At 73.4% G+C, this 55,950-nt stretch carries 55 protein-coding genes (1 of these 55 cut by a window edge); 36 read left to right on the plus strand and 19 right to left on the minus strand.

What is annotated here, in order from left to right; genetic code table 11:
- The first annotated feature begins 350 nt into the window (after positions 1-350).
- On the plus strand, positions 351-1,148 hold the full coding sequence (locus AB0946_RS16390) for a hypothetical protein (RefSeq protein ID WP_366761275.1): 798 nt from the start codon (positions 351-353) through the stop codon (positions 1,146-1,148).
- A complete protein-coding gene (gene mycP, locus AB0946_RS16395; protein ID WP_366761276.1) occupies positions 1,145-2,305 on the plus strand; it encodes a type VII secretion-associated serine protease mycosin in 1,161 nt (386 codons plus the stop codon). The genes AB0946_RS16390 and mycP overlap by 4 nt, the downstream gene beginning before the upstream one ends.
- A 4-nt stretch (positions 2,306-2,309) precedes the next feature.
- Here mycP and AB0946_RS16400 read toward each other — a convergent pair whose 3' ends face one another.
- Together AB0946_RS16400 and AB0946_RS16405 are read right to left on the minus strand one after the other, a co-directional pair.
- A complete protein-coding gene (locus tag AB0946_RS16400; RefSeq protein ID WP_366761277.1) occupies positions 2,310-3,497 on the minus strand; it encodes a lipase in 1,188 nt (395 codons plus the stop codon).
- 127 nt (positions 3,498-3,624) lie between these two features.
- Entirely contained in the window at positions 3,625-4,575 is a 951-nt protein-coding gene (locus AB0946_RS16405; protein ID WP_366761278.1) for a serine hydrolase, read from the minus strand.
- A 149-nt stretch (positions 4,576-4,724) separates the two neighbouring features.
- Here AB0946_RS16405 and AB0946_RS16410 point away from each other — a divergent pair, with 149 nt between their 5' ends.
- Complete coding sequence (locus tag AB0946_RS16410) at positions 4,725-5,486, plus strand: SseB family protein (RefSeq protein ID WP_366761279.1); 762 nt, start codon at positions 4,725-4,727, stop codon at positions 5,484-5,486.
- On the opposite strand, the gene AB0946_RS16415 is transcribed toward AB0946_RS16410, so the two are convergent.
- A complete protein-coding gene (locus tag AB0946_RS16415) occupies positions 5,477-5,842 on the minus strand; it encodes a DUF1844 domain-containing protein (RefSeq protein ID WP_366761281.1) in 366 nt (121 codons plus the stop codon). The genes AB0946_RS16410 and AB0946_RS16415 overlap by 10 nt on opposite strands.
- Positions 5,843-6,183: 341 nt before the next feature.
- Here AB0946_RS16415 and infC point away from each other — a divergent pair, with 341 nt between their 5' ends.
- The 10 genes from infC to AB0946_RS16465 all read left to right on the plus strand — a co-directional run bounded on the left by infC (position 6,184) and on the right by AB0946_RS16465 (position 17,078).
- Positions 6,184-6,846, plus strand: a complete 663-nt coding sequence (gene infC / locus AB0946_RS16420; RefSeq protein ID WP_030654735.1) for a translation initiation factor IF-3 — start codon at positions 6,184-6,186, stop codon at positions 6,844-6,846.
- 122 nt (positions 6,847-6,968) lie between these two features.
- Positions 6,969-7,163, plus strand: a complete 195-nt coding sequence (gene rpmI / locus AB0946_RS16425; protein WP_004933563.1) for a 50S ribosomal protein L35 — start codon at positions 6,969-6,971, stop codon at positions 7,161-7,163.
- 96 nt (positions 7,164-7,259) lie between these two features.
- Entirely contained in the window at positions 7,260-7,643 is a 384-nt protein-coding gene (gene rplT, locus AB0946_RS16430; RefSeq protein WP_014671645.1) for a 50S ribosomal protein L20, read from the plus strand.
- Positions 7,644-7,837: 194 nt separating this feature from the next.
- Entirely contained in the window at positions 7,838-8,698 is an 861-nt protein-coding gene (locus AB0946_RS16435; protein WP_366761282.1) for an RNA methyltransferase, read from the plus strand.
- A 50-nt stretch (positions 8,699-8,748) separates the two neighbouring features.
- Entirely contained in the window at positions 8,749-9,879 is a 1,131-nt protein-coding gene (locus tag AB0946_RS16440; RefSeq protein ID WP_366761283.1) for an ATP-binding protein, read from the plus strand.
- A gap of 152 nt (positions 9,880-10,031) precedes the next feature.
- The gene (pheS, locus tag AB0946_RS16445) at positions 10,032-11,153 is read left to right on the plus strand and encodes a phenylalanine--tRNA ligase subunit alpha (RefSeq protein ID WP_366761284.1); all 1,122 of its coding nucleotides are present in this window, start codon (positions 10,032-10,034) and stop codon (positions 11,151-11,153) included.
- On the plus strand, positions 11,153-13,675 hold the full coding sequence (pheT, locus tag AB0946_RS16450; protein WP_366761285.1) for a phenylalanine--tRNA ligase subunit beta: 2,523 nt from the start codon (positions 11,153-11,155) through the stop codon (positions 13,673-13,675). The genes pheS and pheT overlap by 1 nt, the downstream gene beginning before the upstream one ends.
- A 166-nt stretch (positions 13,676-13,841) precedes the next feature.
- Complete coding sequence (locus AB0946_RS16455; RefSeq protein ID WP_366761286.1) at positions 13,842-14,936, plus strand: PP2C family protein-serine/threonine phosphatase; 1,095 nt, start codon at positions 13,842-13,844, stop codon at positions 14,934-14,936.
- A gap of 199 nt (positions 14,937-15,135) precedes the next feature.
- Positions 15,136-16,476: a transcriptional regulator gene (locus AB0946_RS16460; RefSeq protein ID WP_366761287.1), complete on the plus strand. Its 1,341-nt coding sequence runs from the start codon at positions 15,136-15,138 to the stop codon at positions 16,474-16,476.
- A 65-nt stretch (positions 16,477-16,541) separates the two neighbouring features.
- Positions 16,542-17,078 carry an NUDIX hydrolase gene (locus tag AB0946_RS16465; RefSeq protein ID WP_366761288.1) on the plus strand — a complete coding sequence of 179 codons (537 nt, stop codon included), beginning with the start codon at positions 16,542-16,544 and terminating at the stop codon, positions 17,076-17,078.
- 11 nt (positions 17,079-17,089) lie between these two features.
- Here the strand turns inward: AB0946_RS16465 and AB0946_RS16470 are convergent, their stop codons facing one another.
- Complete coding sequence (locus AB0946_RS16470) at positions 17,090-17,350, minus strand: hypothetical protein (RefSeq protein WP_171158001.1); 261 nt, start codon at positions 17,348-17,350, stop codon at positions 17,090-17,092.
- Positions 17,351-17,544: 194 nt separating this feature from the next.
- A complete protein-coding gene (locus AB0946_RS16475; RefSeq protein WP_366761289.1) occupies positions 17,545-18,405 on the minus strand; it encodes a 3-hydroxybutyryl-CoA dehydrogenase in 861 nt (286 codons plus the stop codon).
- Between the two features lie 179 nt (positions 18,406-18,584).
- On the opposite strand from AB0946_RS16475, the gene AB0946_RS16480 reads away from it, so the two are divergent.
- The gene (locus AB0946_RS16480; protein ID WP_366761464.1) at positions 18,585-19,850 is read left to right on the plus strand and encodes a family 10 glycosylhydrolase; all 1,266 of its coding nucleotides are present in this window, start codon (positions 18,585-18,587) and stop codon (positions 19,848-19,850) included.
- Positions 19,851-19,907: 57 nt separating this feature from the next.
- Here the strand turns inward: AB0946_RS16480 and AB0946_RS16485 are convergent, their stop codons facing one another.
- Positions 19,908-20,105 carry a DUF1918 domain-containing protein gene (locus AB0946_RS16485; RefSeq protein WP_171158007.1) on the minus strand — a complete coding sequence of 66 codons (198 nt, stop codon included), beginning with the start codon at positions 20,103-20,105 and terminating at the stop codon, positions 19,908-19,910.
- Between the two features lie 19 nt (positions 20,106-20,124).
- Complete coding sequence (locus AB0946_RS16490) at positions 20,125-21,036, minus strand: DMT family transporter (RefSeq protein WP_366761290.1); 912 nt, start codon at positions 21,034-21,036, stop codon at positions 20,125-20,127.
- Between AB0946_RS16490 and AB0946_RS16495 the strand changes: the two genes are divergently transcribed.
- Genes AB0946_RS16495 through AB0946_RS16505 form a run of 3 tightly spaced genes read left to right on the plus strand, consistent with a single transcriptional unit; the run spans position 21,035 to position 23,619 of the window.
- Positions 21,035-22,513 carry a PLP-dependent aminotransferase family protein gene (locus AB0946_RS16495; protein ID WP_366761291.1) on the plus strand — a complete coding sequence of 493 codons (1,479 nt, stop codon included), beginning with the start codon at positions 21,035-21,037 and terminating at the stop codon, positions 22,511-22,513. The two genes, AB0946_RS16490 and AB0946_RS16495, sit on opposite strands and share 2 nt — an antisense overlap.
- Before the next feature lie 10 nt (positions 22,514-22,523).
- The gene (locus tag AB0946_RS16500; protein ID WP_366761292.1) at positions 22,524-22,976 is read left to right on the plus strand and encodes a GNAT family N-acetyltransferase; all 453 of its coding nucleotides are present in this window, start codon (positions 22,524-22,526) and stop codon (positions 22,974-22,976) included.
- A 49-nt stretch (positions 22,977-23,025) separates the two neighbouring features.
- On the plus strand, positions 23,026-23,619 hold the full coding sequence (locus tag AB0946_RS16505) for a histidine phosphatase family protein (protein ID WP_366761293.1): 594 nt from the start codon (positions 23,026-23,028) through the stop codon (positions 23,617-23,619).
- On the opposite strand, the gene AB0946_RS16510 is transcribed toward AB0946_RS16505, so the two are convergent.
- Positions 23,601-24,068 (minus strand): DUF6314 family protein, encoded by a 468-nt coding sequence (locus tag AB0946_RS16510; RefSeq protein WP_366761294.1) that lies wholly within the window; start codon positions 24,066-24,068, stop codon positions 23,601-23,603. The two genes, AB0946_RS16505 and AB0946_RS16510, sit on opposite strands and share 19 nt — an antisense overlap.
- Positions 24,069-24,219: 151 nt before the next feature.
- The gene (locus AB0946_RS16515) at positions 24,220-25,452 is read right to left on the minus strand and encodes a cysteine desulfurase (protein ID WP_366761295.1); all 1,233 of its coding nucleotides are present in this window, start codon (positions 25,450-25,452) and stop codon (positions 24,220-24,222) included.
- 81 nt (positions 25,453-25,533) lie between these two features.
- Between AB0946_RS16515 and AB0946_RS16520 the strand changes: the two genes are divergently transcribed.
- The 11 genes from AB0946_RS16520 (at position 25,534) to AB0946_RS16570 (ending at position 36,765) form a co-directional block, all read left to right on the plus strand.
- Complete coding sequence (locus tag AB0946_RS16520; protein WP_225811116.1) at positions 25,534-26,136, plus strand: ABATE domain-containing protein; 603 nt, start codon at positions 25,534-25,536, stop codon at positions 26,134-26,136.
- A 247-nt stretch (positions 26,137-26,383) separates the two neighbouring features.
- Positions 26,384-28,936: a YfhO family protein gene (locus tag AB0946_RS16525; protein ID WP_366761296.1), complete on the plus strand. Its 2,553-nt coding sequence runs from the start codon at positions 26,384-26,386 to the stop codon at positions 28,934-28,936.
- 22 nt (positions 28,937-28,958) lie between these two features.
- Entirely contained in the window at positions 28,959-29,909 is a 951-nt protein-coding gene (locus tag AB0946_RS16530) for a glycosyltransferase family 2 protein (RefSeq protein WP_366761297.1), read from the plus strand.
- Positions 29,909-30,277, plus strand: coding sequence for a GtrA family protein (locus AB0946_RS16535; RefSeq protein WP_366761298.1), 369 nt, complete (start codon positions 29,909-29,911; stop codon positions 30,275-30,277). The genes AB0946_RS16530 and AB0946_RS16535 overlap by 1 nt, the downstream gene beginning before the upstream one ends.
- 46 nt (positions 30,278-30,323) lie before the next feature.
- On the plus strand, positions 30,324-31,352 hold the full coding sequence (gene argC / locus AB0946_RS16540) for an N-acetyl-gamma-glutamyl-phosphate reductase (RefSeq protein WP_366761299.1): 1,029 nt from the start codon (positions 30,324-30,326) through the stop codon (positions 31,350-31,352).
- Between the two features lie 115 nt (positions 31,353-31,467).
- A complete protein-coding gene (gene argJ / locus AB0946_RS16545) occupies positions 31,468-32,622 on the plus strand; it encodes a bifunctional glutamate N-acetyltransferase/amino-acid acetyltransferase ArgJ (RefSeq protein ID WP_366761300.1) in 1,155 nt (384 codons plus the stop codon).
- Positions 32,619-33,527: an acetylglutamate kinase gene (gene argB / locus AB0946_RS16550; protein WP_366761301.1), complete on the plus strand. Its 909-nt coding sequence runs from the start codon at positions 32,619-32,621 to the stop codon at positions 33,525-33,527. The genes argJ and argB overlap by 4 nt, the downstream gene beginning before the upstream one ends.
- Entirely contained in the window at positions 33,524-34,759 is a 1,236-nt protein-coding gene (locus tag AB0946_RS16555) for an acetylornithine transaminase (protein WP_366761302.1), read from the plus strand. The genes argB and AB0946_RS16555 overlap by 4 nt, the downstream gene beginning before the upstream one ends.
- Before the next feature lie 7 nt (positions 34,760-34,766).
- Positions 34,767-35,312: an arginine repressor gene (locus AB0946_RS16560; protein ID WP_171158036.1), complete on the plus strand. Its 546-nt coding sequence runs from the start codon at positions 34,767-34,769 to the stop codon at positions 35,310-35,312.
- Between the two features lie 108 nt (positions 35,313-35,420).
- Complete coding sequence (locus tag AB0946_RS16565) at positions 35,421-36,008, plus strand: sigma-70 family RNA polymerase sigma factor (RefSeq protein WP_366761303.1); 588 nt, start codon at positions 35,421-35,423, stop codon at positions 36,006-36,008.
- A complete protein-coding gene (locus tag AB0946_RS16570; protein WP_366761304.1) occupies positions 35,998-36,765 on the plus strand; it encodes a hypothetical protein in 768 nt (255 codons plus the stop codon). The genes AB0946_RS16565 and AB0946_RS16570 overlap by 11 nt, the downstream gene beginning before the upstream one ends.
- A gap of 282 nt (positions 36,766-37,047) precedes the next feature.
- Here AB0946_RS16570 and AB0946_RS16575 read toward each other — a convergent pair whose 3' ends face one another.
- From AB0946_RS16575 to AB0946_RS16595, 5 genes are read right to left on the minus strand one after another with little or no spacing between them, the layout of a single operon-like run.
- Positions 37,048-37,839: an FAD:protein FMN transferase gene (locus tag AB0946_RS16575; RefSeq protein ID WP_366761465.1), complete on the minus strand. Its 792-nt coding sequence runs from the start codon at positions 37,837-37,839 to the stop codon at positions 37,048-37,050.
- Positions 37,840-37,843: 4 nt separating this feature from the next.
- Positions 37,844-38,617, minus strand: a complete 774-nt coding sequence (locus tag AB0946_RS16580; protein WP_366761305.1) for an FMN-binding protein — start codon at positions 38,615-38,617, stop codon at positions 37,844-37,846.
- Between the two features lie 16 nt (positions 38,618-38,633).
- Positions 38,634-40,016 carry a ferredoxin reductase family protein gene (locus AB0946_RS16585; protein ID WP_366761306.1) on the minus strand — a complete coding sequence of 461 codons (1,383 nt, stop codon included), beginning with the start codon at positions 40,014-40,016 and terminating at the stop codon, positions 38,634-38,636.
- 59 nt (positions 40,017-40,075) lie between these two features.
- Positions 40,076-40,552: an FMN-binding protein gene (locus AB0946_RS16590; RefSeq protein WP_366761308.1), complete on the minus strand. Its 477-nt coding sequence runs from the start codon at positions 40,550-40,552 to the stop codon at positions 40,076-40,078.
- Between the two features lie 40 nt (positions 40,553-40,592).
- The gene (locus tag AB0946_RS16595; protein ID WP_366761309.1) at positions 40,593-41,954 is read right to left on the minus strand and encodes a ferredoxin reductase family protein; all 1,362 of its coding nucleotides are present in this window, start codon (positions 41,952-41,954) and stop codon (positions 40,593-40,595) included.
- Between the two features lie 156 nt (positions 41,955-42,110).
- Between AB0946_RS16595 and AB0946_RS16600 the strand changes: the two genes are divergently transcribed.
- Positions 42,111-42,851, plus strand: a complete 741-nt coding sequence (locus AB0946_RS16600; protein WP_366761310.1) for a response regulator transcription factor — start codon at positions 42,111-42,113, stop codon at positions 42,849-42,851.
- A complete protein-coding gene (locus AB0946_RS16605) occupies positions 42,848-44,329 on the plus strand; it encodes a HAMP domain-containing sensor histidine kinase (protein WP_366761311.1) in 1,482 nt (493 codons plus the stop codon). Before AB0946_RS16600 ends, AB0946_RS16605 begins: the two co-directional genes overlap by 4 nt.
- A 19-nt stretch (positions 44,330-44,348) precedes the next feature.
- Here the strand turns inward: AB0946_RS16605 and AB0946_RS16610 are convergent, their stop codons facing one another.
- The 3 genes from AB0946_RS16610 to AB0946_RS16620 form a co-directional block, all read right to left on the minus strand.
- Positions 44,349-45,053, minus strand: a complete 705-nt coding sequence (locus tag AB0946_RS16610; RefSeq protein ID WP_366761312.1) for a L,D-transpeptidase family protein — start codon at positions 45,051-45,053, stop codon at positions 44,349-44,351.
- 3 nt (positions 45,054-45,056) lie between these two features.
- Entirely contained in the window at positions 45,057-45,644 is a 588-nt protein-coding gene (locus AB0946_RS16615; RefSeq protein WP_366761313.1) for a pyridoxamine 5'-phosphate oxidase family protein, read from the minus strand.
- Between the two features lie 122 nt (positions 45,645-45,766).
- Positions 45,767-46,618, minus strand: a complete 852-nt coding sequence (locus AB0946_RS16620) for a hypothetical protein (RefSeq protein WP_366761314.1) — start codon at positions 46,616-46,618, stop codon at positions 45,767-45,769.
- A 173-nt stretch (positions 46,619-46,791) separates the two neighbouring features.
- On the opposite strand from AB0946_RS16620, the gene AB0946_RS16625 reads away from it, so the two are divergent.
- The 5 genes from AB0946_RS16625 to AB0946_RS16645 all read left to right on the plus strand — a co-directional run bounded on the left by AB0946_RS16625 (position 46,792) and on the right by AB0946_RS16645 (position 52,752).
- Positions 46,792-47,985 (plus strand): argininosuccinate synthase, encoded by a 1,194-nt coding sequence (locus AB0946_RS16625; RefSeq protein WP_366761315.1) that lies wholly within the window; start codon positions 46,792-46,794, stop codon positions 47,983-47,985.
- A gap of 114 nt (positions 47,986-48,099) precedes the next feature.
- Positions 48,100-49,533 carry an argininosuccinate lyase gene (gene argH, locus AB0946_RS16630; RefSeq protein WP_366761316.1) on the plus strand — a complete coding sequence of 478 codons (1,434 nt, stop codon included), beginning with the start codon at positions 48,100-48,102 and terminating at the stop codon, positions 49,531-49,533.
- A gap of 92 nt (positions 49,534-49,625) precedes the next feature.
- Positions 49,626-50,597, plus strand: a complete 972-nt coding sequence (locus AB0946_RS16635; protein WP_366761317.1) for an aldo/keto reductase — start codon at positions 49,626-49,628, stop codon at positions 50,595-50,597.
- Positions 50,598-50,680: 83 nt separating this feature from the next.
- The gene (locus AB0946_RS16640; protein WP_366761318.1) at positions 50,681-51,232 is read left to right on the plus strand and encodes a helix-turn-helix domain-containing protein; all 552 of its coding nucleotides are present in this window, start codon (positions 50,681-50,683) and stop codon (positions 51,230-51,232) included.
- Positions 51,229-52,752, plus strand: a complete 1,524-nt coding sequence (locus AB0946_RS16645) for an MFS transporter (RefSeq protein WP_366761319.1) — start codon at positions 51,229-51,231, stop codon at positions 52,750-52,752. Before AB0946_RS16640 ends, AB0946_RS16645 begins: the two co-directional genes overlap by 4 nt.
- Positions 52,753-52,834: 82 nt before the next feature.
- On the opposite strand, the gene AB0946_RS16650 is transcribed toward AB0946_RS16645, so the two are convergent.
- A complete protein-coding gene (locus tag AB0946_RS16650) occupies positions 52,835-54,472 on the minus strand; it encodes a multicopper oxidase family protein (protein WP_366761320.1) in 1,638 nt (545 codons plus the stop codon).
- 185 nt (positions 54,473-54,657) lie between these two features.
- The gene (locus tag AB0946_RS16655) at positions 54,658-55,278 is read right to left on the minus strand and encodes a 1-acyl-sn-glycerol-3-phosphate acyltransferase (RefSeq protein ID WP_258056046.1); all 621 of its coding nucleotides are present in this window, start codon (positions 55,276-55,278) and stop codon (positions 54,658-54,660) included.
- A 397-nt stretch (positions 55,279-55,675) separates the two neighbouring features.
- On the opposite strand from AB0946_RS16655, the gene AB0946_RS16660 reads away from it, so the two are divergent.
- A protein-coding gene (locus AB0946_RS16660; protein WP_366761321.1) for a glycerophosphodiester phosphodiesterase crosses the window boundary here: on the plus strand, positions 55,676-55,950 show its start. Its footprint extends 901 nt past the window's final position; the window shows 275 of its 1,176 coding nt (coding positions 1-275); its start codon is at positions 55,676-55,678; its stop codon lies beyond the right edge, outside the window.

Genomic DNA, 55,950 nt, shown 5'->3' on the forward strand with positions numbered 1-55,950 from the left:
CGGGTGATCCCCGCACCGGTGGCATGCCGGCGCCCGGGCCGACGGAGGCCCCCCGGGTGGGTGGCGTGTCCGGTCGGGCAGGTGGTCCGCGTACCGGTGTGTCCGCTCCGGGGCAGGCGGGGGACCCCCGTGCCGGTGACGTGCCGGCGCCAGGGCGGTCCGAAGCCCTCCGCAGGGGTGGCGTGCCCGGGCCGGTGGACGGCGCTCGTGCTGGTGTCGTTCCCGCGCCTGGGCGGGGGGACGACCGGGCGGGGGCCGGGGGCTGGAGTCCCCTGGGGCCCGCTCACCCCGCGCGTCCGGCGCCCGACCCCGCTCACTCCTGGGGGGCCGGAAGCGACGCGCGGCCGTTCGTGTCGTTCGGGGAGCCCGAACGGTTCGGGGAGCGGTGGCGTCCCCGTGTCGGGGCCCGCACCGTCGCCGCCGCTGCCTGCGTCGTACTCGGGCTCGGACTCATCGGCGGTGCCGCGACCGGGAGTTGGCTCACCGGGGACAACGGCGCGGACGGCGCCCAGAACGCTTTCGGCACCGCCCGGGCCCTCTGGCACAGCGTGCCCGTGGACGACCTGTTCCCGCCCACCGTCCAGGGCACGGGCGCGGGCCCCGGCGGCGCCGACCGCACCTGGACCCGGATCGCCGTCGCCCGGGACAGCGGCTGTGCCCACGCCTTCGACCCGCTGCTGCACGAGGCACTCGCCCCCGTCGGCTGCCAGCGGCTGCTGCGCGCCACCTACACCGACGCCACCCAGACCTACGTCACCACCGTCGGACTGCTCTTCACCAAGGCCGACCCCGCCGCGATGTCCGCGCTCGCCGCCCGCTTCCGCGACGAACACCTCGACAGCCGCGCCGATCTGATGCCTCGGCCGTACGCCGCCGCCGGCACGGTCGCCGCCGGATTCGGCGACCGGCAGCGGGCGTCGTGGACCGTCTCCGTGCTCACCGACGCCCCCGTCGTCGCCTACGCCGTCTCCGGCTGGGCCGACGGTCGTACCGTCGACACCCCCCAGCCCGCCGCGGACGCCGTCCGCTCCGGCACGACGACGGCACCGGCCCAGGCCGGCCTCGGCAACGAGGCCCAGGGCCTGGCCGACCGCGTCGAACGGCGGCTGCGCAAGACCGTCGGCACGGCCACGGAGAAGCCCTCATGAAGCACGCCGCCCAGGCGGCGGTGAGCCTGCTGCTCGCCGTCCCCCTCGCCCTGCTGCCGTCCGCCGCCGCCCACGCCGACGGCATCCGCGCCCAGCAGTGGGGCCTCACCGCCCTCCACCTGGACGAGGCCTGGCGGACCACCAAGGGCCGGGGCGTCACCGTCGCCGTCCTGGACACCGGCGTCGAGGCCGGCCATCCGGACCTCGCCGGCAACGTCCTGCCCGACAAGGACATGATCGGCTTCGGCTCCGGACCCGGCGATCGCACCTGGGCCCGGCACGGCACCGCCATGGCCGGGATCATCGCCGGGCACGGCCACGGCCCCGGCCGCACCGACGGCGTCGTCGGCGTCGCCCCCGAGGCGAAGATCCTGCCGGTCCGGGTGATCCTGGAGGACGGCGACCCCGCGCGCGCCAAGGCCCGCACCACCCGAGGCAACGCCCTGGCCGACGGCATCCGCTGGGCCGCCGACCACGGCGCCGATGTCATCAACCTCTCCCTCGGCGACGACTCGAACTCGGCCCACCCCGAACCCGGCGAGGACGAGGCGGTGCAGTACGCCCTGAAGAAGGGCGTGGTCGTCGTCGCCTCCGCCGGCAACGGCGGCGACAAGGGCGACCACGTCTCCTACCCGGCCGCCTACCCCGGCGTCATCGCCGCGACCGCCGTGGACAAGTACGGCACCCGCGCCGCCTTCTCCACCCGCCGCTGGTACGCGGCCGTGAGCGCGCCCGGCGTCGACGTCGTCATCGCCGACCCCGACCACAAGTACTACGCGGGCTGGGGCACGAGCGCCGCCTCGGCCTTCGTCTCCGGCGCGGCGGCCCTGATCAAGGCCGCCCGCCCCGGCCTCTCCCCGGCCCAGATCAAGAAGCTCCTGGAGGACACCGCGCGGGACGCCCCGGTCGGCGGCCGGGACGACTCCCGGGGCTTCGGCATGATCGACCCGGCGGCGGCCCTCAGGGCGGCCGCCCGCGTCCGGCCCCGGGACCTTCAGGCCGCGTCCTACGGCGAGAAGTACTTCGGCGCCGGCCCGGACACCCCCAGGGTCACGAGCGGCCCCTCCGACTGGGCGGCACCGCTCGCGGGCGGCGCGGGCGGTGTCCTGCTGGTGGCCGGGGTGATCCTGTGGCGGGGCCGCAGACACCCGGCCTGAGCCGCTACCCGGCGATGTACCCGATCTCCGGGTAGCGCGGCGAGGCACCGTGCAGCAGGTGCGCGGTGTCGGGGCGGCGGCGCAGGTGCAGGTCGAAGAAGGCCCGAACCGTGGCCCGTACGGCCGCCACCGCCCGGTCGGCGGGGATCGTGCCGGCCTGCAACTGCCGCCGCACCACCTCCGGTACCTGGGGCGCGACGGCCACGAGGTCCGTGTAGGAGTTGTGGTCGGCGTCCGCGAGTCGCAGGCAGCGGCGCCAGCCGCGCAGTCGCTCCCAGAACGGGTGCCAGGTCGGATCCTGGTCCATGCCGTCGTGAACGGCCGTGTCCATCAGCAGGAACGGCCGGTCGAGACCGTGCTCGACCACCGGCCCGTACAGCGCGCCGTCCAGGTCGATGCCGGCCCGCACCCGCTCGTCCAGGTACATGACGGCCGCCGACGCGGCACCGCCGCGGGAGTGCCCGAAGGCGCCGGTCCGCGTGAGGTCCAGGCTCCCGCACAGACCGCGGGGCAGCGGGCGCCGCCGTGCGTCGGGACTGCCGCCCCGGTTCACGACGGCCAGCTGGTCGAGCACGAACCGCAGGTCGTCGGCGCGCACCGCGACCGCCTCCGCCCGCCCGGCCGGGTCCGGCTCGGGGCGGGTCACGACGCGGCCGTCGGGGAACTCCACCTCGCCCGAGTCGTACGGGTGGTCCACCGTCACCACCACGTACCCGTAGGACACGAGGTCCTCGACGACGAGGGTGTTGAACGAGCGGTCCGCGGTGTAGCCCGGCGAGTACAGCAGCACCGGCCGGCGGCCCGGCCGGGCCGGCGCCCGGTCCGCGCTGTGCGTCCACGGCAGCGCGTAGCCGTCCACCGCGCCGCCGAAGCGGGCCTTCACCGCCCGCTCGGCACCGGACGGCAGCCACGGCAGCGGCGCGTGCCCACGTACGCCGGCGGCGGGGTAGTGCACGGTCACCATCAGCTCACGCGGTGCTCCCGTGCTCGACCGGGGTTCGGTCCGCGACCGGTCGACCAGGTGCAGCTCCACGGCGCCCACCGGCTCGGGCCCGGTCGGTCCGGCCAGCCGGACGGGTATGAGGCCGGCCGCCGAGGCGTGTGCGGGCGCCGACAGGGGGACGGTGGCGGCTGCGACGGCTCCGAGGCCGCCGGCCAGGAGGGATCGGCGAGTGGGGCGTACGGGAGGCACCGGGCTCCTTCCGCGGCCGGACTCGGCAAGGACCTCGCCGGCGCCCGGCCTGCTCATCGTCACGTCCCTTGCACGCTAGATCATCTGATCGGCCGTCGCTGGATCTTTTACGGCCGGACGCGATGGCTCATTCGTCGCCGAACACCCCTACCGCCGCCTTCGCCGCCGCCTCCACCAGCGAGATCCCCCGCGACTGGCTCGCCGTGCCGTCCGACAGCACCGCCACCAGGTACTCGGTCCCGTCCACCGTCACCCGGCCGATGCTGTTGACGTCCCACAACCCCGTCGTGCTGCGCGGCAGCCAGCCGTTCTTCAGCGCGCAGGAGTCGCCCTCGGCGGCGGCCGACACCCCCCACCGCTGATCCGGCTCGACGGACTTCATCAGCCCCTGGAGATACCGCCGCGAGGCCGCACTCAGCTTCGAGCGCTCCCCGAACACCTGCTGGAGAAGGACCAGTTGGTCCGCCGCGGTGGTCCGGGTCAGCCCCCACAGCCCACCGCCCCCGCCGGAGGTCTCCGTCAGCCCGAAGCGCTCGTTCGCCGCGTCCAGCCCGGCGGCCCGCCCGATCGTGTGCCACAGCGCCGTCGCGGACGCGTTGTCGCTGTTCTCGATCATCTTCGTGGCGTACGCCCGCTCCGGCGCCGTCAGCCGCCGGCCGGCGTCCTGGGCCTGGAGCAGCAGCGTGGCCAGGATGTCGACCTTGACGATGCTCGCCGTGTCGAAGGAGGCGTCGCCGTACACGGCGCTCTCCCCGGACCCGGGTGCCAGCACCGCCGCCGACACCCGCGCGCCGGGCGGCACCGCGACCTCCGCCATGGCGGCGCTCAGCCGGGCTTTCCGGTCCACCGTCGCGGGCTTCCGCACGGACGCCTCCTCTCCGGCCCCGGCCGAGGCGGTGGCCGTGGGCGCCGCCGCCGACGATACGGCCGCGGCGGCGGGGCGTGCCCGGCCCTTCACGCAGACCGTGCCGCCGGCGGTGACCCCGCCCACGGCGACGACGGCGAGGGCGGTGCGCAGCAAGGCACGGCGCCGGGGCGGGCGAGCGCGGCGGCCACGGGGGGCTCCGGAGGACTCCATGCCGCGATGCTCGGGGCGGCGGCTGTGCGCCCTGTCGGACGGAGCTGGGAGCCGGGTGAGGGAAGACCGGGATTCCTGTGAACGCGCCGGCACCGGCGCCCCCGGCCCCGGACGAGCCCGGCAGCCTGGCACCTATAGGGTCGGGGACCGTGGCGAACAAGAACATTCCCGACCCCGGCTTCTCCGACGACGACGGCTCCGCCGACCCCCGGCTGAGCGCGGCGCTGGCCGCCTGGGCCGAGGACCGCAGCGCTCTCGGGCCCGTCCTGGAGGCGCTCCGGGGCGCCCGCCTGCTGGTCCCCGTCGTCGCCGTGCTCGGCGAGGTGGAGGAGGACGAGAACGGCCTGCGCCGCGAGAAGACCAGCGACATGGCCGTACCCACCCTGAAGGCCGGCGGCCGCACCGCGCTGCCCGCCTTCACCTCCACCGACTCCCTCGCCCGCTGGGACCCCGCGGCCCGCCCGGTCGCCGTCCCCCTGCACCAGGCCCTCCAGGCCGCCGCGCACGAGAAGGCCGACACGGTGGTGCTCGACCTCGCCGGACCCGTGCCGTTCGAGCTGACCGGCCCGGCGCTGCTCGCCCTCGCCGAGGGCCGCACCAGCACCGACCCGCTCGCCGACCCCGCCGTGGTGGAGGCCGTCCGAACGGCGGTGGCGGCGGAGCCCGCCGTGCTGCGCGCCCACCTCGGGCCCGGCCAGGCCGACGGCACCCTCGCCCTCGTCCTCGACCCGGACGCGCCGCCCGCCGAGGCTGCCCGTGCGGTCGCCGGGCGGCTGGCGGCCGACGAGACACTGCGGGCCCGCCTGGTGCGCGGTCTCGACCTGGCACTGCTGCCGGCCGGGACCACGCCTCCGGGCGAGCCCCTGTACGTGAAGGAAGGGATCGGCCGTGGGGGAGCGGGTCAGCCGTAGACCGGGCCGGTGTACTTCTCGCCCGGCCCCTGGCCCGGCTCGTCCGGGACGATCGAGGCCTCGCGGAACGCCAGCTGGAGCGACTTCAGGCCGTCGCGCAGCGGAGCCGCGTGGAAGGAGCTGATCTCGGTCGCGCTCGCGTCCAGCAGACCGGCGAGCCCGGTGATCAGCTTGCGGGCCTCGTCCAGGTCCTTGTACTTCTCGCCCTCCTCGCTGAGCCCGAGCTTCACGGCGGCGGCGCTCATCAGGTTGACGGCGACCGTCACGATCACCTCGACGGCGGGGACCTCGGCGATGTCCCGGGTCATCGCGTCGAAGTCGGGAGCCTCGGAAGGCCCGGCAGGGGTGTCACTCATGCCCCACACCATAGGTGGTCGCGCCCGGCGCCCCTGAATTCGCCCTTGTCAAGCGATCCTGCTAACCTTGAGGACGACCGGCTGGACATGGTTGTGTCCGGCCCACAAGTGGAGGCTCCGATCTCCCACCCGACCGCCCTCCGGGACGGCGGGTCACCCGGTCAGGCGGCCGCCATCGTTCCGTACGGACGATGGAGTCGCCCGAAAGCGCGCCCCGCGGCATCGCGGCGGTGCTCCGGATCGTTTGGAGCCCCGCCTGTGATCGTCCGGGGCATTTTTTGTGCTTCGGCGCGGTTAGGTCTCACGAAAAGAGACGTTACGCGGCTGTCCGCCAGACCGCCGTGTGGTGCTACCGAGGAGGATCCATCAGCGCCGAGCCCCGCATCAACGACCGGATTCGCGTTCCCGAGGTGCGACTTGTCGGTCCCAGTGGCGAGCAGGTCGGCATCGTGCCGCTCGCGAAGGCACTGGAGCTTGCGCAGGAGTACGACCTGGACCTGGTCGAGGTCGCGGCGAACGCCCGTCCGCCCGTGTGCAAGCTCATGGACTACGGGAAGTTCAAGTACGAGTCGGCCATGAAGGCCCGTGAGGCGCGCAAGAACCAGGCGCACACGGTCATCAAGGAGATGAAGCTCCGGCCGAAGATCGACCCGCACGACTATGACACCAAGAAGGGTCACGTCGTCCGGTTCCTCAAGCAGGGCGACAAGGTCAAGATCACGATCATGTTCCGTGGTCGCGAGCAGTCCCGCCCCGAGCTGGGCTACCGACTGCTGCAGCGGCTCGCGGAGGACGTCCAGGACCTCGGTTTCGTGGAGTCGAACCCGAAGCAGGACGGCCGAAACATGATCATGGTCCTCGGTCCGCACAAGAAGAAGACCGAGGCGATGGCCGAGGCCCGCCAGGCGCAGGAGGCCCGCAAGGCCGAGGCGAAGGCGAACCCCGGCAAGTCGCAGAACCCTGCCGAGGCCGAGGCGCCGTCCGAGGAGCCGGCCGAGGCGTGATCCCGGGGGATGTACGTCCCGTACGTCCCCGAGGATGTAACCGAAAGATGAGAGCGACGCTCCACCGTGCCCGGTTTCACGACCGGGCACCGGAGCGCCACCGACGAGGAGATAACGGCGCTATGCCGAAGAACAAGTCGCACAGCGGTGCCAGCAAGCGCTTCAAGGTCACCGGCTCCGGCAAGGTGCTCCGTGAGCGCGCCGGCAAGCGCCACCTGCTCGAGCACAAGTCGTCCCGCGTCACGCGTCGCCTCACCGGCAACGCCGAGATGGCCCCGGGCGACGCCGCGAAGATCAAGAAGCTTCTCGGCAAGTGACGCGGCGGCGCGCTGAGCGCCGTGCGTCGGGACCGGGACCGAATCGATTCCGGGTCGTGTGAGGACCCCCACGACCCCGCTACAAGGAGTTAACAAGTGGCACGCGTCAAGCGGGCAGTCAACGCCCACAAGAAGCGCCGGGCGATCCTCGAGCAGGCCTCCGGCTACCGCGGTCAGCGTTCGCGCCTGTACCGCAAGGCCAAGGAGCAGGTCACCCACTCGCTGGTCTACAACTACAACGACCGCAAGAAGCGCAAGGGCGACTTCCGTCAGCTGTGGATCCAGCGCATCAACGCCGCTGCCCGCGCCAACGGCATCACCTACAACCGCTTCATCCAGGGTCTGAAGGCCGCGAACGTCGAGGTCGACCGCAAGATCCTGGCCGAGCTGGCCGTGAACGACGCGAGCGCCTTCGCGGCGCTCGTCGAGGTCGCGCAGAAGGCGCTGCCGTCGGACGTGAACGCGCCCAAGGCCGCGTGACGCCGCGCCGGCTCTGAGCCGACGCTCACCGGAGGACCCGCAGGCTGTTACGGCTTGCGGGTCCTGTCGTTGGGGCCTGCCGCACGTCGTTCGGCCGTGGGTCCGTCGTGGTCGTGCGCGCCCACGCGGCGGAGCCGCGTATCGACCGAGCCCCGCGCCCTTGAGGGGCGCGACAAGTTGCCGAAGGTAAAAGGATGCCCTCCGTCTCTCCCGAGCTGATTTCTCCCCGGTCCGCCCGTGTCTCCGCCGCCCGGCGGCTCGCCAAGCGGAACTTCCGGGGGAAGGACCGGCTGTTCCTGGCCGAAGGGCCGCAGGCCGTTCGGGAGGCGGCCGGGCACCGGGTCGACGGCGTCCCGACCCTCGTCGAGCTGTTCGCGACCGTGGAGGCCGCGGAGCGGTACGCCGACATCATCGGCGCGGCCCGCGACGCCGGCGCCCGGGTGCACCTGGCCTCCGAGGAGGTCATCGCCGACATCTCCACCACCGTGACCCCCCAGGGCCTGGTCGGGGTCTGCCGGTTCCTCGACACCCCGTTCGAGGACATCCTCGCCGCCCGGCCCACGCTGGTGGCCGTGCTGGCGCACGTACGGGACCCCGGCAACGCCGGCACCGTGCTGCGCTGCGCCGACGCGGCCGGTGCCGAGGCCGTCGTCCTCACCGACGCGTCCGTGGACCTGTACAACCCCAAGGCCGTGAGGGCCTCCGTCGGCTCGCACTTCCACCTGCCCGTGGCCGTCGGCGTCCCCGTCGAGCGGGCCGTGGCCGCGCTGCGGGAGGCCGGGGTGCGCGTCCTGGCCGCGGACGGGGCCGGCGACCGCGACCTGGACGAGGAGCTGGACCAGGGCACCATGGGCGGGCCGACCGCATGGGTGTTCGGGAACGAGGCCTGGGGGCTGCCCGAGGAGACCCGCGCCCTCGCCGACGCCGTCGTGCGCGTCCCGATCCACGGGAAGGCCGAGAGCCTGAACCTCGCCACCGCCGCCGCCGTATGTCTCTACGCGTCGGCCCGTGCACAGCGCGCCTCCGGAGGGTGCCGCTCCGTCACCGAGAGCTAGTAGGGTGACCAACGCGGGGCCCTGCGCCGTCTGAGAGGTGGGGTACGGGGATGAGTGTGGCCGGCACGAGCACCGCGCCGGAAGGACGGGACGCGCGGGGCGCGCCCGTGTCCCGGTGCGCCGGCTCCGGCGTCGATCCCGACCAGTTGCCCGACGGCCTCGTCGTCGCCGACGCGCACGGCCGCGTGACCTGCTTCAACGCCGCCGCCGCACGGATCACCGCGGTGCGGCCCGCCGACGCCCTCGGACAGTCCCTGGAGAAGGCGCTGCCGCTGGAGGACCTGGAGGGGCGCCGCTGGTGGCAGCTCACCGACCCCTACGGCGGACTCGCCATCCGGGTCCGGCAGCCGGAGCGCAACCTGCTGCTGCCCGGCGGCCGTGAGGTCCTCGTCTCCGCCCGTTACGTGCGCGACGCGCCGCTCGGGCCGGTGCGCAGCGTGGTCGTCTCCCTCCGGGACACCGAGGCCCGCCGCCGCACCGAGCGCAGCCACGCCGAGCTGATCGCCACCGTCGCCCACGAGCTGCGTTCGCCGCTGACCTCCGTGAAGGGCTTCACCGCCACCCTGCTCGCCAAGTGGGAACGCTTCACCGACGACCAGAAGCGGCTCATGCTGGAGACCGTCGACGCCGACGCGGACCGTGTCACCCGTCTGATCGCCGAGCTGCTGGACATCTCCCGGATCGACTCCGGCCGGCTGGAGGTGCGCCGCCAGCCCGTCGACATCGGGGCCGCCGTCTCCCGGCACATCCAGGCCTACGTCGCCGCCGGCCAGCCCGCCGACCGGTTCCTGCTGCGGATCGAGCAGCCGCTGCCCGCCCTGTGGGCCGACCCCGACAAGATCGACCAGGTGCTCAGCAACCTCATCGAAAATGCCGTGCGGCACGGCGAGGGAACCGTCACCATTGACGTCACGCCCACGCCGTCCCCGCGCGAGGGCGAGGAAACCGGCACGTCGGTCACCGTGAGCGACGAGGGGCCCGGCATCCCGGAGGAGTCCATGAACCGCGTCTTCACCCGCTTCTGGAGGGGCAGCAAGCGCGGCGGCACGGGCCTCGGGCTGTACATCGTCAAGGGCATCGTGGAGGCCCACGGCGGCACGATCACGGTCGGCCGGGCCGCCGGCGGCGGCGCCGAGTTCCGATTTACGTTGCCCGTGAGCGCGCCGGCGTATCTCGCCTAGCGGCCCACGGGCCCTTCGTCCACGTCCACCCCGTTAGACTCGGCCTTTGGCACCTTTGTGTCCTGCACGGCCCTCTACGCCGGTCACGGGGACCATCCGCCAGGGGGCACCTCCCAGCGTCAGCTGGGGGACTATCGGAAGCACGGGAAGAGATGTCGGCACCCAATAAGTCGTACGACCCTGTCGAGGTCGAGGCGTTGAAACCGGAAGAGATCGAGCGCATGCGGGACGAGGCGCTCGCCGCCTTCGCCGCCGCGGACTCCCTCGACGCGCTCCACGAGGCCAAGGTCGCCCACACCGGCCCCGCCTCCCCGCTGGCCCTCGCCAACCGCGAGATCGGCGCGCTGCCCCCGCACGCCAAGGCCGAGGCCGGCAAGCGCGTCGGCATGGCGCGCGGCGCCGTGAACAAGGCCCTCGCCGCCCGCCAGGCCGAACTGGAGGCCGAGCGGGACGCCCGTGTGCTGGTCGAGGAGGACGTCGACGTCACGCTGCCGTACGACCGCGTCCCGGCCGGTGCCCGCCACCCGCTGACCACGCTCTCCGAGCGCATCGAGGACATCTTCGTGGCCATGGGCTACGAGGTCGCCGAGGGTCCCCAGGTCGAGGCGGAGTGGTTCAACTTCGACGCCCTGAACATCGGCCCGGACCACCCCGCGCGCGGTGAGGCCGACACCTTCTTCGTCCAGGGGCCCGACGGCGGCGCCGACTCCGGTGTCGTGCTGCGCACCCACACCTCACCGGTCCAGATCCGTTCCCTGCTCGACCGCCAGCTGCCGGTCTACGTGATCTGCCCGGGCCGCGTCTACCGCACCGACGAGCTGGACGCCACGCACACGCCCGTCTTCCACCAGGTCGAGCTGCTCGCCGTGGACGAGGGCCTGACCATGGCCGACCTCAAGGGGACGCTGGACCACATGGTCCAGTCGCTGTTCGGCGAGGGCATGAAGACCCGGCTGCGGCCGAACTTCTTCCCGTTCACCGAGCCGAGCGCCGAGATGGACATGCTCTGCTACGTCTGCAAGGGCGAGTCCGTCGGCAACCCCGACCGGCCCTGCCGCACCTGCTCCAGCGAGGGCTGGATCGAGCTGGGCGGCTGCGGCATGGTCAACCCGCGGGTGCTCACCGCCTGCGGCGTCGACCCGGAGAAGTACAGCGGCTTCGCCTTCGGGTTCGGCATCGAGCGGATGCTGATGTTCCGCCACAACGTCGAGGACATGCGAGACATGGTCGAGGGTGACGTCCGGTTCACCCGGCCGTTCGGGATGGAGATCTGATGCGGGTCCCGCTTTCTTGGCTGCGGGAGTACGTCGACCTGCCGGCGACCGAGACCGGCCGTGACGTCCAGGCCAAGCTCATTTCGGCCGGTCTGGAGGTCGAGACGGTCGAGCAGCTCGGCGCCGACCTCAAGGGCCCCCTGGTCGTCGGCCAGGTGCTGACCATCGAGGAGCTGGAGGGCTTCAAGAAGCCGATCCGCTTCTGCACCGTCGACGTCGGCCAGGCCAACGGCACGGGCGAGCCCCAGGAGATCGTCTGCGGCGCCCGCAACTTCCAGGTCGGCGACAAGGTCGTCGTGGTCCTCCCCGGCGCCACGCTGCCCGGCGGCTTCTCCATCGCCGCCCGCAAGACCTACGGCAGGACGTCCCACGGCATGATCTGCTCCGGCGACGAGCTGGGCATGGGAGACGACGGCACCCACGGCATCATCGTGCTGCCGCCGGAGACCGAGGTCGGCAAGGACGCCATCGAGCTGCTGGAGCTGGTCGACGAGGTCCTGGACATCGCCGTCACCGCCAACCGCGGCGACTGCCTGTCCATCCGCGGTGTTGCGCGCGAGACCGCCATCGCCTACGGCCTGCCGCTGCGCGACCCCGCCCTGATCGACGTCCCGGCGCCGAACGCCTACGGCTACCCGGTCCAGGTCTCCGACCCGTTCGGCTGCGACCGCTTCACCGCGCGCACGGTCACCGGTCTGCGCCCCGAGGCACGCTCCCCGATCTGGCTCCAGCGCCGGCTCCAGAAGGTCGGCATGCGCCCGATCTCGCTCGCCGTCGACGTCACGAACTACGTGATGATGGAGCTGGGCCAGCCGCTGCACGCCTACGACCGGACCCTGGTCCAGGGCACCATCGGCGTGCGCCGCGCGCAGGAGGGCGAGAAGCTCGTCACCCTCGACGGTGTCGAGCGCACGCTGCACGCCGAGGACCTGGTCATCACCGACGAGCGCGGCCCCATCGGCCTCGCCGGGGTGATGGGCGGCGCCAACACGGAGATCGCCGACCACGAGATCACCGAGGACGGCGTCAACGGCACGACGGACGTGGTCATCGAGGCCGCGCACTTCGACGCCGTCTCCATCGCCCGGACGGCCCGCCGCCACAAGCTGCTCTCCGAGGCGTCCCGCCGATTCGAGCGGGGCGTCGACCCGCAGGCCGCCGCTGCCGCCGCGCAGCGCACGGTCGACCTGCTGGTCCTCCTCGCGGGCGGCACCGCGGAGGCCGGCGTCACCGAGATCATCGCGCCCTCGGCCCCGCACACCATCACCCTCCCGGCCGGCCACCCGGACAAGGTCGCGGGCGTCGACTACGGCCGCGAGACGGTCGTACGCCGTCTCCAGCAGGTCGGCTGCGACGTGTACGGGCAGGACGAGCTGCTGGTCACCGTGCCGTCCTGGCGTCCCGACCTGGCCGACCCGAACGACCTGGCCGAAGAGGTCATCCGTCTGGAGGGCTACGAGAACCTGCCCTCCACGCTGCCCAAGCCGCCCTCGGGCCGCGGTCTGACCCACCGCCAGCGGCTGCACCGCCGGGTCGGCCGGGCGCTGGCCGGCGCGGGCTACGTCGAGGCGCCGAACTACCCGTTCGTCAGCGAGCAGGTCTTCGACCAGCTCGGACTGGACGCCGGTGACCCGGCCCGCCGCGTCGTGAAGCTGGTCAACCCGCTCAGCGACGAGGAGCCGGCACTGCGCACCACGCTGCTGCCGGGCCTGCTCGGCGCCCTGCGGCGCAACGACGGCCGGGGCTCGCACGACCTCGCCCTGTTCGAGACCGGGCTGGTCTTCCTGCCGCGCGAGGAGTCGCACGGCGCCACGCACCTGCCCGTCGACCGGCGTCCCACCGACGAGGAGATCGCCGCGCTGAACGCCGCGCTGCCCGAGCAGCCCCGGCACGTGGCCGTCGTCCTCGCCGGCGCCCGCGAGCAGGCCGGCTGGTGGGGCAAGGGCCGTCCGGCCGACTGGGCCGACGCGGTCGAGGCCGCGCGCGCCGTCGCCCGGGAGGCCGGTGCCGAACTGGTCGTCCGCAAGGGCCAGTACGGTCCGTGGCACCCCGGCCGGTGCGCCGAGCTGGTGGTCGTCGCCGACGGCGCGGAGCAGGTCGTGGGTCACGCGGGCGAGCTGCACCCGCGGGTCCTCAAGGCCCTGGGGCTGCCGGAGCGCACGTGCGCGACGGAGCTGAACCTGGACGCCCTGGAGGCGGTGGGCGACGGCGTTCCGCAGGCGCCGAGCATCTCCACGTTCCCGGTCGCCACGCAGGACGTCGCCCTCGTCGTCGACAAGCCGGTGCCGGCGGCGGAGGTCGAGGCGGCGCTGCGCGAGGGTGCCGGTGAGCTGCTGGAGTCCATCCGGCTGTTCGACGTCTACGAGAACGCCGAGCAGCTCGGGGAGGGCCGCAAGTCGCTCGCGTACGCGCTGCGGTTCCGGGCCGCCGACCGCACGCTGACCGTGGACGAGGCCTCGGCCGCGCGGGACGCGGCGGTCGCCCTCGCGGGTGAGCGGACCGGGGCGGTGCTCCGGGGCTGAACGCCTGCGTCAGCTGCATAAATGCGGGCTGACCGACGGAAGCTCACTCGTTCGGGTGGGAAGTGAGGGTGATCCTCCCCGTCCGGGTCATGCCGTCGACAGAATCGGACCGGCCTTTCGGGGCCGGTCCGATTCCTCTGTCAGGCCCATATGGGGGACCAGAGGCATGATCCGCATCAAGGCACGGGCGCCCACCGGGCGGGTGGCAGTACTGCCCACGGTCTGGGGAGCCGTCGCGGTCGGCTACAAGTTCGGCTGTCCGCTCGCCCAGCAGAACGGGCTCGGGGCCCGCATCGTCACCAGTGCCGTGTTCTTCGCGGTCGGCACCGGCCTCATAGTCCATGTCCGCCGCTCCCTGCTGCGGGAGCTGCGGCTCGCCCGGCGGGCGGCGAACGCCGCGCAGGACGTCGTCCTGCGGCCGCTGCCGCCACGGCTCGACGGGATCGACGTCGCCGCCGCCCAGCTCTCCGCCGACCGGGGCGCGAGCGTCGGCGGCGATCTGTACGAGGCCGTCGCCACCGAGCACGGCGTCCGGGTGGTGATGGGGGACGTACGCGGGCACGGCCTGGCCGCCCTCGGCACCGTCGCCGCCCTCCTCGGCAGCTTCCGCGAGGCCGCCCACGACGAGCCGGACCTCGACCGGGTGCTCCGCAGACTGGACCGCGCCCTCGCCCGCCACCTGCGCGAACGTGCCCGCGCCGAACACCCCGCGCACGGCCCCCGAGACCTCGACCACCCGGTCGCCGAGGAGTTCGTCACCGTGCTCCTCCTGGAGATCGGCGGGGACGGCGGCCTGCGCGCCCTCAACTGCGGCCATCCGTGGCCGTACGCGCTGCGGGGGACCAGGGTCGAGCAGCTGACCGGCGCGGACCCCCTTCCGCCGCTGGGGCCGTTCCCGCTGCCGGCGGAGCTGGAGGTGCTGCCCTGCGGCCGGCTGCGTCCGGGGGAGTCGCTGGTCCTCTTCACGGACGGGGCGGAGGAAGCCCGGGACGGCCGGGGACGGTTCTTCTCGCTGCCGGAGGCCCTGCGCGGGGCCGTCCGCGACCACCCCGTCTCACCCCAGAAGGTCCTGCGCACCGTCTTCACGGGCCTCCTGCGCCACACGCTCGGCAGGACGACGGACGACGTCGCGGTACTGGTCCTGCGGAACGGCCGGCGAGGGGCGGGCCGCGACTCCCCGGGGGCGCGCGGCGACGACGTCGGCGACGCCGCGTGCGCGGGCACGGCACCCACCCACCCGCAGCCGACGACGTACCGCTAGCCGCCGGGACCCCGGCCGGGCCGCCGTCGTTCGAGGGGGAGCCGGCGGCCCGGCCGGCCTCTTGCGAGGCATCTCAGTCAACCGGACCGACACGCTCCGCGACAGCGCGCGTACGCCGCGGATACGGGCACTCGGTTCACACCCCGTGTGAACGCCGAGCCACTACGCTGACCGCACCAGGCCACTCGGGGGGCATCCCATGCAGCCCAACACCCTGCTCGACGCCATCCTGGACGAGGCGGGCATCTCGCACGCCGGCCTCGCCGCCCACGTCAACCAGGCGGGCCGCGCCCGCGGACTCGCGCTGCGCTACGAACACACCGCCGTCGCGCGCTGGTTGAAGGGCCAGCGGCCCCGCGGCCAGGTGCCCGACCTGATCTGCGAGGTGCTCGCGGCGCGGCTGCAACGCCCCGTCACGCTCGACGACATCGGGCTCGGCGTGCCCGGTGAGCCCAGCACCCCGCACCCCGGTTCGCTGGGCGGGTTCGTGGAGCGGGCCACCGCCCTGTGGCGCTCGGACGAACAGCAACGGCCGCATGTGCTGGGCGCCCCGGCCGTCACCGGGACCCCGGCGGTGATGCCGGTGTGGGAGTGGGAGAACCCGCCCGAGGACGTCGACGTGTCCCGGGGCGGCCGGCACCCGGTGACCACGGCCGACATCGAGATGCTCCGCGCCGCCCGGACGCACTACGAACAGATGTACCGCAAGACCGGCGGGGTAGCGACCCGCTCACGGATCGTCGGATTCCTCAACGCCGAGGCCGCGCCGCTGCTGCGCGGCAGCTACACCGACGCCACCGGCCGTCAACTGCACCGGGCCACCGGCGGATTGGTGGCGATCGCGGGCATCTGCGCGTACGACTCCGACGCGCACGGGCTCGCCCAGCGCTACTTCCACCAGGCGCTGCGGCTGGCGAAGGCCAGCGGGGACCGCGGTCTCGGGGCGTACGTCATCGCGCTGCTGGTCAACCAGTCGCTGTTCATGCGGGAGTACCGGCAGGCCGTCGCCTTCGCCGAGGCCGCGCTGCGCGCCGCCGGCCGGCACATCACCCCGGCGCTCGCCTCCGACCTGTACGCGATGCAGGCCAAGGCGTACGCGCACCTCGGGGACGGCACGAGCGCGCTGTCGTGCATCCGGCGGGCGGAGACGGCGGCCGAGCGCATCCGGCGTGGTTACGAGCCCGACGAGACCGGGTACGTCCAGCCGGGGCTGGTCAACGTGCAGGTGGCCGAGGCGCTGCTGAGCCTCGGGGAGCTCGCCGCCGCCCGGGAGCACGCGGCGGCGGCCGTGGACAACCCGGCCCACGACCGGGGGCGGGTGCACCGGCTGGCCATGCTCAGCACCATCGAACTGCGCCAGGGCAACGCCGACAAGGCCGTCGTCACCGCCGTGCAGATGGCGGAGCAGGCACGGGGAATGGAGTCCCAGCGGCTGCGCGACAGACTGCGCGCGGTACGCGAGCATCTGGTGCGGTGCGGCTCGGCCGGCACCGCCGAAGCCGCCGAACTCATCGACGGGGCACTGCGCGTACCGCTGTAGGCCCCCTGTAGGCACACCGTCCCTGCTGCGATATTGCCACTTACTCGGCGGAAGGTGGCAGAACCGTGCAGTGGACGAAACAAAGCGAACAGACTGTGTATGAAAACCGCTGGTTCCGCGTCAATCTCGCGGACGTCGCGTTGCCGGACGGCCGGCACCTCGACCACTTCCTGATCCGGCTGCGCCCCGTGGCCGTGGCCACGGTCGTCAACGAGGCCAACGAGGTGCTGCTGCTGTGGCGGCACCGCTTCATCACCGACAGCTGGGGCTGGGAGCTGGCCGCGGGCGTCGTCGAGGACGGCGAGGACATCGCGAGCGCCGCGGCCCGGGAACTGGAGGAGGAGACCGGCTGGCGGCCGGGGCCCCTGCACCACCTGATCAGCGTGGAGCCGTCCAACGGCCTCACCGACGCCCGGCACCACGTCTACTGGTCCGACCGGGGCGAGTACATCGGGCACCCCGTGGACGACTTCGAGTCGGACCGGCGGGAATGGGTGCCCCTGAAACTCGTCCCCGACCTGATCGCCCGTGGGGAGGTCCCGGCCGCCAACATGGCGGCCGCGTTACTCCTGCTGCACCACCTCAGGCTCGCGGAAGGCTAGGGAGCCGGCGGCTAGCGGGCGGCCAGCGCCTGCCACACCGTCACCACCAGCGCACCGAGCGCGGTCAGCGCGGCGAGCGAGGGCAGCGGCCAGCGTGCGTGTTCCAGCGAGGCCATCCGGGTGTTCAGCTCGTCCAGCTCCTTGGCGGTCTCCTCGGTACGGTGACGCAGCAGCGCCAGTCCTCCCTCGACGCGGGCGTAGGCCACGTCGAGGCGGCGCCGTAACTCTGCGAGTTCTCCATGGACCACGGGATGCTCCGGTTCGGCGGTCACAGGTCCGCTCCTTTCGGTGGTCGAAATGGATGGTTCCGCATCCCTTGCATGCGCATGATGAGTCAACTCGCCTGGTGGGCGCGTGGGGAGCGTGTGTGGCGGGCATATGCGTGCCCGGCGCGCACACGGTGTGTGAAACGGACGGGCCCGGCACCTGAATCCGGTGCCGGGCCCGTGGGCGTCGCTGTTCGTAGTCAGCCGTAGGTGTAGAAGCCCGAGCCGGTCTTGCGGCCGAGCCGGCCCGCCTCCACCATGCGCTGGAGCAGCGGGGGAGCGGCGTACAGCGGCTCCTTGTACTCGGCGTACATCGAGTTGGCGATGGAGACGATGGTGTCCAGGCCGATCAGGTCGGACAGCTTCAGCGGGCCCATCGGGTGGGCGCAGCCCATCTCCATGCCGTTGTCGATGTCCTCGCGGCTCGCGATGCCCGACTCGAACATCCGGATCGCGGACAGCAGGTACGGCACGAGCAGCGCGTTCACCACGAAGCCGGAGCGGTCCTGGGCGCGGATGGCGTGCTTGCCGAGCACCTTCTCGGCGAAGACCTGGGCGCGGCTGAGCGTGCCCTCGGAGGTGGTGAGCGCCGGGATCAGCTCGACCAGCTGCTGCACGGGGGCCGGGTTGAAGAAGTGGACGCCGACGACGTGGTCCGGGCGGGAGGTGGCCACCGCCAGCTTCACCAGCGGGATCGAGGAGGTGTTGGAGGCCAGGATCGCGTCCGGCCGGGTCACCACCTGGTCGAGCACCTGGAAGATCTCGGTCTTGACCTGCTCGTTCTCGACGACGGCCTCGATCACCAGATCCCGGTCGGCGAACTCGCCGAGGTCGGTGGTGAAGCTCAGCCGCGCCTGGGTGGCGTCCCGCTCCTCCTCGGAGATCTTGCCGCGCTCGGCGGCCTTGGCCAGGGAGTTGTACAGCCGGGTACGGCCGATCTCCAGGGCCTCGCCGGTGGTCTCGGCGACCTTCACGTCCAGGCCGGCGCGGGCGCACACCTCGGCGATGCCCGCGCCCATCTGGCCGCAGCCCACGACTCCGACGCGCTCGATGTCGGTCACATCGTTCCCTTCGCTGAGTTCTCCGGCTCGCTGGCAGACCTCCGGGTTCGGCGCCTGCTCCGATCGTGCACGTTACCGCCAAGTATCGATGATCGATCGCCGGGGTGGGGGATCCTCAACCGCACAGCGATCCGTGACGGAGCGGATCCCGAGCGTTCGGAGGTGTGCCGATGGGGCGCATGGCGCGGCGGACCTTCGCCCTGGGCGCGCTGTCCACGCTGGCCACGGTACCGGCCGTGCCCACGCGGAGCGCGCCGGCCCCGGGCCGGGCCGGCCCCGCTCCCGTGTCGCACCCCACCGGCCGCGCCGCGCGCGCCGCCGCCCGGATGCGGGGCGTCTGGATCGCCACCGTCGCCAACCGGGACTGGCCCTCGCGGACCGGCCTCACGGCGAGCGCGCAGCGCGAGGAGCTGATCACCCACCTCGACCGCGCGGTCCGCGACCGGCTCAACACCGTGATCCTCCAGGTGCGGCCCACGGCCGACGCGCTGTGGCCGTCGCCGTACGAACCCTGGTCCGAGTACCTCACCGGCACGCAGGGCAGGCACCCGGGCTGGGACCCGCTCGGCACGGCCGTGAGGGAGGCGCACGCCCGGGGCCTGGAGCTGCACGCCTGGTTCAACCCGTACCGGATCGCCCAGCACACCGACCCGGGCCGGCTGACCGCCTCGCACCCGGCCCGCAGGCACCCCGACTGGGTGGTGACCTACGACGGCCGGCTCTACTACAACCCCGGCCTGCCAGAAGTCCGCGCCTTCGTGCGGCAGGCGATCCTCGACGCGGTCGCCCGCTACCCGGTCGACGCCGTCCACTTCGACGACTACTTCTACCCCTACCCGGTCGACGGGGAGAGCTTCGACGACGACGACGCGTACGACCGCCACGGCGGCGCCTTCTCCTCCCGGGCCGCCTGGCGCCGGAACAACATCGACACGCTCGTGCGCGAGACGGCCGCCGGCATCAAGCGGGTCCGGCCCGGCACCCGGTTCGGCGTCAGCCCCTTCGGGGTGTGGCGCAACGCGTCGACCGACCCCCGCGGCTCCGACACCGAGGCGGGCGTGGAGACGTACGACGACCTGTACGCGGACACCCGCACCTGGGTCCGCAACCACTGGATCGACTACGTCGTCCCGCAGCTCTACTGGCACATCGGGGACCCCGCCGCCGACTACGCCCGGCTTCTGGAGTGGTGGGCGGCGGCTGTCCAGGGCACCGGCACCCGGCTGTACATCGGCGAGGCCCTGTACCGGGCGGGCGCCGCCGGGGAGTCGTCCGCCTGGCGGGACCCGGTCGAACTGTCCCGGCACCTGACCCTCGCCGCCCGGTACCCGCAGGTGCGCGGGCACGTGTTCTTCGCCGCCGCGGACGTGGCGGCCGATCCGATCGGCGCGATGGCACGGGTGGTCGCCGACCACTACCCCGGGCCGGCGGAACCACCGCGCTGACCAGGGCCTTGCGTTCGGATCATGCCGGGCTCGCGGGTCCGATCCGAACGCAGGACCCTAGTGCTGTTGCTCGTCCCTGTGCTTGACCTGGCAGTCGGGTCCGGGGGACATGATCGCCTCGTGCCCGTCCTCGAAGCGGACGCGGTAGGGCGGGTTGCCCTCCTGCCCGAGCACTTCCACCACTTCCGAGACGTGGTCGTGCTGACCCACCACCCTGCCGTGCTGGACCAGCTTGTCGCCCTTGGATGCGCGCATCTACAGGCCCTCCTCACGATCACGACCGCTGAGTGACGGCGATGCACACGAGCACCGCGAGGGCGGTCAGGGGAGCGGCCACCGTGAAGTGCTCGCCCAGCAGCAGCGCCGACCACACCAGTGTGAGCAGGGGCTGAGCCAACTGCAACTGGCTGGCCCGGGGTATGCCGATGGCCGCCATCCCCCGGTACCAGACGACCAGCCCGAGGAACTGCGAACCGAGCGCCACCCAGAGCAGGCCGGCCGCGCCGTGCACGCCCAGGCGCACCGGTTCGTACGACAGCGCCAGCGCCGCGGCCGGCACGGTCAGCGGCAGACACAGCACCAGCGCCCAGCCGATGACCTGCCAGCCCGGCATGACCCGGGCCAGCCGGCCGCCCTCGGTGTACCCGGCCGCGCACACCAGCAGCGCCCCGAAGAGATAGCCGTCGGCCGTGGTGAGCGCGCCGCCGCTCTGGCCGACGGTGAAGGCGAGCACGGCCGCCGCGCCCGCCACGGCCGCCAGCCAGAACCGGCGGGAGGGCCGGGCGCCGGTGCGCAGGGCCGAGAACACGGCGGTGGTCAGCGGCAGCAGGCCCACCACGACGGCCGCGTGGGCCGTGGTGGACGTCTGCAGCGCGAGCGTGGTCAGCATCGGGAAGCCGAGCACCACTCCGGCGGCGACCACCGACAGTCCGGCGAGATGCCGCCGCGCCGGGAGCGGTACGCGCAGAGCCAGCAGACAGCCGCCGGCGACGAGTGCGGCGAGGACGCCGCGCACCGCCACCAGCGACCACGGGCCGAAGCTCTCCAGGCCCCAGGCGGTCGCGGGGAAGGTCAGGGAGAAGGCGACCACGCCGAGGGCCGCTTGGACGGTGCCGAGTCCCTGCAGCTCCCCGGGGGCGCTGACTGCTATCGGACTCGCGGTAGTAGCGCTACTCTGTGCTCTCATGCATGAGCGTAGCAGTGTGGGTGAACTGGCGGAACAGCTGAGAAGGGAGCTCGACCGCTACTCTCCGGGTGGAAAGCTCCCATCGAGCCGGGCGCTGGTCGAACGGTTCCGGGTGAGCCCGGTGACCGTCTCCCGGGCGCTCGCCCGGCTCGCCGCCGAGGGCCTGGTGGTCACCCGGCCCGGCGCGGGCGCCTTCCGGGCCCGGCCGCACCGCGGCGAGACCCCCGCCGGGGACACCTCCTGGCAGGAGGTCGCGCTGAGCGCCGACGGCGCCGCCGACCTCGTACCGCGCACCGTGGACGCCTCCGGCGTCACGGTCTCGCTCGCCGCGCCGCCCCCCGGGGTCCTGGAGCTCAGCGGCGGCTATCTGCACCCCTCGCTCCAGCCCGAGCGCGCCATGGCGGCGGCCCTCGCCCGGGCCGGGCGGCGGCCCGGCGCCTGGGGAAGACCGCCGCTGGAGGGGCTGCCGGAGCTGCGGGAGTGGTTCGCGCGCGGGATCGGCGGTGCCGTCACCGCGGCCGAGGTGCTGATCGCCGCCGGCGGTCAGGCCGCGCTGGCCACCGCCCTGCGCGCGCTCGCCCCGCCGGGTGCCCCGGTGCTCGTGGAGTCGCCCACCTACCCGGGCATGCTGGCCCTCGCCCGCGCGGCCGGACTGCGGCCCGTCCCGGTGCCCGTCGACCCCGACGGGGTGCGCCCGGACCTGCTCGCGGACGCCTTCCACGCCACCGGTGCCCGCGTCTTCGTCTGCCAGCCGCTGTTCCAGAACCCCACCGGCGCGGTGCTGGCCCCCACCCGGCGCACCGAGGTGCTGCGCATCGCCCGCGAGGCCGGCGCGTTCGTCGTCGAGGACGACTACGTCCGCCGGCTCGTGCACGCCGACGCCGCCCCGCTGCCCCGCCCGCTGGCCGCCGACGACCCGGACGGCGTCGTCGTCCACGTCGGCTCGCTGACCAAGGCGACCTCGCCCAGCTTCCGGGTGAGCGCCCTGGCCGCGCACGGGCCGGTGCTGGAACGGCTGCGCGCCATCCAGGTCGTGGACAGCTTCTTCGTCCCCCGGCCGCTCCAGGAGGCCGCCCTGGAACTCGTCGGCTCCCCGGCCTGGCCCCGCCACCTGCGAGCGCTGTCGGCCGAGCTGAAGACCCGCCGTGACGCCATGACCGGCGCGCTCGCCCGGCAGCTGCCGGACCTGGCCCTGCCGCACATCCCGTCCGGCGGCTACCACCTGTGGGTGCGCCTGCCCGACGGTGCCGTCGGCTCCGGGGCGGAGGCCGCGCTGACCGCGGCGGCCCTGCGCGCCGGCGTCGCCGTCACCCCGGGCCGCCCCTACTTCAGCGCCGAACCCCCCGCCGCCCACCTCCGCCTGAGCTTCGCCGCGGTCGCCGGCACCGGGGAGATCGCGGAGGGGGTGCGGCGGCTGCGGGCGGCGTACGACGAGGCCGTGCGAAATCCGCTCGTCACCGAGCAGCCGGGCCTGTGAGGATCACCGTATGAGCGATGCACCCGCCCTGCCCGAGGGATACGAGTTCTCCGCCGACTCCGGCCGCGTCGACGTGGAGCGCGTGCACGGCTGGCTGTCCTCCGACGCGTACTGGGCGGTCGGCCGCACGCGGGAGAAGCACGAGCGGGCGATGGCGTCCTCGATGAACTACGGCGTGTACGACACGTCCTCGGGGGAGCAGGTGGCGTACGCGCGCGTGGTCACCGACCAGGCGCTCTTCGCCTGGCTCGCCGATGTGTACGTCGACCCGTCGGTGCGCGGGAAGGGCCTCGGCACGGCGTTCGTCGCCCGCGTCCGCGCGCACCTGGAGCCGCTCGGCCTGCGCCGGCTGCTGCTGGCGACGCAGGACGCGCACGGGGTCTACGAGAAGCTGGGCTTCCGTCCGCTGGACCGTCCCGAGCTGTACATGGTGCACACCTTCGGGCGCCCGGCCGACGCCTGACCACGCCCCTTCTCTTGACCTGCTGCGCGCCGGGGCCCACCATCACCGCATGCCACTGAGGGTGACGTTCGTCGCCGCCGCGCGCGGTGCCGCGCTGCTCGCGGAGCGCTTCGAGGACGACCGGCCACTGGACCAGGGCGGCTGGGACGAGGTGCAGCGTGTCGCCGGGGACCTGCTGCCGCTGGCCGCGGCCGAGCTGCGCTACTGCTCGCCGACGCCCCGCAGCCGGGCCACCGGCGACGCCCTGGGCTACGCCCCGCTGGTCCAGCTCGCGCTGCGGGACTGCGACATGGGCCGCTGGCGGGGGCTGACGCTGGGCGAGGCGATGGCCCGGGAGCCGGACGCGGTGGACGCCTGGCTCGCCGACCCGCGGTCCACCCCGCACGGCGGCGAGTCGTTGCTGGCGTTCATCTCCCGGGTCGGCGGCTGGCTGGACACCCGGCCTGCGGACGACGGCGGCCGGATCGTCGCCGTGGCCGAGCCGTCCGTGATCCGGGCGGCCCTGGTCTACGCGCTGAAGGCGCCCCCCTCGTCCTACTGGAACATCGACGTCCGCCCGCTGTCCACGACGACGGTCACGGGCCGCTCCGGCCGCTGGAACCTCCGCTTCGACGGGGTCCGGGCTCAGGCCTCGCGCGGATAGCGGGCCGCTGTCTCGCGCACGTAGTCGGTGGTGAGGACGAGGTCCTTCGCGGGTCCGCCGACGCGCCAGACCGTGCGCCAGTGGTCGGCGTCCCGGACGGTGAACTCGCCGCGGTAGAGGTCGGCCGCGCAGGGGTGGCCGGCGACGTACCGGCCCGTGGTGAGGTCCAGTTCGTGGAAGGGCCGCCCGTCCGCGAACCGCACGTCGGCCCGGCCGGGCCCGGGTCCCGGCAGGAAGCGCAGGGTCCGGGTGGCGGGCCGGGCCACCCCCTGCCAGGTGAAGGTGCCGGACTCCTCGTGCAGCAGACCGCCGCCGTCCAGCGCGGTGAAGTCGGTCGTCCCCGTGAAGTGCCCCTCGTCCCCGCTCGCCAGGTCCCGCACGTCACGTTCGACGCGCCACCGCCCGGCCAGATGGGCCAGCACGTCGGGCACCGGCCAGAACTCACGCATGTCCCGGAGCTTACGCGGCCCCGGTGCCGCCGGGTGCGGGGTGCCGGTGGCCCCGTCGACGCGCTCGACCGCCGTCGGGCACGGCGGCAAGGTCATGTCCGAGGGGCGGCGGCCCACGCCCGGCGGAGACCTTCTCCTGCGGACCCGCGGGTCACACCCCGAAGTACTTCTGCGCCGCCCGGACGCCGTCCACCAGCGCGTCCACCTCGTCCAGGGTGTTGTAGACGTAGAAGCTCGCCCGGGTCGTCGCCGGGATGCCGTAGCGGCGGACGATCGGACGGGCGCAGTGGTGGCCGACACGCACGGCGACGCCCCGCTCGTCCAGCACCTGGCCGACGTCGTGCGGGTGGACGCCGTCGACCGTGAAGGAGACGGCCGAGCCCCGGTCGGTGAGGTCCGCGGGACCGACCACCCGGACCCCGGGCACCTCGGCGAGCAGCTCGAGGGCGCGCGCGGTGAGCGTGTCCTCGTGCGCGGCCACCTCGGCCATGCCCAGCCGCTCCAGGTACTCCACCGCCGCCGCGAGCCCCACCGCCTGCGCGGTCATCGGCACACCCGCCTCGAAGCGCTGCGGCGGCGGCAGGAAGGTGGTGCGGTCCATCTCCACGATCTCGATCATCGAGCCGCCGGTGAGGAACGGCGGCAGCCCGGCGAGGAGTCCGGCGCGGCCCCACAGCACACCGACGCCGTTCGGGCCGAGCATCTTGTGCCCGGAGAAGGCGAGGAAGTCCGCGCCCAGCCCGCCCACGTCGACCGGGCGGTGCGGGACGGACTGGGCGCCGTCCACGACCACGAGGGCGCCGTGCGCGTGCGCGCGGTCGGCGAGGGCGCGCACGGGGTTGATGGTGCCGAGGACGTTGGACTGGTGGGTGAGGGCGAGCACCTTGGTGCGCTCGTCCAGCAGTTCGTCCGCCCGGGACAGGTCGAGGCGGCCGTCGTCGGTGAGACCGAACCAGTCGAGCGTGGCGCCGGTCCGCTCGGCGAGCTGCTGCCAGGGGACCAGGTTGGCGTGGTGCTCCATCTCGGTCACCACGATCCGGTCGCCGGGGCCGAGCCGGCCGGCGTTGCCCAGCGCGTAGGCGACCAGGTTGATGCCCTCGGTGGTGTTCTTGGTGAAGACCACCTCGTCGTCGGCCGCGCCGATGAACCGGGCGACGGCGTGCCGGGCCTGCTCGTACGCCTCCGTCGCCTCGCCCGCCAGCTGGTGCGCCCCGCGGTGCACGGCCGCGTTGTGCGTGAGGTAGAAGTCCCGCTCGGCGTCCAGCACCTGGAGGGGCTTCTGGGTGGTCGCCCCGGAGTCCAGGTAGACGAGCGGCGCGCCGCTCGCCACCGTCCGCCGAAGGATCGGGAAGTCCTTGCGCAGCGCGTCCACGTCGAAGCCCACGACGCTCACCTCTCACGGTTTCGTACCTGATTCACCGTGAGACACGCTACGTTCTCCTCACGCGGAACCGCAAGGATTACCATGAGAGCCGTGCATCACGAGGCCCCCGTCCACCTGCGCCAGCTCCCCGTCCCCGGCGAGGACGAGTACGCCGCGCTGGCGCTGGTCAACACCCGGTTCACGGTCAGCCACGGGCAGGTCGACCTGCTCGACGACACCGAGGCCGCCCATCTGTGGCTGGTCCGGCACGCGCTGCTGCCCGACCGGGTGAGCCTGAACGGCAGGCAGTCCGGCCGGCTGCGGGCCCTGCGCGAGGCGCTGCGGGCCCTGTTCGCCGCCCGGGCCGCCGGGACGCGGCCGCCCGCCGACGCCCTCGACACCCTCAACGCCACCCTCGCCGCCGCCCCCGCCACGCCCCGGCTCGCCTGGACCGCCGACGGCCCCCGCCGCGCCGACGTCCCCGACACCGGCAACCCGGCCGCCGCCGCGCTGTCCCAGCTCGCCGAGGACGCCACCGACCTGCTCACCGGCGCCGACGCGGACCTGCTCACCGAGTGCGCCGCCCAGGGGTGCGCCCGCTGGTTCCTGCGCTCCCACGGCGCCCGCCGCTGGTGCACCACCAAGTGCGGCAACCGGGTCCGGGCGGCCCGGGCCTACGCGGCCCGCAAGGCCGGTTCACCCTGAGAACACCCACCGGAAAGCGAATGTTTTCCGGCAGGACATTAAATTCACCCGGTGTTTCCCGTGTTCGGAAGAGGCCGCCTCATTTTCCGGCGGGCGCGCAACCATCCGGAATCCCGCTCCGTCTAAGTCGGCGAATCGATGGGGCACACATTCCGTGAGGACCGCCGAAAATGCACCGCAATACCGAGCCCGGCGAAAGCGGCACCGCGCACGGGAACCCGCAGCGGCACCCGGACAGGAACAGGGTGTGAAAGCGGTCTCCCGGCCGCGGCAGGCCGCCGCCCTGCTCGCCGCCGCCGTCACGGTCACCGCCTTCTGTGCCGGTGACGTGCTGGCGCGCGGCTATCCCTTCGGCCCCCGCACCCGCAGCGTCAACGACCTCGGCAACCAGTACGTGCCCTTCCACGCCCACCTGTGGGACCTGCTGCACGGCCGGGGCCACGGCGGCCTCCTCGTCAACTGGCAGTCGGGCTACGGCGCCGGCTTCCTGCCCGACCTCGGCACCTACCTCGGCAGCCCCTACGCCCTGCTCGTCGCCCTCTTCCCACGCGACGGCATCGACCTCGCCGTCTACGCCGTCACCGTGCTGAAGACCGCCTCCGCGGCGGCGGCCATGGCCTGGCTGCTGCTCACCCTGCGCCCCGGCCGCTGGTGGGCGGCGGGCCTGCTCGGCACCTCGTACGCGCTGTGCGGCTGGAGCACGGCCGACGCCTCCTACAACCCCATGTGGCTCGACGGCCTGATCGCCCTGCCGCTGCTGTGCCTGGTCGGCGAGTGGGCGCTCACCGGACGCCGGCGCCTGACCGGCGTCCTCGTCGTCGCCCTCGCCTGGACCGCCAACTTCTACACCGCCTACATGGCCACCCTCGGCGCCGCCCTCGTCCTGCTGCTGCGCCTGCTGCTCGCGCGCCCGCCGCGCCGGCAGGCCCTCGCCACCGCCGGCCGCGCCGCCCTCACCACCGTCCTCGGCACGGGCCTCGCCGCCCCGCTCGTCACGGTCGTCTACTTCGGCACGAAACACGCCTACCCCGGCCGCGTACGCCGGTTCGCGCCCGTGCCCACCGAGGACGTGGCCGCCCGGCTGCTGCCCGCGACCTACGGCTTCGGCTCCCCGGCCCTCTACGTCGGCGTCACCGCCCTGCTCCTCGCGCTCGCCCTGCCCTTCCACCGGGCGGTGCCGGTCCGGGTGCGCGCCGGCTGGACGGCGCTGGTGCTCCTGGTGGCCCTCTCCCTCCAGTGGGGCCCCACCCACCTGCTGTGGCACGCCTTCGCCACCCCGCAGGGCAGCGCCTACCGGCAGGCGTTCGTGCTGTGCGGCCTGCTGGTCGTCGCCGCCTGGCACGCGGTGGCGTACGGCCTGCCCGACCGGCGCTCCCTCGGTGCCGCGGCCGCCCTGCTCGTGCTGGTCGTCGCCGTCGCGAGCCGCAGCACGCTGGTCCGGCCGTACACCTGGCCGGTGCTGCTGCTCGCCCTCGCGGGCGCGGTCGGCGGCCTGGTCCTGCTGGGCCGCGCCGGACACCGCGCCCGGCTCGCCGGGCTGGCCGTCGTCCTGCTCCTCGGCGCCCAGGTGGGCGAGACGGCCGCCACCTCGGCCGTGGCCACCCGGCTGCGCCTCGGGCACCTGGACGACTACGAGCCCTGGGGCGAGCGGCAGGAGACGCAGGCGGCGGCGATCGCCGGGGCCGACGACTGGCCGCGGTACCGCACCGACCCCGGCCGCGAGCAGACCGTCGGCAACGACCCGCTGCTGGTGGGCGGTGAGGGCGCCCAGTACTACAGCAGCCTGACCTCGGACGTCCTCAGCCGCACCCTCACCGCCCTCGGCGACGGCTGGACCTCGCGCGGCCGCAACCTGCAGAGCCTGGACAACGCCGTCACGGACGTCGTCTTCTCCGTCGGCGCCCGGGTGCACTCCCCGCCCGACCCGCACCAGAAGTACCTGTCCCCGTACGCCGGGCCGGTGACCGTCACCCGCCGGGACGTACCGCCGCTGGTCACCGTCCGGGCCGCGCCCGACAGGACACCGTTCGGACCGTCGCCGTACCGCAACCAGGAACTGCTGCTCGGCAGCCGCGTCTACACCGTGTCCCGCGTGACCGTGCGCGACGACGACGGGCGGCCCCTCCCGTCCCGCCGGGTCGGCACCGGCAACGCCCTGGTCCGGCCGACGATCACCGCCCGGTGCCCGGCCGGCACCCAGGTCCACCTGTGGGCCCCGGACTTCTCCGGCACCGCGCGGCTCGCCGGCGCCGGGGAGCCCGCCCGGTTCCGCTCCCAGTTCCCGCGCACCCGCGCCGCCATGGAGCCGCTCGGCACCGCCCCCGCCCCGGGTCCGCTGCGGATCGAGCTGCGGCCGGACCGGCCCGGGCGCATCCCGTCCGCCGCCGTCGGCTGCCTGGACCCGGCGCGGCTGGCCACCGCCGCCGCCCGCCTGAAGGCGGGCGGCGCCACCGAGGTGACCGTCTCCGGTGCCACCGTGCGGGCCCGGCTGCGCGCCGGCAGCAAGGGCGTCGCGGTCGTCGCGGCCCCCCGGATCGCCGGCTGGCGCTGCGCCACCGGCGACGGCCCCGAGCGGCCCGCCGGCGTCTTCCACGGCCTGATCGCCGTGCCCCTCGACGGCACCGCCACCAGCCTGACCTGCACCTTCCACCCACCCGGCCTGCGGCTGGGCACGGCCGTGGGCGCCGCCTCGCTGCTGACGCTCGTCGTGCTCACCGCCCTCACCGCCGTCCGCCGCCGGCGCGCCCCGGCGCCGCCCACGACCACATCGCCGCGCGAGCGCCTGACCGCCGCTCACTGACCGCGCCCAGGGGGGACCCCGCATGCTGATATCGATCGTCGCGCCCTGCTACAACGAGGAGGACGTCCTCGCCCGCTTCCACGAGGAGGTCCAGAAGGTCGCCGAGGAACTGCTGCCCCTGGGCCACGACATGGAGTTCGTGTACGTCGACGACGGCAGCCGGGACCGGACGCTCGCGGTCCTCAGGTCGCTGGCGGACCTCGACTCCCGGGTGCGCTACGTCTCCCTCAGCCGCAACTTCGGCAAGGAGGCGGCCCTGCTCGCGGGTCTGCGGCACGCCTCGGGCGACTCGGTGATCGTCATGGACGCCGACCTCCAGCACCCGCCGGCGCTGATCAGGCGCATGGTCGAGCTGCGCGAACAGGGCCACGACCAGGTCATCGCCAGGCGCACCCGCACCGGCGACCGGTTCACCCGGACCCTCACCGCCCGGCTGTACTACCGGCTCGTCAACCGGCTGGTCGACGTCGAACTCGTCGACGGCGTGGGGGACTTCCGGCTGCTGTCGCGCCGGGTGGTGGACGCGGTGCTGGCGCTCACCGAGTACAACCGGTTCTCCAAGGGCCTGTTCGCCTGGGTGGGCTTCCCGAGCACCACCTTCGAGTACCGCAACGCCGCGCGCGAGGCCGGCCGCAGTTCCTGGAACCTGCGCGGCCTGCTCAACTACGGCCTCGACGGCCTGCTGTCCTTCAACAACCGCCCGCTGCGCGCCGCACTCTGGCTCGGTGTGGCCCTGCTGCTGTGCGCGGGCCTCTACACCGCCTGGATCGTGGGCGCCGCGCTCGTCCACGGCGTCCAGACCCCCGGCTATGTGACCATCATCACCGCCGTCACCGCCCTCGCGGGCGTTCAGATGGTCATGCTGGGAGTCATCGGGGAGTACACCGGCCGCATCTACTACGAGGTGAAGGGGCGCCCGCACTTCCTGGTGAAGGCGACCAACGTGGAACGGACGAAAGATCTCATCCCCTGATGCGGCAGATTCTGACCTTCGCGGCGGTCGGCGTCGTGAACACGGCGGCCTACTACTGTCTTTACCTGTTGTTCCTGACGGCCCTTCCCTATCTGGCCGCGCACATCCTGGCATTTCTGCTCAGCATGGTCGGGTCCTTTTTCCTGAACGCGCGCTTCACCTACCGGACCCGGCCCACCTGGCGGAAATTCCTGCTCTTCCCGCTGACGAACGTGACGAATTTCCTGATCACCACGGCGGGCGTCTACGTCGTCGTCGACCTCCTGCACGCCGGCAGCCGCTTCGCCCCGCTCCTCGCCTCCGCGGCGGCGATCCCGGTCACCTTCCTCGTCTCGCGCCGGGTGATGTCACCTGGATCGATTGCATAAACGTGCAGCGATACGTATAGTCATGCCATCCAGGAGGAGGATGGACATGGCGGTACGTGCGGCGGTGGCCGGGGCGAGCGGATACGCGGGCGGAGAGGTCCTGCGCCTGCTCCTCGCACACCCCGGGATCGAGATCGGTGCCCTGACCGGGAACTCCAACGCCGGACAGCGGCTCGGCGCGCTCCAGCCGCATCTGCTGCCGCTGGCCGACCGCGTGCTGGCCGAGACCACGCCCGAGGCCCTCGCCGGGCACGACGTGGTCTTCCTCGCGCTGCCGCACGGCCAGTCCGCCGCCGTCGCCGAGCAGCTCGGACCCGACGTCCTCGTGATCGACATGGGCGCCGACTTCCGGCTCGAGGACCCGGCCGACTGGGAGCGGTTCTACGGTTCCCCGCACGCCGGCACCTGGCCCTACGGCCTCCCCGAACTCCCCGGTGCCCGCGCCCGGCTCGCGGGGTCCAGGCGCATCGCGGTGCCCGGTTGCTACCCGACCGCCGTCTCCCTCGCCCTGTACCCGGCCTACGCGGCCGGACTCGCCGGGCCCGAGGCGGTGATCGTCGCCGCGTCCGGCACCTCCGGCGCGGGCAAGGCCCCCAAGCCGCACCTGCTCGGCAGCGAGGTCATGGGCTCCATGTCGCCGTACGGCGTCGGCGGCGGCCACCGGCACACCCCCGAGATGATCCAGAACCTCAGCGGGGTGGCCGGGAGGACGGTGAAGGTCTCCTTCACCCCCACCCTCGCCCCCATGCCGCGCGGGATCCTCGCCACGTGCAGCGCGTCCGCCGCCGAGGGGGTCACGGCCGACGCGGTGCGCGCCGCCTACGAGAAGGCCTACGCCGACGAGCCCTTCGTCCACCTGCTCCCCGAGGGCCAGTGGCCCGCGACGGCGTCCGTCCACGGTTCCAACGCCGTTCAGGTGCAGGTCGCGTACGACGCCGCCGTGGGCCGCATCATCGCGATCAGCGCCATCGACAACCTGACCAAGGGCACCGCGGGCGGTGCCGTCCAGAGCATGAACATCGCCCTGGGTCTCGACGAGACCACCGGGCTTTCCACGATCGGAGTCGCACCGTGAGCGGGGGGCACCTCCCGGCGGTAGCCGGGGAAGTGCGTGCAGCCCCCGGGCCGCGGACGACGACGACGGCCGCACCGCTGCGCTGCACGGGCGGAGAAGCGAACAAGGAGATGCAGTGAGCGTCACGGCAGCCAAGGGATTCACGGCGGCGGGGATCGCCGCCGGGATCAAGGAGAACGGCAACCCCGACCTGGCCCTCGTGGTCAACAACGGGCCCCGCCGTGCCGCCGCGGGCGTCTTCACCTCCAACCGCGTGAAGGCCGCGCCGGTGCTCTGGTCCGAGCAGGTCCTCAAGAGCGGCCAGGTCTCGGCGGTCGTCCTCAACTCCGGCGGCGCCAACGCCTGTACCGGTCCCCAGGGCTTCCAGGACACCCACGCCACCGCCGAGAAGACCGCCGAGGTGCTCGGCCGGGGCGCCATCGAGGTCGCCGTCTGCTCCACCGGCCTGATCGGCGTGCCGCTCCCCATGGACAAGGTCCTCAAGGGCGTGGAGACGGCCGCCGCCTCGCTGAGCGAGCACGGCGGCGAGAAGGCCGCCATCGCCATCAAGACCACCGACACCGTCCACAAGACGTCCGTCGTCAGCGGCGAGGGCGGCTGGACCGTCGGCGGCATGGCCAAGGGAGCGGGCATGCTCGCCCCGGGCCTCGCCACCATGCTCGTCGTCCTGACCACCGACGCCGACCTGGACGAGGCGACCCTGGACCGGGCCCTGCGCGCGGCGACCAAGGTCACCTTCGACCGCGTCGACTCCGACGGCTGCATGTCCACCAACGACACCGTCCTGCTGCTCGCCTCCGGCGCCTCCGGCGTCACCCCGCGGTACGAGGACTTCGCCGAGGCCGTGCGGCAGGTCTGCGCCGACCTCGGCCGGCAGCTCATCGGCGACGCCGAGGGCGCGAGCAAGGACATCCGGGTCGAGGTGGTCAACGCGGCGAGCGAGGAGGACGCCGTCGAGGTGGGCCGCTCCATCGCCCGCAACAACCTCCTCAAGTGCGCGATCCACGGCGAGGACCCCAACTGGGGCCGCGTCCTCTCCGCGATCGGCACCACGAAGGCCGCCTTCGAACCGGACCAGCTCAACGTCGCCATCAACGGTGTCTGGGTCTGCAAGAACGGCAGCGTCGGCGAGGACCGCGACCTGGTCGACATGCGCTACCGCGAGGTCCACATCGTGGCCGACCTCGCCGCCGGCGCCGAGACCGCGACCATCTGGACCAACGACCTGACCGCCGACTACGTCCACGAGAACAGCGCCTACTCCTCATGACCACGACGCGGAAACACACGGCACTGCCGAAAGCCCAGATCCTCATCGAGGCGCTGCCCTGGCTGACCCGGCACCACGGCAAGACCGTCGTCATCAAGTTCGGCGGCAACGCCATGGTGAACGAGGAGCTGAAGGCCGCCTTCGCCCAGGACGTCGTCTTCCTGCGGCACGCCGGTCTCCAGCCCGTCGTCGTGCACGGCGGCGGCCCCCAGATCAGCGCCGCCCTCGACCGGCACGGCATCGTCAGCGAGTTCAAGGCGGGCCTGCGCGTCACCACCGAGGACGCCATGGACGTCGTACGGATGGTGCTGGCCGGGCAGGTGCAGCGCGAGCTGGTCGGCCTGCTCAACCAGCACGGCCCGTTCGCCGTCGGCCTGACCGGCGAGGACGCGCACACCATCACCGCCACCAAGCACACCCCGCAGATCGACGGCGAGCCGGTCGACATCGGGCGGGTCGGCGAGATCACCGCCCTCGACACGGGCGCCATCGAGGCGCTGCTCGCCGACGGCCGCATCCCGGTCGTCTCCTCGATCGCCCGCTCCCAGGACGACGGACATGTCTACAACGTCAATGCTGATACGGCGGCTGCGGCACTCGCTGCGGCACTGGGCGCCGAAACCCTCATGGTCCTCACCGACGTCGAGGGCCTCTACGAGGACTGGCCGAACTCCGACGAGGTGATCAGCCGGCTCACCGCTTCGGAGCTGGAGAAGCTGCTGCCGGAGCTCAGTTCCGGCATGGTGCCGAAGATGGAGGGCTGCCTGCACGCCGTGCGCAACGGCGTGAGGACCGCCCGCGTCATCGACGGCCGGGTCCAGCACTCGATCCTGCTGGAGATCTTCACCGACGAGGGCATCGGCACCATGGTCGTGCCCGACGAGCTTGAGGGGGACGCGCAGTGACGGATCACCAGGGCCACCAGGGCCACCAGGGGAACCAGGAGCTGACCGAGCGCTGGCAGGGCGCGCTCATGAACAACTACGGCACCCCGCGGCTGCCCCTCGTCCGCGGCGAGGGCACCCGGGTCTGGGACGCCGAGGGCCGGGAGTACCTCGACTTCGTCGGCGGCATCGCCACCAACGCGCTCGGCCACGCCCACCCCGCGGTCGTCGAGGCCGTGACCCGGCAGATCGGCTCCCTCGGCCACATCTCCAACTTCTTCATGGCCGAGCCCACCGTCGCCCTCGCCGAACGGCTCCTGGCGCTGTTCGGCCGGGAGGGCCGGGTCTTCTTCTGCAACTCCGGCGCCGAGGCCAACGAGGCCGCCTTCAAGATCGGCCGGCTCACCGGGCGCACCCACGTGGTCGCCACCGACGGCGGCTTCCACGGCCGCACGATGGGCGCCCTCGCGCTCACCGGCCAGCCCGCCAAGCAGGAACCCTTCCGGCCACTGCCCGGCGAGGTCACCCACGTCCCCTACGGCGACGCGCAGGCGCTGGCCGCCGCCGTCACCGAGGACACCGCCCTGGTGGTCATCGAGCCGATCCAGGGCGAGAACGGCGTGGTCGTGCCGCCGGCCGGCTACCTCAAGGCGGCCCGCGCGATCACCGCCGCCACGGGTGCGCTGCTCGTCCTGGACGAGGTGCAGACCGGCATCGGGCGGACCGGCACCTGGTTCGAGTACCAGGCCCACGAGGGCGTGCTGCCCGACGTCGTCACCCTCGCCAAGCAGCTCGGCGGGGGGCTGCCGCTCGGCGCGACCGTGGCCTTCGGCCGGGCCGCCGAACTGCTCCGGCCCGGCCAGCACGGGACCACCTTCGGCGGCAATCCGGTCGCGTGCGCCGCCGGGCTCGCCGTGCTCGACACCATCGAGGGCGAGGGCCTGCTCGACAACGTCAAGCGGCAGAGCGAGAGGTTGCGGGACGGTGTCGAGGCGCTGGGCCACCCCTTGGTCGATCATGTCCGGGGTGCGGGCCTGCTCCTGGGTATCGTGCTCACCGGGCCGCGCGCACCGCAGGTGCAGGAGGCGGCTCAGGAGGCCGGGTTCCTGGTGAACGCGCCCGCCCCCGACGTCGTACGGCTCATGCCGCCGCTGAATCTGCGCGACGACGAGGCGGGTGCGCTGCTCCGGGCGCTGCCCGGCATCCTCGACGCGGCGAACCCCGCCGACGGGGAAGGACGATCCGGAGAATGAGACGACGATGAGCGAGGCGCAGGACCACGAGGCCGCGAACGGCGCCGGGCCCGCCGTGCCGCAGACCCGCACCGCACGGCACCGGCGGATCGTGGACATCCTCAACCGGCAGCCGGTGCGGTCGCAGAGCCAGCTGGCGAAGCTGCTCGCCGACGACGGGCTGAGCGTGACCCAGGCGACGCTCAGCCGGGATCTCGACGAGCTGAACGCGGTGAAGATCCGCAACACCGACGGTGACCTGATCTACGCGGTGCCGAGCGAGGGCGGCTTCCGCACGCCCCGTGCTCCGCTGGGGGAGTCGGCGAAGGAGGAGCGGATGCGGCGGCTCTCCCAGGAGCTGCTGATCTCCGCGGAGGCCTCGGCGAACCTGGTGGTTCTGCGCACTCCTCCGGGGGCCGCGCAGTTCCTCGCCTCCGCCATCGACCAGGCGGAACTGCACGACATCCTCGGGACGATCGCCGGCGACGACACGCTGCTGCTGATCAGCCGGGAGCCCAGCGGGGGCCAGGCCCTGGCCGACCACCTGCTGCGGCTGGCGCAGAACGGGCACTGACCGCGTGCGGGGCCCGGCCGGCGGACGCAGAATGAGCATGTGATCTTCCGCGGCGAGCGGGCAGGGGGACGGGCAATCCCCTGGCGGCCGTCGAACGTACACAGAGGTGTGTCGGGTTACCGGTTCGCCGTCGGCCGCCTCCCGGACGAGGCTCTGCTGTCCGGGCTGGCCGCCGGAGATCCGGAGCTGGCCGTCATCTTCGTACGGAGGTTCCAGCGCCGGGTCTTCGGTGTGGCCATGGCCGTCACCGGGGACCAGCAGCTCGCCGAGGACGTCGCCCAGCAGACGTTCGAGCGCGCGTGGCGCCACGCGCAGATCTACGACTCGCGTCGCGGCTCGGTCATGACCTGGCTGACGGCCATCGCGCACAACCTGGCCGTCGACGCGGTCCGGGCGCGGCGGACGGAGCCGGTGGCTCCCGAGGACCTCGAAGCCCTCCTGGACGCCGTCACCGAGACCCCCGAGCGGTGGGCACTGGCCGACGAGGCGTCCGCCCAGGTCCGGTCCGCCCTGGCAGGGCTGCCACGGGAACAGGCGAGGGCGCTGATGATGGCCGGCGTCTACGGCATGACGGCCCGGCAGGTCGCCGACGCGGAGCGGATCCCGCTGGGTACCGCCAAGACGCGGATCAGGACGGCGATGGCACGGCTGCGCGCCGCCGTCGCCTCTCGGGAACGGGGCGACCATGTCCGGTGACGCGAACTGCGAGAAGCTGCGGGAGGCCGGTCCCGAGCTGGCTCTGGGCGTGCTGCCCGGCCGCGAGCGGGCCGAGGCGGTCGCCCATCTGGACCGGTGCGCGGACTGCCGGGAGTACGTCCGGCAACTGACCCTGGTCGGCGACCGGCTGGCCGGGCTGCTCCCGGACCGCGAGCCGCCGCCCGGCTTCGAGACCCGTGTGGCGCGCGGCCTCGCCCGGTCGGCGGCACCCGGGCGGCGGCCGGCGGGCGTCCTCGGCCCCCCGCGCCGGGGCCTGCGCCACCGCGCCCGGCGGGCCCGGGTACGGGTCGCCGCGGCCGGTGCCGCGCTCGCCGTCGCCGTCGGATTCGCCGGCTGGGCGGTCGGCACCGCCGTCGAGGAGGTCACCGCCTCGCCGCCGCCCGCCGTCGAGTCCGAGCCGGTGCTCGTCGGGGACATGACCCCGGCCGGGCGCGGCGGGCCGTCCGCCGGCGAGGTCTACGCCCACCCCGGCACCCCCGGCTGGATGTTCCTGACCGTCGCGCTCACCCGCCCCGGCACCCGGTACACCGGGACGGTCACCTGTTTCCTGGAGCGCGCCGACGGCACCAGCGTCCGCGTCGGCGACTTCCCCGTGCGCGACGGCCACGGCGCCTGGGGCGTGGCCGTCCCCGTCGACCTCACCCGGTACTCCGGGGCCCGTCTGGCGTCGTCCGACGGCACCGTCCTCGCCACCGCGCAGCTGCGGAAGGCGCAGGTCGTCACCCCGGAGACGTGAGCCGGCCGGCCCACCCGTCGCGGGCCGGCACGGGCAGGTCCGAGCGCGGTGACGGCGGGCCGCACCGCCGGGACGCGATCGGCGGCGCCCCGCGCTCCGGTCGCGGGCACCGGCCGCCCGGGCCGCTGCCGCCCGTGCCGTCGTCCGGCTCGTTCCCGGTGCGGGACCCATGGACCGGACGGCCGTCGGGACCGGGTCGGACGGCTCACGGAGGGGAAAATCCCGCACGGTGGACCGGGAGCCGCGTGAGCTCCCGCACGCTGTACCGGGAGCGGGCCGCCCTCAGCCCAGCCGTGCCGCCAGCCCCCCGGTGCACCGCACCTCGTCGCCGGCGGTGATCAGCAGGGCCTCCACGTCCGGCAGGGACTCGAGCCAGGCCAGCCCCGCCCGGGAACCCATCGCGAACGCGGCCGTGGCCCAGCAGTCGACGAACGTCAGACGCGGTCCCACGACCGTGACCGCCACCAGGTCCGTCACCGCTGACCGGCCGGTGCGCGGGTCCACGATGTGCGCCCCCCGCTCCGCCGTACCGGACGTCGCCACCGCCAGCTCCTGCGTGCCCGCCGCCGAGACCACCGCCGCCAGCCCGCCGGGCCGGAGCGGATCGGAGACCCCCACCCGCCAGGCGCGCTGCGGCTCCGGCGCGCCCAGCAACTGCACGTCCCCGCCCCCGTTGACGCTCACGCCCCGCACCCCTGCCACCGCCGCCAGCAGCCGCGCCGCCCGCTCGGCAGCCCAGCCCTTGACGATGCCGGTGGGGTCCGGCGAGCCCCGGTAACGGGTGCTGAACCACCCCTCGCTCACCCGCTCCGCCTCGGCCGCCAGCTCCAGCACCTCGGCCACCTCGGGGGCGCACCGGGAGACCTCCAGCTCACCCCGGGCCAGCCGCGACACCTCGCTGTCCTCGCGGTAGGTGCTGAACAGCGCGTCCGCCCGGTGCAGCCCGGCGACGGCCTCGGCGAGCGCCGCCCGTACCGCGTCCGGTTCCCCGCCGCGGACGTCGAAGGAGAAGACCGTCCCCATGACCTCCTCCGCGTGACGCACCGCGGCGGGCGCCTGAGCCTCCTCGGCCATCGTGTCAGCCACCGGCCTGGTCCAGGGCCGACTGAAGGGACTGCCGGTAGCCGGTACTGGTGTAGGTGGCTCCCGAGACGGCGTCGATGTCCGCCGTTCCCGCCGCCACGGCCTCCTGGTTGAGCCGGGGGACAGCGAGCTGGGTCTTCTGGTCGCTCAGGCCGCCCTTGGGTGCCTGTACCGCCTCGGCCTTGGTGATCTTGCCGTCGGCGACCGTGATCCGCACCTGGACGGGCCCGTACGGGGTCTGGGCGGCCTTCCCGGTGACGGTCCGCGCCTGCGCCGGGCCGGCCGTGCCGGCGGTGCCCGACGACGCCGGCCCGATCTTGTCCAGCGCGGACTGCAGCGACTTCTTGTAGCCCTCGCTGGTGTACGTCGCCCCGGAGACGGCGTCGATGTCCGCCGTTCCCGCCGCCACGGCCTCCTGGTTGAGCCTGGGGACGGCGAGCTGGGTCTTCTGGTCGCTCAGGCCGCCCTTGGGTGCCTGTACCGCCTCGGCCTTCGTGATCTTGCCGCCGCTGACGGTCAGCCGTACCTGCACGGCCCCGTACTGCGTGCGCACCGCGTCACCGGTCACCGTGCCGGAGCCCGCCGGGGCCGCGCCCCGCGCTCCGCCCTGCGGCGACTCCTGCCCGGCCGCCGTCGCCTGGGGGGCCGCGCCCGCCGCCGACGCGGCGGCCGGATCCGACGCCGGCTTCAGCGACAGCAGCAGCACGACGCCGGACACGGTCGCGGCGGTGGCCAGCACGACCCGCCGCACGGGGTGGCTCTTCCTCATCGGTTCGCAGCTCCGCTCACATCTCGAACGACTCGTGGTGGATACGGCGGGCGGGAACCCCCGCCTCGCGCAGTGCCTCGTACACCGACTGCGCGAACCCGGGCGGACCGCACATGAAGACGTCGTGCCGGTCGACGTCGGGGATCTTCCGTTGGAGGTTCTCCGCGGAGATGTCCGGCCGTTCGCCCTCCGGGCTGTTCACCGCGTACATCAGCCGGGCCCCCCGCTCCTCGGCGATGGCCGCCAGCTCGTCCCACAGCGCCAGGTCCTGGGTGGTGTTCGCCCGGTACAGGAGCGTGATGTCACCGGCGGCGCCGGGCAGTGTCTCGAACAGCGCCCGCATCGGCGTGATGCCCACCCCGCCCGCGACCAGCAGCACCTTGCCGCGGCTGCGCCGCTGCGCGGTGAGCGCGCCGTACGGGCCCTCCGCCCACACCTTCGTCCCGGGCGCCAGCTCGCGCAGCCGGGCGCTGTGGTCGCCGATCGCCTTCACGGTGATCCGCAGCATCCCGGGGCGCGGGGCCGCCGAGAGGGAGTACGGGTGCGAGCTGAACCGCATCCCCGGCGCGAGGAACCGCCAGCGGAAGAACTGGCCCGCCTCCGCGCCCATCCGGTGCAGCTTCCGCCCGCCGATCAGCACCGACACGATGCCCGGCGTCTCCTCGATCACCGCCTCCACGTACATGCGGTGCCGGAGGTTCAGCCGGATCGGGGTGAGGATCCGGTACCAGAGCACCAGCGCGGTGACCGCGCCGTACAGGCCGTACCAGAAGGTCTTGGCGGCGGGCTCCACCGCGAAGTCGTTGCCGGTGGTGATCTGGTGCCAGAACGTCAGGAACACCGCCGCGTAGGTCAGCAGGTGGACGTGGTACCAGGTGTCGTACGGCAGCCGGCGGCGGATCGGGCCGACCGACGTCAGCCCGATGACCACGAACAGACCCGTGCCGACGGCCGCTTTGCCCATGTCCGGCAGCTGCTCGACGGAGTCGACGGTCTGCTGGACGATGTCACCGAGCGACCTGCCGGCCTGGCGCGCGTACCCCCACATGACGAGGAAGACGTGGGCGACGACCAGGCACAGCGTGTACCGGCCGCTCATCGCGTGCCAGCGGGCCACCCGGTCGGAGCCGACCCGCCGCTCCAGCGCCGGCACGCGCGCCATCTGGAGCACGACCAGCGCCATGAGATAGCCGGCCAGCAGACCGGTGATCCGGCCCGCGCCGAGGATGCGGCCGGTGTCGTCGGCGATGGAGGGGGTGTTGTGCCACCAGAGCCACAGCACGGCCGCCGCGCCCGCCCAGACGGCGAGCAGCAGCGGTACGGCCGGGGAGCGGCGCGGGCGGATGCGGCGCATCGTCTGTCGGCGGGCGGCACGTCCGCCTGCGAGCGTGGTGGTCACGGTTCCTCCGTGGGGACTTGACCCTTGGCCCACAGATACGTGCCGCACGGCGGGAGTGTTCAGAGCCCCGCCGAGTCCAGCGCGGACTGGAGTGACTGCCGGTAACCGTCACTGGTGTACGTCGCTCCCGACACCGTGTCGATCTGGGCGCTCTGCGCCGCCAGCGCCTCGCGCCGCAGCTGGGGCAGGGCGTAGCTGTTGATCTCCTGGTCGCGTGGGTTGTCCTGCGGAGAGCTGACCGCCGTGACGTCGGTGAGCCTGCCGTCGCGCACGGTGACGCGCACCTGGACAGGGCCCCAGCGGGTCTGCACGGTGTCCCCGGTGGCCGTCGTGGTCCCGGAGGCCGAGCCGGAGCCCGAGCCGGAGCCGGAGCCGGGCGCCGGACTGCTCGACGCGGCCGGGGACTTGGTGCTCGCCGTCACCACCGTGGGCGCGGTGTGCGGCTTCAGCGCCAGCAGCAGCACCATCCCGGAGACGGTCGCGGCGCTCGCCAGCACGGTGCGGCGCAGGGGACGGTTCTTCTTCAACGCGTGCATGTCCGGCTCTTCTCCGTCTCTCCGCGGGCCTTGCCCCGGCTCACAGCTCGAACGACTCGTGGTGGATGCGGCGGTCCGCCACCCCGGCCTCCCGCAGCGCCCGGTACACGTCCTGGGCGAAGCCGTGCGGCCCGCAGAGGAAGACGTCGAGGTCGTCGGCGAGACCCGGGAACGTGGCACGCAGGGATGCCGCCGTCAGGGGCGGGCGCTCCCCGCCCGGACCGTTGAGCGCGTACAGCACCCGCCCGCCGCGCCGGCGGGCGATCGCCTCCAGCTCGCCGCCCAGGGCCAGGTCCTCGGCCGAGCGCGCCCGGTACAGCAGGGTCACCTCGCCGGGGAGCGTCTCGAACAGCGCCCGCAGCGGGGTGATGCCGACGCCGGCGGCGATCAGCAGCGTGCGCCGGCCGGCGGCCCGGTCGGCGGTCAGGGCGCCGTACGGGCCCTCCGCCCACACCCGGGTGCCGGGGCGCAGCAGGGAGACGGCCGCGCTGTGGTCGCCGAGCGCCTTGACCGTGATGCGCAGCAGGTCCGGGCGCGGCGGCGCCGACAGGGAGTACGGCGTCGCCGTCCGGCGCATGCCCTCGGCGAGGAACCGCCAGCGCAGGAACTCGCCCGGCCGCGCCCCCAGTTCGTCCAGGCGCCGTCCCCGGACGACGACCGAGTACACCCCCGGCGCCTCCCGGTGGACGGAGTCCACGCGCAGGCGGTGGCGCAGGTTGAGCCGCACCGGGGCGAGGATCCGGAACCACAGCACCAGCGCCGCCACGCCCAGGTACAGCGCGTACCAGGCGGCGGTCGCGACCGGTTCGCCGTTGAACTCGTCGCCGAGGGCCAGCTGGTGCCCGAAGGCGAGGAAGACGGCCGCGTACGTCAGCAGGTGGACGCAGTACCAGAACTCGTGGCTCGTCCGGCGGCGCACGGCCCGCGCCGAGGTGACGCCGACCGCGAGGAGGATCACCGTGCCGGCGGTGGCCTTCAGCATCTCCGGATAGTCGAGGACGACGGTCACCGCCTCGTGCCGGAGGGAGGCCCGGTCCTGGGCGGCGTACCCGGTGAGGATCAGCACGACGTGCGCGAGGAGCAGGCAGACGGTGTACCGGCCGGCCAGGGCGTGCCAGCGGGCCACCCGGTCCGAGCCGACGCGCCGCTCCAGCAGCGGCACCCGCGCCATCAGCCCGACCAGCACCGCGCAGGCGTACCCGCACAGCAGCCCCGCGATCCGCCCGGCCCCGGTCAGCCACCCGGCCGCCCCGACGACGGACCCGGTGTCCGCCCACCAGAGCGCGAGTACGGCCGCCGCCCCCGCCCACAGCAAGGCCAGCACGGGCCCGGCGGGGGAGCGCCGTGCGGTCACGGGCAGCGGCGGGGCCGGGGCAGCCCGCGGTGTGTCCACGGTGGTCATACGATGTCGCCGTCCTTTCGTCCGTCGGCCAGGCCACTGTGCGGGGCGAAGCTCTGAAACAGCTCTGAGTGAGGCCCGGCCCGGGCGGACTCACAGGAAACCCAGAGGGGGCCGGCGTGCCCGGAACGGCGCGCACCGGCGATGCTGGAAGGCGCGATGAACACCACTCCCCTGGGCCGCCCCGCACTCACCCGCCCCGACGGCACCCCGCTGCGCGTCCTCGTCGTCGACGACGACCCCGACCTCGCGGAGGTGCTCACCGGAGCCCTGCGCTACGAGCGCTGGGAGGTGCGCGCGGCCGGTGACGGCGCCGCCGCCCTCTCCGCCGCCCGCGAGCTGATGCCCGACGCCGTCGTCCTGGACGTGATGCTCCCGGACACCGACGGCTTCGTGGTGCTGCGCCGCCTGCACGAGGTGAAGCCCGACGTGTGCGTGCTCTTCCTGACGGCACGGGACGCGGTCGAGGACCGTATCGCCGGGATCACCGCGGGCGGCGACGACTACGTCACCAAGCCCTTCAGCCTGGAGGAGGTCGTCGCCCGGCTGCGCGGTCTGCTGCGCCGGGCCGGCATGGCCCGCACCCAGGAGGAGGGCCCGCGGCTCGTCGTCGGGGACCTGGTGATGGACGAGGACGCCCGCGAGGTGACCCGGGCCGGCGAGCTGATCGACCTCTCGCCGACCGAGTTCGAACTGCTGCGCCTCCTCATGCGCAACCCGCGCCGGGTGCTCAGCAAGGCGCAGATCCTCGACCGGGTCTGGTCCTACGACTTCGGCGGCCGGGCGCACGTCGTCGAGCTGTACATCTCCTACCTGCGCAAGAAGGTCGACGCGGGCCGCGAGCCCATGATCCACACCGTGCGCGGCGCCGGCTACGTCCTGAAGCCGGTGACCAGGTGACCCCGCCGCGTCCCCGTGCCGTGCGCCCCCGCACCCTCCGGGCCCGGCTCACCGTCGGACTGGTGGCGCTGCTGGCGGTGAGCTGCGCGGCCGTCGGCCTGGCCGCGGTCGTGGAACTGGACGGCTTCCTCACCCGGCGCCTGGACGAACAGCTCACCCAGGTCGGCACCCGCTTCCCGGAGAGCCTGGAACACGGCGGCCGGCTGCCCCACGCACCCGACGACCACGACGGCGACGAACAGGGCGACACCCGCCGCACGGCCACCGGCACCTTCGGCGCCCGCCTGCTGGACGGCAAGGTCACGAACACGGGTCTGATCCGCTCCGGCGACCCCGCGGCCGACCTGGACGTCGACCTGACCGCGCGGGACGCCGCCCGGCTGGCCCGGCTGCCGGCCGACGGCAGGCCCCACACCGTGGGCCTGTCCGCCCTGCACGACTACCGGATCGTCGCCTCCCCGGGCCGGGACGGAGACGTGCTGCTCGTCGGCCTCCCCCTGGAGCCGGTCCAGGCCGCGGTCCACCGGCTGGAACTGGTGGCCGGCGTCGTCTTCGGCCTCGCCCTGGTCGTCACGGGCGTGGCCGGGGCCTGCTGGGTCCGGTGGTCGCTCCGGCCGCTCAGCCGGGTCGCCGCCACCGCCACCCGGGTCAGTGAGCTCCCGCTGGCCAGCGGCGAGGTCGCGCTGCCCCCACGGGCCCCGGACACCGACCCGCACGGCGAGGTCGGCCAGGTGGCGACGGCCTTCAACCGCATGCTGGGCCACGTGGAGGACGCGCTGACCAAGCGGCACGCCGTGGAGGAGCGGCTACGGCGCTTCGCCGCCGACGCCAGTCACGAACTGCGCACCCCGGTCGCCTCCGTCCGCGGCCACGCCGAGCTGGCCCTCCTGCACCCCGGTCCGGTGCCCCCGGAGGTGACCCGCGCCCTGAGCCGCATCACGGCCGAGTCCGCCCGCATGGGCGAGATGGTCGACGACCTGCTCCTGCTGGCCCGCCTGGACGCGGGCCGCCCGCTGGAACGCCTGCCGGTGGACCTGACCCGCCTGGTCCTGGACGCGGTGACGGACGCCCGCGCCGCGGGCCCCGCCCACCGCTGGACCCTGGACCTGCCGGAGGAACCGGTCACGGTGCCGGGCGACGCCCACCGTCTCCACCAGGCGCTGGCGAACCTGCTGGCCAACGCGCGTCTGCACACACCGGCCGGCACCGAGGTGACGGTCACCCTGGAGGCGGACACCGCCCACGCCACCCTCTGCGTCCACGACGACGGCCCCGGCGTCCCGGAGGGCATCCGGCCCACCGTCTTCGAACGGTTCACCCGGGCGGAACACCGCCGCCGCACCGATGCCCCCGGAGGGGGAGCGGGCCTGGGCCTGTCGATCGTGGCGGCGGTGGCGCAGGCGCACGGGGGGAGCGTGGAACTGGAGAGCCGTCCGGGCGCCACGTCGTTCACGATGAGCCTGCCCACGGCGCCCTGAGGGGCGCGCGCCGCACGGTTCAGTAACGGCCGACCGCCGTGGCCCCCTTCTCCGTGCCGATCGCGATGTGCGGCTTCGCCGCGGGGTCGGTCCAGGTGAGGATGCGGCGCATGGCGTCCTGCGGCACCGACACGCAACCGGCCGTCGCGCCGTTGCCGTCGACGTGCAGGAAGATGCCGGCTCCGCGTCCGCGCACGGGCCGGTCGTAGTTGAAGGCGATGACGAGGGCGTAGGCGTACTGGGTGCCGTAGTCGATCAGGTGCTCGGACTGGGCGGCGCGGCAGTCGGCGGGGAGCGGGTCGACCCAGCGGTTGTAGGAGCGGGAGTCGTTGTCCTGGCACCACCAGGAACTGTCCCGGACCGGGCGGTACGTGACCCGTGTGCCGGCCGGCGCGGCCTTGGTCCCGAAGCCGAAGGGGAGGCCGTACAGCCCGGTCGGTGTCGTGTTCGTGCCCTGCTGGCGGGTGGCGCCGTCGACCAGCCCGCCCGCCCCGAACCGGGCCGGTGCGGAGCCGGCCCGGACCCACTGGCCGTCCCGCAGGTCCCACCAGCTGACCGTGCCCGTCGTGGCCCTGGTGTCCGGGGCCTGGGCGACGATCAGCTGGCGGCCGCCGCCGGTGTCCGCCATCCCGGCGGGCAGCGGCACCGGGCCGCGGCCGGGAGCGGCGCCGAGCAGGGCGAGGGCGGAGGCGGAGACGAGGGCGAGGACCACACCGGGGCGCATGGCTCAGACGGTAGAGGGCGGCAGTGGCAACGGCAGCCCGGGTAGGCCGTCCAGGCTAGTGGCGATGTGCTCCTTCTTCTCGAAGTACGCGCTCAGCGAGACGTCGTCCTCGCGGGCGAAGCGCCTGCCGTGCAGTTCGCGGTCCTCCTCGTACGCCATGTGGGGGACGGCGTATCCACAGCTGTCCCGGATCAGTTCGGCGTGCACCACGATGACCGCGCGCAGCCCGTGCCGGCTCGGGTCGATGTCCGGGAAGCGGGCGAGCAGTCCGGGGAAGCGCGGGTCGTCACGGAAGACGGGCTCGCCCCGGCCGTGCACGCGCACGATGTTCGGCGGCCCCTGGAAGGCGCACCACATCAGCGTGATCCGCCCGTTCTCCCGGAGGTGCGCGATGGTCTCGGCGCTGGACCCGGCGAAGTCCAGGTAGGCCACGGTGAGTTCGTCGAGGACGGCGAAGGAGCCCTTGAGGCCCTTGGGGGAGAGGTTGACCGTGCCGTCGCCGGAGAGCGGGGCGGTCGCGGTGAAGAAGAGGGGCTGCTCCTCGATGAACGTGCGCAGCCTGCCGTCTATGCGCTCATAGGTCTTTCCCATGTCTGCCGAGTATCGGCGCAAGTTCTTCGGCTGTCTAAGTAATTGCCGGATCCGGTGCGGGAGGGGTCACCGTGGCCGCCCCGGCCGGCGCTTCCACGGGGCGGCCACGGCTGCCTGTCACCTCACTGGGTGAGGGCGCAGGCGGCCAGCGAGTCCAGCCCCGTCGGCTTGGCGGAGGTACGGCCGACGGCGATGGCGATGCGGTCGATGGTCGAGGCCCGCTTGTCCTTCAGCGGACCGAGGATCGCGTTGTCGACGAAGCGGGGTCCGCCCTGGCCGACCGTGTCGGCCAGCCGGGTGTTCGCCTCCTTGATCTGGGTCTGGAGGAGGGTGAGATTGCGGTCGACCTCGGCCCGCGCGGAGGCGGGGATCGCGGGCAGCTTCGAGGCGACGTCCGGGCAGGTGATCGTCCCCGCCCCGGTGTTCCCGCCGGCCGCGCCGCTCCCGCCCGCCGCCGCGCCGCTCCCGCCCGCCTGCCGGCCGGCGGGAGCGCTCGGGGCCGCGCCGGTGGACGCCCCGCCGCCGCCCGCGTTCAGGGCGCAGGGCGCGAGCGCGTCCAGCCCGGCCGGCCTGGTGGCCGTACGCCCGATCGCCGTCGCGATGCGGTTGACGGTGGCCACGCGCTTGTCCTTCAGCGGACCGAGGATCGCGTTGTCGACGAAGCGGGGTCCGCCCTGGCCGACCGTGTCGGCCAGCCGGGTGTTCGCCTCCTTGATCTGGGTCTGGAGGAGGGTGAGATTGCGGTCGACCTCGGCCCGCGCGGACGCGGGGATCGCGGGCAGCTTCGAGGCGACGTCCGGGCAGGTGATCGTGCCGGGGCTCGCCAGGGTGCGGGCACCGGTCGCGCCGTCGTTCCCGGCGGGGGTGCCGGCGAGGGCGGAGCCGGCGATCACCGCTCCGGACAGCACCGCGGCGGCGGCGCCGCCGATGACCGCCACGCGACGCTTGTTGTACTTCGGAAGAGCCCTGGACATGCGAATGCCTCACTCGGGTCGGGGAGTGCCGTCGTCGGACGAACGCGGCGCCTGCGTTCGTCCGGGGAGTACGAGAAAGCGGTTGCCCGCGTTCAACCCCGGGGGAGATTGACGAATCATGCAGAGTTCTGCATACTCATGCATGTCAGCGAATGCACTGTGAGGAGAAACCCGTGACCGAGCGCGTCGTACTCGCCTACTCAGGCGGTCTGGACACCTCCGTCGCCATCGGCTGGATCGCCGAGGAGACGGGCGCCGAGGTCATCGCCGTTGCGGTCGACGTCGGCCAGGGCGGCGAGGACCTGGACGTCATCCGCAAGCGCGCCCTCGCGTGCGGCGCCGTCGAGGCCGAGGTCGCCGACGCCAAGGACGAGTTCGCCGACGAGTACTGCCTCCCGGCGATCAAGGCCAACGCCCTCTACATGGACCGCTACCCGCTGGTCTCCGCGCTGTCCCGGCCGACGATCGTCAAGCACCTCGTCGCCGCCGCCGAGAAGCACGGCGCCAGCACCGTCGCCCACGGCTGCACCGGCAAGGGCAACGATCAGGTCCGCTTCGAGGCCGGCATCGTCGCCCTCGCCCCCGGCCTCAAGTGCATCGCCCCGGTCCGTGACTACGCCATGACCCGGGACAAGGCGATCGCCTTCTGCGAGGAGAAGCAGCTCCCGATCGCCACCACCAAGAAGTCCCCGTACTCCATCGACCAGAACGTCTTCGGGCGCGCGGTCGAGACGGGCTTCCTGGAGGACATCTGGAACGCCCCGATCGAGGACATCTACGAGTACACCTCCAACCCGGCCGTCGCGCGCGAGGCCGACGAGGTGGTCATCTCCTTCAAGGAGGGCGTCCCCGTCGCCATCGACGGCAAGCCCGTCACCGTCCTTCAGGCCATCCAGCAGCTCAACGAGCGCGCCGGCGCCCAGGGCATCGGCCGGATCGACATGGTCGAGGACCGCCTCGTCGGCATCAAGTCCCGCGAGGTGTACGAGGCGCCGGGCGCCATCGCCCTGATCACCGCCCACCAGGAGCTGGAGAGCGTCACCGTCGAGCGCGAACTCGCCCGCTACAAGCGGCAGGTCGAGCAGCGCTGGGGCGAACTGGTCTACGACGGCCAGTGGTTCTCCCCGCTCAAGCGCGCCCTGGACGGCTTCATCAACGAGGCCAACCAGCACGTCACCGGCGACATCCGGATGACCCTGCACGGCGGCCGCGCCGTCGTCACCGGCCGGCGCTCGCAGGAGTCGCTGTACGACTTCAACCTCGCCACCTACGACACCGGCGACACCTTCGACCAGTCGGCGGCCAAGGGCTTCATCGACATCTACAGCCTGTCGTCGAAGATCGCGGCCAAGCGGGACCTGGCGTAGCCGCGACCGGTCACACGCACGGGTCCACCTCACACGCAACAGCCTGACAACCGCCTCCTCGCCTGGAAAGGTGGGGAGGCGGTGGCACACCTAGAGCTTCGAGGAGCAACGCAAGTGAGCAGCAACAGCGGTGACGTACGGCTGTGGGGCGGCCGTTTCGCCGACGGTCCGGCCGAGGCCCTGGCGAAGCTGTCCGCGTCCGTCCACTTCGACTGGCGGCTCGCCCCCTACGACATCGCCGGCTCGCGTGCCCACGCGCGCGTGCTGCACACGGCGGGACTCCTCACCGAGGACGAGCTCCGGCGCATGCTCGCCGGACTGGACCGGCTGGAAGCCGACGTGGCCGCCGGCACCTTCGTCGGCACGATCGCCGACGAGGACGTGCACACCGCCCTGGAGCGCGGCCTCCTGGAGCGTCTCGGCCCCGACCTCGGCGGCAAGCTCCGCGCCGGCCGGTCCCGCAACGACCAGGTCGCCACCCTTTTCCGGATGTACCTGCGCGACCACGCCCGGATCATCGGCGGCCTGATCGCCGACCTCCAGGACGCCCTGATCGGCCTCGCCGAGGCCCACCCCGACGTGGCGATGCCCGGCCGCACCCACCTCCAGCACGCCCAGCCGGTGCTCTTCGCCCACCACGTCCTGGCCCATGTCCAGTCCCTGTCCCGGGACGCCGAGCGGCTGCGCCAGTGGGACGAGCGGACGGCCGTGTCGCCGTACGGCTCCGGCGCCCTCGCCGGTTCCTCCCTGGGCCTGGACCCGGAGGCGGTCGCGCGCGACCTCGGCTTCGAACACGGCAGCGCCGCCAACTCCATCGACGGCACGGCCTCCCGCGACTTCGTCGCCGAGTTCGCCTTCATCACCGCCATGATCGGCGTGAACCTCTCCCGGATCGCCGAGGAGATCATCATCTGGAACACGAAGGAGTTCTCCTTCGTCACGCTGCACGACGCGTTCTCCACGGGCTCGTCGATCATGCCGCAGAAGAAGAACCCGGACATCGCCGAGCTGGCCCGGGGCAAGTCCGGCCGTCTGATCGGCAACCTCACCGGGCTCCTCGCCACCCTCAAGGCACTGCCCCTCGCCTACAACCGCGACCTCCAGGAGGACAAGGAGCCGGTCTTCGACTCCTGCGACCAGCTGGAGGTGCTGCTCCCCGCCTTCACCGGCATGGTCGCCACCCTCACCGTCCACCGCGAGCGCATGGAGGAACTGGCCCCGGCCGGCTTCTCCCTCGCCACCGACATCGCGGAGTGGCTGGTCAAGCAGGGCGTGCCGTTCCGCGTCGCGCACGAGGTCGCGGGGGAGTGCGTCAAGGTCGCCGAGGCGGAGGGCAAGGAGCTGGACGACCTCACGGACGAGCAGTTCGCGAAGATCTCCGCGCATCTCACTCCGGAGGTCCGCTCCGTCCTCAACGTCCCGGGCGCCCTCGCCTCCCGCGACGGGCGCGGCGGTACGGCCCCGAGCGCGGTCGCGGTCCAGCTGGCGGAGGTCAAGGCGGACGTGGCGGCCCAGCACCAGTGGGCGGAGGCGAAGAAGCCGAGCTGAGGGACGGCCCCCCTTCCCTCCACCGCGATCACCAGGGCGTCGCGGGTTACGTTGGTCGCGAGCCTCACCGAGCCGACCGAACGGAGCCCGCGATGCCCTTCGCGCGACTGGCCACAGCGACGACCCCCACCTGCCACATCGGACTCGGCCTGGCCGCGGTGGGCCGCCCCGGCTACATCAACCTCGGCCGCGACGAGGACCTCGGGGACAACCGCAGCGTCGAGGCACTGCGCGCCCGGACCCACGAACTCCTCGACGCCGCCTACGCCCAGGGCGTCCGCTACGTCGACGCCGCCCGCTCCTACGGCCGCTCCGAGGAGTTCCTCGCCGACTGGCTGAACGCCCACCCCGAGGCCGCGGACGTGGTCGTCGGCAGCAAGTGGGGCTACACCTACACCGCCGGCTGGTCCACCGAGGCCGAGCGGCACGAGGTCAAGGACCACGGCCTCGCCACCTACGAACGCCAGCGCGCCGAGACCGACGCCCTGCTCGGCGACCGGCTCGACCTCTACCAGATCCACTCGGTGACCCCGGACAGCCCGGCCCTCACCGACAAGGACCTGCACGCCAGGCTGGCGCAAGCCGCCGCCCAGGGGCTCACCGTCGGCTTCTCCACCAGCGGCCCCGCCCAGGCCGACGCCATCCGGGCCGCCCTCGCGGTCACGGTCGACGGCGAACCCCTCTTCCGTACCGTGCAGTCGACGTACAACGCCCTGGAGACGTCGGCCGGCCCCGCCCTCGCCGAGGCGCACGACGCCGGGCTCACGGTGATCGTCAAGGAGGGCATGGCGAACGGCCGGCTGGCCGAGCCGCACGCCCCGGGCGCGCTGAAGGCCGTGGCCACCGAGACCGGCATGGGCTGTGACGCGGTCGCCCTCGCCTGGATCCTGCGCCGGCCCTGGGCCGGAGTCGTCCTCTCCGGCGCCGCGACCGTCCCGCAGCTCGTCTCCAACCTGCACGCCCCGGCCGTCGACCTCGAAGAGGACCAGCTGGCCCGCCTCGACGCGCTGGCGGAGGACCCGCGCGCCTACTGGAAGCGGCGCGGACAGCTGCCCTGGCACTGACGAGCACCCCGCTCCGCCCCCTTGCGTGAGGCAGCCGCGCCCAGTGTGAGACATGAATGTCTCACATGGGCTATCCTTGTCTCATGGCCCTCGATCGTGACCACGTGCTGCGCAGCGCCGCCGCCCTGCTGACCCGCAGATCCACCGCGACCATGGACGAGGTCGCCAAGGCCGCCGGGATCAGCCGGGCCACGCTGCACCGCCACTTCGCCGGCCGGGACGCGCTGGTCCGGGCCCTGGAGCAGCTCGGCATCGCGGAGTGCGAGGGGGCGCTGGACCGGGCCCGGCCGGAGGAGGGGTCCGCCACCGAGGCCGTGCGCAGGCTGGTCCGCGAGATCCAGCCGGCCGCCGGACTGCTCGCGTTCCTGTACGGCGAGAACCAGCTGTGGGAGGGCGACCGGCAGCACGAGGGCTGGCAGCGCCTGGACGCCCGGATCGGCGCCCTGTTCCAGCGCGGACAGCGCGACGGCGAGTTCCGCATCGACCTCAGCCCGGTCTGGCTCACCGAGGCGCTGTACGGACTGATCGCCTCCTGCGCCTGGGCCACCCTGGACGGCCGCGTGGCCTCCCGGGACTTCCCGACCATGATCGCCGAGCTGTTGCTCGGCGGCGCTGTGCGAAGAGAGGAAAAATGACCAGCACCGTGCGGCCGGCGCGGACGACCGGGGCGGTGAAGCGCCCGGGCCGCTGGGTCGCGCTCTCCGTCCTCGTCCTGGCCGTGCTGCTGGTGGCCGTCGACGCCACCGTCCTCGGCCTGGCCACCCCCTACATCAGCGAAGACCTGAACCCCTCCGGCACCCAGCTGCTGTGGATCGGCGACGTCTACTCGTTCGTCATCGCCGGTCTGCTGGTCTCCATGGGCAGCCTCGGTGACCGCATCGGCCGCAAGCGCATCCTGCTGGGCGGGGCCACGGCGTTCGGCGCGCTGTCCGTGCTCAACGCCTACGCGACGACGCCCGAAACGATGATCCTGGCCCGGGCGCTGCTCGGCGTCGCCGGCGCGACCCTGATGCCCGCCACCCTGGCCCTGATCCGCAACATCTTCCACGACCCGCGCGAACGCAGCCTCGCCGTCGGCGTCTGGGGCGCCACCGCCTCCGCCGGTACGGCCGTCGGCCCGATCGTCGGCGGGTTCCTCCTGGAGCACTTCTGGTGGGGCTCGGTCTTCCTGATCAACCTGCCGGTGATGGCGGTCCTGGTCCTGGTCGGCATCCGCACCCTGCCCGAGTCCCGCAACCCGCACCCCGGCCCCTGGGACCTGAGCAGCGTCCTGCTCTCGCTGGCCGGCGTGATCGGCCTGGTCTACGCCGTCAAGGAGGCCGCCACCCACGGCCTGACCCCGACGAGCCTCGGCGCCGGTCTGCTGGGCGCGGCGGCCCTGTACGGCTTCGTCCACCGGCAGCTGACCATGCCGGTCCCGCTGCTGGACATGCGGCTGTTCCGGCGCCGCGGCTTCAGCGGAGCGGTCCTCGCCGACCTGCTGACCGTCCTCGGCATGTCGGGCCTGGTGTTCTTCCTCTCCCAGTACCTGCAACTCGTCCAGGACCGGCGCCCCTTCGAGGCGGGTCTGGCCGAACTGCCCGCCGCGGTGGGCGCGGTGACGGCCGGTCTGGTCGCGGGCCGCGCCGCCCGGCGCTTCTCCGTCCGTGCGGTGGTCTCCGGCGGCCTGGCCGCGGTCGGCGTCGCCCTGGCCGCGCTGACGACGCTTCGCGAGTCCACCGGCTACCCGGTCCTCGGCACCGCCCTGCTGGTCGTGGGCGTCGGCGCGGGCTTCTCCTTCACGGTGACCGCCGACGTCATCCTCTCCAGCGTCCCCAAGGACCAGGCGGGCGCGGCCTCGGCGGTGTCGGAGACGGCGTACGAACTGGGTGCCGCCCTGGGCATCGCCCTGCTGGGCTCCATCGTGACCGGCGTCTACCGCGGCTTCCCGGGCCCGTCCGGCACCCCGGCCGGCGCCCACGAGTCGCTGGGCGCGGCGGTGGAGGCGGCGGCGCACCTGTCCCCGCACCGGGCGGAGGCCCTTCTGGACGCGGCCCGGGACAGCTTCGTCCACGGCCTGCACCTGGCCTCCGGAGCGGGAGCGGCGGTCCTCCTGACGGCGTCGGCGGCGGCGTGGTTCCTGCTGAGGGACCAGACGCTGGAAGGGGCCGGGTGACCCGGCCGGTCCCGGGGCGCGGGCGACCGCGCGACGAGCCGGCACGCGGCCGCGCCCGGAACACGGCCGGACCACCCCGGACTCAGCGCTTGTAACCCAGCACCGTCATCATGCCGCTCTCCGAGTGGTACTGGTTGTGACAGTGCAGCATCCACAGCCCCGGATTGTCGGCGTCGAAGTCGAGCACCAGCTTGCGGTGCGGCAGCACCAGCGCGGTGTCCTTGCGCGCCCCGACGGAATCCAGCCCCGTCAGGGAGAACGTGTGCCCGTGCAGGTGCATCGGGTGCCACATGCCCGTGGCGTTGATGAGGGTGAGCCGTACCCGCTCACCGGCGCGGACGGGATGACGCTGCTGCGGGGAGTAGGGCTTGTGGTCGAACCCCCAGTCGAACTTCTGCATGGTGCCGGTGATCCTGATGCGGATCTCCCGGTCGGGGTCCCGGTCGGTGAGCGCCACCGAGTCGGCGGGCAGCAGACGGCGCGCGGGGACGGTGTTGCCGTCGAGTTCGTCCGGGTGGACGTCGGCCCGGGGCAGGTTCCCGCTCCCCTTGCCGGTGCGCAGGACGGCGACGGCCCTGCCCTTCTTGCCCTCGGGCAGCGCGACCAGCGGGAAGACCCCGTCCCGGGCGGTGATCAGCACGTCGTACCGCTCCGCCATGCCGACGAGGAGGGCGTCGGTCCTCTTGTGCTTCACGGGGTAGCCGTCGGTGTGGGTGACGGTCATCGCGTGGTCGCCCAGCGCGACCCGGAAGGCGGTCTCGGAACCGGCGTTGATGATGCGCAGCCGCACCCGGTCGCCGGGACGGCAGCGGAACACCGACGGATTGTCCGGCAGACGCCCGTTCACCAGGTAGTACGGGTAGGCGACGCTGCCGCCCTCCCCGTGCAGCATGCGGCTGTGGGAGTCGTGCAGCACCCGGTTGGGACCCGTGGACCTCCCCGCGGACTTCCCGGACCCCGACCGGTGCGCGTCCGGCCCGTGGGCGCTCGGGCCGCCGTGGCCGGGACCCATGGCCATGCCGCCCATGTCCATGGCGCCGCCGGGCTTGAGCTGGCTCAGGACGTCCTCGGGCGTGGAGCCCTGCACGCCGTCGAGCCAGTCGTCCAGGACCACGACCCACTCCTTGTCGTAGGAGAGGGGCTCCTTGGGGTCGTCGACGATGAGCGGCGCGTACAGAGCTCGGTCGGGCTGCATCCCCACGTGGGAGTGGAGCAGGTAGGTGCCCGGGTGCTCGACGACGAAGCGGTAGCGGAAGTCGTCCCCGGGGTGGATGGCCCGCTGGGTCAGGTCCGGCACGCCGTCCATGTCGCAGCGCAGCCGCACCCCGTGGGAGTGCAGCGTGGTCGTGGCCGGCAGCCGGTTGGTGAGCGTCAGGTCGAGCACGTCACCGGCCGTGACCCGCACCAGCGGGCCGGGTACCTCCTCGTTGTACGCCCACGTGCGGACCGAACGCCCGCCCAGGTCCAGCTTGGCCTCGGCGGCGGTGAAGCTGAAGGTGCGTTCGCGGCCGGGCCCGCGCTTGCGCTCGGCGGCCAGGACCTCCGGATCCGAAGGGTTGACGTACCCCCGGGGTCCGGCCGGGACGAACTTCTCCCCGCCGTTCGAGTGTTGGGGGCCGGAACTGGGATCGGAACCGAAGCTGGTGCAGGCTGCCAGGAATCCCGCGCCGGCGACGGCGACCGGGGTACGGAGCAGAGTACGCCGAGAAGGTTTGGACATGTCTGAATCAGACATGTTGTGTGGTCATATGGCCGTCTGATACGGCCGAATGCCCGATGTGTCGGCGGCAGATTCCACCGGCAGGCGGACGGCAGCCGGTCCAACACCGGTCCGCCGAGGCGTCCGGAGAGCGTCCGACGGACCCGCCGGGGCACCGTTCCCCGCCCTGAGCCGGACGGCAGGAACTAGGCGGCCTTCGCCTTCGTGGCGTACATGTCCACGTACTCCTGCCCGGACAGCCGCATCACCTCGGCCATCACCGAGTCCGTCACCGCCCGCAGCACGTACCGGTCCCGGTCCATGCCGTCGTACCGCGAGAACTCCATGGGCTCGCCGAAGCGGACGGTGACCCGGCCCGGCCGCGGGATGCCCCGGCCCCCCGGCTGGAGCTTGTCCGTGCCGATCATCGCGAAGGGCACCACCGGGGCGCCGGTCATCAGGGTGAGGCGGGCGATACCGGTGCGGCCCCGGTACAGGCGTCCGTCGGGCGAGCGCGTGCCCTCCGGGTAGATCCCGAAGATCCTGCCCTCCTCCAGGATGCGCCGCCCGGTCATCAGCGCGGCCACCCCGCCGCTCGCCCCGTCGCGGTCCACCGGGATCATGCCGACGCCGGTGAAGAACCACGCCATCAGCCGGCCCTTGACGCCCTTGCCGGTCACGTACTCGTCCTTGCCGATGAAGAACACCTGCCGCTTGCTGACCAGCGGCAGCACCATCGAGTCGATGAACGTGAGGTGATTACCGGCCAGAATCACCGGACCGTCGCCGGGGATGTTCTCCACGCCCTCCACCTGTGGGCGGAACATCAGGCGCATGATCGGTCCGAGCACTGCCTTGATGAGCGCGAAGCGGGACAACGGGTCCTCCGATGTCAAAGGGGGCGATATGAGTCTGTGCAGGTGAGGACATTACTCGCGGCGCCGGGCCGCGCGCACATCGGGGACGTCCGGTTCACCGAGGTCTTACGAAGTGTTGACGCGGGTTTACCTGCGGTGGCGCGTGCGGGACGGGGCGTGACCGCGGTGCGCCGATGTGACGGACATCGCGCCGGGCGAGGGCCGCCGCCTCCGACGACACGTCACCTTCCGCCGTTCGCAGGACATCCGACAGCACCCGGGTGTTCGGACCGGAGCCTCCCTCCCGTCATGTGCACGCCCCTACGATCGGGCCGCACCGATGGACGAAGGCGGCAGGAGGGCGCTCATGGACAGCGACCAGGCGAACGAGCGGACGCAGACGACGGGACGGAGGGCGCTGCTCGGCGCCGCGGTGCTCGGCGCCGGCGGAGCGGTCCTCGGACTGTCCGGCACGGCCCGGGCGGCCGGGACCCGGACGGCCGGGCACACCGGACGTGGGCTGAAGGGCCTGCCGGTGCCGACGGTCATCGGCCACCGGGGTGCCAGCGGCTACCGCCCCGAACACACCTTCGGCTCGTACGAGCTGGCCCTGGACCTGGGTGCCGACGTGGTCGAGGCGGG

This window comes from Streptomyces sp. NPDC046870 (assembly GCF_040704595.1).
Taxonomy (GTDB): Bacteria; Actinomycetota; Actinomycetes; order Streptomycetales; family Streptomycetaceae; genus Streptomyces; species Streptomyces argyrophylli.

Excerpts from the sequence above, each read along its gene's own strand:
- AB0946_RS16490 (WP_366761290.1), bottom strand. The coding sequence starts at position 21,036 with ATGAGAGCACAGAGTAGCGCTACTACCGCGAGTCCGATAGCAGTCAGC.
- argC (WP_366761299.1), top strand. The coding sequence starts at position 30,324 with ATGGCGGTACGTGCGGCGGTGGCCGGGGCGAGCGGATACGCGGGCGGA.
- argB (WP_366761301.1), top strand. The coding sequence starts at position 32,619 with ATGACCACGACGCGGAAACACACGGCACTGCCGAAAGCCCAGATCCTC.
- AB0946_RS16460 (WP_366761287.1), top strand. The coding sequence starts at position 15,136 with ATGCAGCCCAACACCCTGCTCGACGCCATCCTGGACGAGGCGGGCATC.
- AB0946_RS16620 (WP_366761314.1), bottom strand. The coding sequence starts at position 46,618 with ATGTCCAGGGCTCTTCCGAAGTACAACAAGCGTCGCGTGGCGGTCATC.
- AB0946_RS16595 (WP_366761309.1), bottom strand. The coding sequence starts at position 41,954 with ATGACCACCGTGGACACACCGCGGGCTGCCCCGGCCCCGCCGCTGCCC.
- pheT (WP_366761285.1), top strand. The coding sequence starts at position 11,153 with ATGCGGGTCCCGCTTTCTTGGCTGCGGGAGTACGTCGACCTGCCGGCG.
- pheS (WP_366761284.1), top strand. The coding sequence starts at position 10,032 with ATGTCGGCACCCAATAAGTCGTACGACCCTGTCGAGGTCGAGGCGTTG.
- AB0946_RS16590 (WP_366761308.1), bottom strand. The coding sequence starts at position 40,552 with ATGCACGCGTTGAAGAAGAACCGTCCCCTGCGCCGCACCGTGCTGGCG.
- mycP (WP_366761276.1), top strand. The coding sequence starts at position 1,145 with ATGAAGCACGCCGCCCAGGCGGCGGTGAGCCTGCTGCTCGCCGTCCCC.
- AB0946_RS16485 (WP_171158007.1), bottom strand. The coding sequence starts at position 20,105 with ATGCGCGCATCCAAGGGCGACAAGCTGGTCCAGCACGGCAGGGTGGTG.
- AB0946_RS16650 (WP_366761320.1), bottom strand. The coding sequence starts at position 54,472 with ATGTCCAAACCTTCTCGGCGTACTCTGCTCCGTACCCCGGTCGCCGTC.
- AB0946_RS16640 (WP_366761318.1), top strand. The coding sequence starts at position 50,681 with ATGGCCCTCGATCGTGACCACGTGCTGCGCAGCGCCGCCGCCCTGCTG.
- AB0946_RS16600 (WP_366761310.1), top strand. The coding sequence starts at position 42,111 with ATGAACACCACTCCCCTGGGCCGCCCCGCACTCACCCGCCCCGACGGC.
- AB0946_RS16560 (WP_171158036.1), top strand. The coding sequence starts at position 34,767 with ATGAGCGAGGCGCAGGACCACGAGGCCGCGAACGGCGCCGGGCCCGCC.
- AB0946_RS16435 (WP_366761282.1), top strand. The coding sequence starts at position 7,838 with ATGCCCTCCGTCTCTCCCGAGCTGATTTCTCCCCGGTCCGCCCGTGTC.
- AB0946_RS16530 (WP_366761297.1), top strand. The coding sequence starts at position 28,959 with ATGCTGATATCGATCGTCGCGCCCTGCTACAACGAGGAGGACGTCCTC.
- AB0946_RS16505 (WP_366761293.1), top strand. The coding sequence starts at position 23,026 with ATGCCACTGAGGGTGACGTTCGTCGCCGCCGCGCGCGGTGCCGCGCTG.
- AB0946_RS16415 (WP_366761281.1), bottom strand. The coding sequence starts at position 5,842 with ATGAGTGACACCCCTGCCGGGCCTTCCGAGGCTCCCGACTTCGACGCG.
- AB0946_RS16645 (WP_366761319.1), top strand. The coding sequence starts at position 51,229 with ATGACCAGCACCGTGCGGCCGGCGCGGACGACCGGGGCGGTGAAGCGC.
- rpmI (WP_004933563.1), top strand. The coding sequence starts at position 6,969 with ATGCCGAAGAACAAGTCGCACAGCGGTGCCAGCAAGCGCTTCAAGGTC.
- AB0946_RS16575 (WP_366761465.1), bottom strand. The coding sequence starts at position 37,839 with ATGGCCGAGGAGGCTCAGGCGCCCGCCGCGGTGCGTCACGCGGAGGAG.
- AB0946_RS16615 (WP_366761313.1), bottom strand. The coding sequence starts at position 45,644 with ATGGGAAAGACCTATGAGCGCATAGACGGCAGGCTGCGCACGTTCATC.
- AB0946_RS16455 (WP_366761286.1), top strand. The coding sequence starts at position 13,842 with ATGATCCGCATCAAGGCACGGGCGCCCACCGGGCGGGTGGCAGTACTG.
- AB0946_RS16500 (WP_366761292.1), top strand. The coding sequence starts at position 22,524 with ATGAGCGATGCACCCGCCCTGCCCGAGGGATACGAGTTCTCCGCCGAC.
- AB0946_RS16440 (WP_366761283.1), top strand. The coding sequence starts at position 8,749 with ATGAGTGTGGCCGGCACGAGCACCGCGCCGGAAGGACGGGACGCGCGG.
- AB0946_RS16495 (WP_366761291.1), top strand. The coding sequence starts at position 21,035 with ATGCATGAGCGTAGCAGTGTGGGTGAACTGGCGGAACAGCTGAGAAGG.
- AB0946_RS16480 (WP_366761464.1), top strand. The coding sequence starts at position 18,585 with ATGGCGCGGCGGACCTTCGCCCTGGGCGCGCTGTCCACGCTGGCCACG.
- AB0946_RS16635 (WP_366761317.1), top strand. The coding sequence starts at position 49,626 with ATGCCCTTCGCGCGACTGGCCACAGCGACGACCCCCACCTGCCACATC.
- AB0946_RS16655 (WP_258056046.1), bottom strand. The coding sequence starts at position 55,278 with ATGTTCCGCCCACAGGTGGAGGGCGTGGAGAACATCCCCGGCGACGGT.
- AB0946_RS16510 (WP_366761294.1), bottom strand. The coding sequence starts at position 24,068 with ATGCGTGAGTTCTGGCCGGTGCCCGACGTGCTGGCCCATCTGGCCGGG.
- AB0946_RS16535 (WP_366761298.1), top strand. The coding sequence starts at position 29,909 with ATGCGGCAGATTCTGACCTTCGCGGCGGTCGGCGTCGTGAACACGGCG.
- AB0946_RS16405 (WP_366761278.1), bottom strand. The coding sequence starts at position 4,575 with ATGGAGTCCTCCGGAGCCCCCCGTGGCCGCCGCGCTCGCCCGCCCCGG.
- AB0946_RS16520 (WP_225811116.1), top strand. The coding sequence starts at position 25,534 with ATGAGAGCCGTGCATCACGAGGCCCCCGTCCACCTGCGCCAGCTCCCC.
- AB0946_RS16570 (WP_366761304.1), top strand. The coding sequence starts at position 35,998 with ATGTCCGGTGACGCGAACTGCGAGAAGCTGCGGGAGGCCGGTCCCGAG.
- AB0946_RS16610 (WP_366761312.1), bottom strand. The coding sequence starts at position 45,053 with ATGCGCCCCGGTGTGGTCCTCGCCCTCGTCTCCGCCTCCGCCCTCGCC.
- AB0946_RS16580 (WP_366761305.1), bottom strand. The coding sequence starts at position 38,617 with ATGAGGAAGAGCCACCCCGTGCGGCGGGTCGTGCTGGCCACCGCCGCG.